Raw genomic sequence first — 54012 nt, forward strand, 5'->3', positions numbered from 1 at the left:
CGCCGTGCGGATGGTTTCCGAAGGCGTCGACGTGCCTCGCTTGTCGGTGGGGATCTATGCCACGAGCGCGTCGACGCCGCTGTTTTTCGCCCAGGCGGTCGGCCGGTTCGTGCGATCCCGGCAAGCGGGTGAATCGGCAAGCATTTTCCTGCCGTCAGTACCCAACCTGCTGCAACTGGCCAGCGAGCTGGAGGCCCAACGCAACCACGTGCTGGGCAAACCGCACCGGGAATCCGGCGACGATCCGCTCGACAGTGAACCCGCCACCAGGACACAAATCGAACCGAGCGAACGAGGCTTCACCGCACTGGGCGCCGACGCCGAGTTAGACCAGGTGATCTTCGACGGGTCCTCGTTTGGCACAGCGGCTCCCGCCGGCAGCGACGAAGAGGCTGACTACCTCGGGATCCCCGGGTTGCTGGACGCCGAGCAGATGCGCGCCCTGCTGCACCGGCGCCAAGACGAGCAGCTAAAAAAGCGGTCCCAGCTTCACCACGGGGCCGCGCCAGGCCTGGCCCAGCCGCTGACCACCCATGGCCAACTCCGCGAGTTGCGCCGCGAACTCAACACCCTGGTGTCGATAGCGCATCACCGCACCGGCAAGCCGCATGGCTGGATACACAAGGAACTGCGCCGCCGGTGCGGAGGTCCGCCCATCGCCGCGGCAACCCGCGAGCAACTCAAAGCACGCATCGAAGAGTTGCGCCAGCTCAACGCGGAGCACGCGTGACCGCGACCGCTGGTCGGCCGCCCCAAGGCTCACCGGACTAGCCCTGGACTAGCCCGCGGCCCTAGTCGCCGACGGGTTCGTAGGCCACGACATCGGCGGAGGCGCCCAGCACCGCCGCCAGCTGCAGCTCGACCGCGGCTCGGATGTCGGATTCGACAGCCGCCACACAAAACACGTCGGCCGCGGTCGATCCGAACGTGTTGACCTTGGCCCACACAATGTCTGCGCCGGCACGTTCCAACGCACGAGTGAGCAGCGCCAGCAATCCTGGCCTATCCATGGCGCGGACTTCAAGGAGCAACTGACCTGAGGTGGCAGAGTCAAGCCAGAGCACCCGCGGCGGGGCGGTGGAGCGGGTCACGGGCACCCCGACCACTACCTCACCGGCCCGTTGGGACTCGACGCTGGTGGCCTCACTGTCACGCTTTTCCACCATGCCCAGGACGTCGATGTCGCCGCCGAGGGCACCGACGAACTGCTGACGCAGCAGGTCGGCCGGAGCGGGTGAACCAAAAAGCGGAGACACCACGAACTCGGTGATGGCAACGCCGTCGTAGCTGTTCACTGACGCCGAGTGAACACCCAGCGAATTCAGCGCCAGCACCGCGGCGGCCTTGGAAACCAATCCCGGCTCGTCGGGAGCAACCATCACCACCTGGTACATCCGGGCACTGTCGCCGGGCATGATCTCTACGTGCACCCCGTGGTCGACTGCCAATGAAAGATAATGGGGTGCAGTGGGATTCGCGTGTGGAAGGGGATCGCCGGCCATCACCACCCGGCAGCGCGACACCAAGTCTGCAACAAGCGAGGCCTTCCAGTCGCTCCATACCCCCGGGCCGGTGGCCTTCGAGTCTGCCTCGGTGAGCGCGTACAGCACGTCGAGCACTTGCGGGTCGCCGCCCAGGGCATCGGAGACGGCCTCGATGGTCTTGGGATCGTTTAGATCGCTGCGGGTGGCCACGATCGGCAGCAGCAGATGGTGGCGGACCAACTTCGAGAGCAGATCGATGTCGGCGGGCGGAAGCCCCAGCCGGTCACCGATTTGTAGGACCATCTCGGACCCAAGGATGCTGTGATCGGCGCCCCGACCCTTGCCGATGTCGTGCAGTAGCGCGCCAAGGGCGAGCAGATCCGGTCGCGCCACCCGGGTGGACAGCGGCGCGGCGTGCACGGCGGTCTCGATCGCATGCCGGTCCACGGTCCACTTATGTGCCACGTCACGGGGCGGGAGATCGCGGATTGCACTCCATTCCGGCAACAGTCTGCCCCATAGGCCGGTACGGTCGAGCGCTTCGATTGTTCCAACCGCGGTGGGTCCGGCGAGCAGGACCACCAGCAGGTCGTCCAGGACCTCGCGCGGCCACGGGGTCGGTAGCTCCGGGGCGCTGGTGGCCAGTCGGCTCAGCGTGGCGGCGCCGATGGGCAATCCGGTGTGGGCTGCCGCGGCGGCCACTCGCAACACCAGGCCGGGATCACGCTCTGGTTCGGCGTCACGGGCCAGCACGATTTCGCTGGCGTACTCGACGACGTCCTCATCGAGCGGTCGCCGCTTCGGTCGGCGCCGCAGGGCCGAGATGCCGCGCCGCGGCAACGCGTTGCTTGCGGTTCGAAGCCCGGTTTCGGCGTGGTAGGCGATGGTGCGGCCGGCACCGGAAAGCAGGCGCGCCAGGTCGAATCGGTCGCCATAGTGCAGTGCCGCGCTGATGTCGTCGGCGTGTTGGGCCAACAACAGGTCGCGTCCGCGGCCGGACACCCGGTGCAGTTCGGTGCGAACGTCGAGCAGGGTGAGGTAGGCAGCGTCGAGCGAGCCTGCCGGCATATTGGGAGCGGCCATGCCGTGGCGATCGATGAGTTGGGCGATCGCCAGGGCGTTGAGCAATTGCACATCGCGTAGGCCGCCCCGACCCGATTTCAGGTCGGGCTCGGCGCGCTGCGCGATGCGGCCCCAGCGCAGCCAACGATCATGCGTGAGTTGCACGAGTTCGTCCATGCGGGAACGAATTCCGCTGCGCCATTGCCGTCGAACGCCCTCGATCAAGCCCGCCGACAAGCGTTCGTCGCCGGCGATGTGGCGTGCTTCGAGCATGCCGAGGGCGGCTACCAAGTCAGAATTAGCCACCCCCACTGCGTCGGGGACGGTTCGGACGCTGTGGTCTAGCCGAATGTTCGCATCCCACAACGGATACCACAGCTTATCGGCAACCTCTCCCAAGACCTCGGCAGGCTTGCCGTCGTGCAGCACCAGCAAGTCGAGATCCGAATACGGCAGCAACTCACGTCGGCCGAGTCCGCCAACCCCGACGATCGCGAAGCCACTGTCCGCGGTGATTCCGATTTCAGCGGCCTTGGCAGTCAGCCAGGACTCATGCAGCTCCAACCAAGCCTGGCGCAGCTCGCACGGATCCAGCTCACGATGGTCATCGGACAGCAACTGACGCCGCGCGGCAGCCAAACTGGTTGCCGCGCGGGCGCTCTCTGTTTCCATGACCTCCGATTTCACATATCCCGGGCGGGTCGCACCTGACCGGCCCGCGCGGGTTGGCCTTGCCCTACGCGGCGATACTCACAGCGCGTCGGGTCCGCGTTCACCCGTGCGAACCCGCACGATGGTGTCCACCGGGCTAACCCACACCTTTCCGTCACCGATCTTGCCGGTGCGCGCCGCTCGGACGATGCTGTCCACCACCTTGTCGACGATGGAATCGTCGACAACGACCTCGATGCGAACCTTGGGCACGAAGTCAACCGAGTATTCAGCACCCCGGTAGACCTCGGTGTGGCCCTTCTGGCGTCCGTAACCCTGGATCTCGCTAACAGTCATTCCGAGCACTCCAGCCTCTTCCAGGCTGGTTTTGACGTCGTCGAGGGTGAACGGCTTCACGATCGCGGTGATCAGCTTCATTTCTATTCCGCCTCCACTTTCTGGGCCACTCTGTCCTGCAGGCCGTTAGGGGTGCCCGACAGGCTGGCGCGGGGAAGAACCGAACCGCTGGCCACCGCAAAGTCGTAGCCGCTCTCGGCGTGCTCAGACTCGTCGATACCCGCGGATTCCTGCTCTGCACCCAGACGCAGCCCGATGGTGTACTTCAGGATAAGCGCCAAGATCAGCGTGACAACGCCGGAGTAGACCAGAACGCTGAACGCGCCGATCGCCTGTCGCTCCAGCTGGTCGAAACCGCCGCCGTAGAACAGCCCCTTCGATACTCCAGCCACCCCATTAATCGCCACGCTTTCCGGCGCGGCGAGCAGGCCCACCAGCAAAGTGCCTACCAGACCACCGACCAGGTGCACCCCGACTACGTCGAGCGAGTCGTCAAAACCGAACTTGAACTTCAGCCCCACTGCCAGCGCGCACAGCACACCGGCCACCACGCCGATCGCCAAGGCGCCCACGACGTTGACCGACGAGCAGGACGGGGTGATGGCGACCAGTCCGGCAACGATGCCCGAGGCCGCGCCCAGGGTCGTAGCCTTGCCGTCGCGGATGCGCTCGGTGAGCAGCCAGCCGAGCATCGCCGCAGCCGTGGCCACCGTGGTGGTGATGAACGTCGAACCCGCAGCCCCGTTGGAGCTGGTCGCCGATCCAGCATTGAAGCCGTACCAGCCAAACCACAGTAGTCCGGCGCCGAGCATCACAAACGGCAGGTTGTGCGGCCGGAACAGGGTGGTGGGCCAGCCGCGGCGTTTGCCCAAGACGATCGCCAACACCAGGCCGGCCACACCAGCGTTGATGTGCACCGCGGTACCGCCAGCGAAGTCGATCGCATGCAGTTTGTTGGCAATCCAGCCGCCGCGCGCGGACGCGAACTTGTCGAAGGCGAAGACCCAGTGCGCCACGGGGAAGTACACGAACGTCGCCCATAATCCAGCAAACAGCAACCAGGCGCCGAACTTCATCCGGTCGGCGACCGCCCCCGAGATCAGCGCGACCGTGATGATCGCGAACATGAGTTGAAACGCCACGAACACGGTGGCCGGCAGGGTGCCCGCCAGCGGGACGTTGACGGCCGCGGTCTGGGTGGCGGCATCCGCGGGCACCCCGTTACCGCCGATGAGACCCTTGAGACCCCAGTAGTCGCCCGGGTTGCCGACGACGTTGGCCCTGTCGTCGCCGAAGGCCATCGAGTAGCCGTAGAGCACCCACAGCACGGTCACGACGCCCATCGCGCTGATGCTCATCATGATCATGTTCAGCACGCTCTTGGCGCGCACCATGCCGCCGTAGAAAAACGCCAGCCCCGGCGTCATCAACAACACGAGCGCAGAACTGGCCAACATCCACGCGGTATCGCCGGTGTTGGGCACACCCATGATCGGGAAATCACTCACTCGCTATCACCTCCAGTCAGCGTTGGGAGGGCCCCAGAGATACGACTGGGGACCTGATCCAGAACCATGCGCAGTAGTTGTTGCGCCGATGGGGCCGTGGTGTTTCGTGAGGATTAACGTAAGGGTTGCTGTGTAAGAGCTATGAGCCGAGCAGCGCGTCAACGAACGCCGCGGGCTCGAAGGGCGCCAGGTCGTCGGGGCCTTCCCCAAGCCCCACCAGTTTGACCGGGACTCCTAGCTCCTGTTGGACGCGGAACACGATGCCGCCCTTGGCCGTTCCGTCCAGCTTGGTGAGAACCACGCCGGTGATGTCGACGACCTCGGCGAAAACCCGCGCCTGGGCCAGTCCGTTCTGGCCGGTGGTGGCGTCGAGCACAAGTAACACCTCGTCAACAGCGGCTCGCCGGGTCACCACGCGCTTGACCTTGCCAAGCTCGTCCATCAGGCCAACCTTGGTGTGCAGCCGGCCCGCGGTGTCGACGAGGACGACGTCGGCGCCGGTCGTGATGCCCTTATCGACGGCGTCGAACGCCACCGACGCCGGGTCGGCGCCTTCGGCTCCGCGGACCACCTCCGCGCCCACTCGGGCGGCCCAGGTTTGCAATTGGTCTGCCGCCGCGGCCCGAAAGGTGTCGGCCGCGCCGAGCACCACGCGCCGGCCGTCGGCCACTAGCACCCGCGCCAGCTTGCCGACGGTGGTCGTCTTTCCGGTGCCGTTGACACCGACGACGAGCAGCACCGACGGATGGTCAGCATGCGGCAGCGCGCTAATCGAGCGGTTCAAACCGGGATGCAATTCGTTGATCAATACGTCCCGCAGCACCGCCCGGGCGTCGGCCTCGGTGCGGACGTTGGCGCTGGCCAGTCGGTTACGCAGCTGCGACACCACCGACTGCGTGGTCACCGGTCCGAGGTCGGCGACCAGCAGGGTGTCCTCGACGTCTTGCCAGGAGTCCTCGTCCAGGTCGCCGCCGCCGATCAAGCCCAATAGGCTGCGCCCGAAGGCGTTCTGGGATTTCGCGAGCCGCCCACGCAGACGTTCCAACCGGCCTTCCGGCGGGGCGATCTCCTCGACCCCGGGTGCCGGCGATGCGATGGTGTCGACTTCAGGTAGTTGCACGTCGGCGATCGGGCGCTTGAGAGCATCACGGGGAGTGGTCGCGTCGTCGCCTAATGCGGGCAGTCCGGTGGTGTCGATCCGTTCGACTGGTTCGACCGTCTCGACAGGTGGGGGTGCCTGACTGAAGGTGATGCCCGACTTAGCGGTGTAGCCGCCCGAACGGTCGATCGTCTCGGTCTGCGGCCGCTGCGAGAGGCTTATCCGGCGGCGCCGGTAGCGCAGCAAGCCGACGACCAGCGTGGCGATGACGACCAGGGCGGCGACGACCGCGATGGCGATCCACAAACCTTCTGACACACTGACATCCTTCCAGTACGGGCGCACCGCTTTGACAGGCCCCGCTGAGCGGGATCCGCGTCAGGTCAGGGCTGACCGCGAAACGTGCCTCGCACAGGTCTATCGCGACGACGCGTGGCCATTGCCAGGACGGCTCGATTGATCAACATCCTGGGAAGCCGCGGTACACGAAACTTTCTTGCTTGGCGACGAATCTGTCGGTTTCGTATCGCAGAGACCAGACCGCGGCGCCGCGCGGCGCCATTGGACTCGCCCGGCACAACGGGCGCGTCGAGAATGCGAAACTTGATTTCCGACGCCGTCTCTGGGGCGTCGTCAGAAGTGGCGGTGAGGAACCGATCTGGAAACGCCAATTTGGAAATCGTGCGGAAGGTGAGCAGGTACTGGCGGGCAAGCGGACCGGTCGTATAGGGAAGGTCGTAGGTGTCGCATACCGCCCGCACGCGCTGTGCGATCTCCGCGTAACGGTTACTCGGCAGATCAGGGAAAAGGTGGTGTTCGATTTGGTAGCAAAGGTTTCCACTGAGGAACGCCAGCACCGGACCGGCGCGAAAGTTCGAAGTGCCCAGCATCTGTCGCAGATACCATTCGGGTTTCGTTTCGCCTTCCAGCGCGGCAGGGGTGAACTTTTCCGCTCCGTCCGGAAAGTGCCCGCATGCGATCACTAGGTACGCCCAAACATTGCGCAACAGGTTAGCGGCCATGTTCGCCGCTAGTGTGCGACGCCATCGTCTAAGGCTGAGGGCGGGAAAAAATACAAAGTCCTTGCCGGCCTGCCGAGCTGTCTTGCGAATCAGCGCACGGGTTTGGGCGGACTTCGCAACGTCGGTTGCCGCGCGCTCATGCGCGGAATGCAATCCGTGCGCCGCGATGCCCCACTCGAACATTATTGCTAACAAGACGTTCCGCAGAGGTTGATATAGGTTACTCCGTCGCCACTTCTGGTCGCGAGTGACCCGCAGAACGCCGAAGCCGAGGTCGTCGTCCACGCCAACAACGTTGGTGAACACGTGGTGACGATAGTTGTGGGAATACCGCCACTGCGACGACACACCCGCCATGTCCCACTCCCAGGTATTGGAATAAATTTCGGGGTCGTTCATCCAATCCCATTGGCCGTGGCCGATGTTATGGCCAAGCTCCATGTTCTCGATGCTCTTGGCCGCGGCGAGCGCGATGGCACCCAGCACCCAGCCGAAACTGCTACGGCTGGCGGCGATGGTTAGGCGCGCGGCGATGTCGAGGAATCGTTGAAACGCGATGGCGCGCAAGATGTATGCCCTGTCGTTCTCGCCGCGTGCATCCTCGATGTCGCGGCGGATAGCGTCTAAGTCGACCGCAAGGGCCTCGAGTTCGGCGTCGCTCAGGTGCGCGTATTCGGCTACGTCCGTTATTGCCATCGATGCCTCACCGACGCTCAGAACAGGCGGCGTCGCGCCCTACTCGGTGGCTGGCGAAAATACTGGGGCGATTTGAGTGCGACGCCATCTGGGTCAGGGGTCTTTCTTGTTGGATTGGTTATGTGACTCGGAATTGGTTGCCGGGGCGGCCCAACCCCGAGCGCCATGCGATTTGATTGTTCCCGACGTGGGGACGTTGATCGCCGTGACCCACCAGTGCCGGAGCGCCGGGTAGCGTTCGCCGGCGCCAAGTTGCTTAGCTGACCGACCAGCCAAACGACTCGGGTGGTTCTTCATGCCACATACTCGCGGTTTGGCAGATGCGTTCGGCGACAGCGTCAACGGACGCTCGGGCGCTGTCGCCGGCATCACCACCGCATTGCGTGATCGGGAAGATGAAGCGGCCGTTCTTTCCCCATTGCCAGATCGCAGCGAAGTCTTCGCGGGCAAGAGGCCGAAAGATGACTTCGGTTCGCGCATCGTTGATCACGACTTCTAGCCAGGTCACGTACTCGACCTTGTCACCCGTCATCAGCCGCGGTTCATTATTGACGTGGACCTCCGCTGCACCACCAAGCCTCGTGCGGAGGGCCTGCGCGAGCGGCTGCAAGAGTTCCTGTTCAAATTGGTCTGCCTGATTCTTTTTCACTCCCGCTCCTTCGTCAGCAGGTTGCTCAGCACTTCGATCGTGTCACGTCCACCCGCACCTTTGTTCGAATCGTTTGTACTTGCCGCAGTCACGTCGCCGCAACTGACACGGCAGTTCGGCTGGCGAGACGCGAAACTGGTCACCGGAGGATGCCTGTCCATCCGTGATGAACAATGGCGTCGGAATCCTAAAGAAACCCACATCACGCGAGTCTGTCGACGCGGTTAAGTTGCTGCCGGTGCATCACATCCCGATTCCTTCAGGGTGGTCAGCCGCGTCGTCGGACTGGTCGGCCATGCCCGGCGGCGTCGGCGGTCTGCGTCGGCGACCACGACCTGGCCATCGGTCGCGAGCCTGCTTCTCTGGCGCGCTTCGTGGTTTCGGTGGCGAGGACGACGAGAACCGTGGCGGCTCCGACCGCCATTGAGGCGTTCACAACGTTAGTGCGGACAGCCATGCCAACTCCGGAATTGGTTGAGCACGGTGAGCAGGATGATCATTGCGTTTTACCTAGATTCGATGTCGCGGATCTCGCGTTACTCAGTCGGGCTTGCCGATCCGGGTGTAGGACGTGCTTCATTGTGCTCCTGCCTGTGGGGCGTGATCGTGAACTCGCTTTCATATTGCGGGCTTCAGAGGCGGCGTGCGCGGCGAAACGGCTTACGGTGCGGTCCGGGTCCTGGGCGGGGAGAAGATGCGGCCGCGTTTCGGTCCTCGAGTGGGCCGCTTGGGCGTGCACAGTGCATTGTCACTGTCACTGTCACTGCCGCTGCTGGTGTCGGGACGGGTGATCGGGGCGATCGATGTCTACGCCCACGGCAAGGATGTCTTCGATGAGCACGCGGCCGAGCTTGGGCAACTGTTCGCACAACCCGCGGCGGTGGCGGTGCACAACGCCCAGATCCTCGCGCAGGCTATGGCCCTTATGGCCCTTATGGCCGTTATGGCCCTTACCGCCCAGCTGCAAACGGATGGTCGCTAAACCGGCCCAGTTACTCGTTTTGCGCCGTTCCTGGGGTTAGACGTTGTGGCTGCGCCGCCGATGGTGGCCAATGGTGGCCGATGCCGATAGTGGCCGTCAGTGAAGTCGTGGTACCAGGTCGAGTCCCCCGGCGTCGGCAGCCCTGCTTGTCGCAGCGCGGTCGACAGCGGACGGTAGGAGGGCGTGAGCGGTATGCGGTCAACGATGTGGACGATGGCCGGACACTGATCCCGGGGAAGGCCCCCCAACGCGGTGGTTAGGCTAGCCGCGTTCAGGACGGCGTCTTTGCCGAGCGTCACAGCCACGACCGCGACGTCGTGCGTGTCGGTCGCCACGGGATAGACCACGGCCAGGTCGATCGCGGTGATGCCGCCGAGGGCGTCGCAAATCGGCTGGCAAAAGACCGGTCCGCGCACCGACTGGATCACGGTGTTCCGGTTGTCGACGAACCAGTAGTCGCCGTCGCTGTCGCGGCGAAACAGGTGTTCTGTGGTAATCCACGTGTCGCCTTCGGCGAATACCGAGCGCATCGCCACGTGTGCGGCATCGAGGCCGGAGCGCGGCTTCGCTAACAGTAAACCCACCTCGTCGTCCACGCAGGGGCGCACGAAACCGTGGTCATCCTCGATGAACCGGCCGGTCGCTGCGTCGTAGCCGCCGAGCCGGATCTCCGTGCTGCCCGGCAGCGGCCGACCCCTAGCCCCAATCTTCGTGCCGGCGACATTGGCCAGCACCGCGTCCCCCTCGGTGGAGGCATAGAACTCCAGCACTCGGGCGGGAGCGAATCGGTCGGTAACCTTGCGCCACAGCCCGGTCGGCATTCCGGCTCCGATGAACAGGCGGATCGGATGATGTTCGGCAAGCTCGGGCGACGTCGCCTCCACCAGTTCGACCAGCAGGGCCCAGGTATAGGTCACCACCGTGACCCCGTAGCGGTGAACCTCGTCGGCGAACCGCGTCGGGTCGACGCCCCGGGTCAGAGCGATACGCGACCCGCCCGCGACCGCGCCGCCGAGGCCGACCATCAGACCCGACGGATGGTGCAGCGGGGTCACGCAGTAAATCGTGTCACCGCGGCCGAGCGCGGCGGCGGTGGCCGTGCCGTAGGCCGACAGCGCCCACCGATGATTGGTGACCTCCTTGATCACCCGTCGTCCTCCCGTCGTGCTGAAAAACACGAAGGCGAGATCACTAGCCCGGCCCGGATTCGGCCGATACCACTGGGGCAGCCGCTCGGCGGGCAGGTCGAGGCGGTCCAGCTCGACGATCTGGTCCGACTCCGTCGGGCAGCGGTCCGCGGTGCGGCCACGACCGAGGACGAGCACCCTGGCGCCGGTCGCGGTGGCCGCCGCCAGATGGTGGGAATCCGTGACGATGTCGGCCACCTCGCACAGCTGGACGGCGGCGGCAAGGTCGGCGTCCGGGGGTAGTAGCACCGCCACCGCGCCAAGCCGCGACAGTGCCGCGATCGCGGTCACGGCGCTGGGGCTGGTGTCCATCAACACACCGATGTGGGCTCCCTGCCGGATACCGGCGGCGACGAGGCCGCGCACCGCATCGTCGATGCGGTGATCAACCGCCGCGTTGGTGTGCACCCGATCCTCGAAGAGGAAGCATTCCTCCTCGGGAGCTCTGTTCGCCTGGTCGGCCATCAACCCGCCCAACGACACTCGGGTATGAGGCTGCAGTCGCCCGAGACGGGCGAGCCGGGGCACGGTACGCACTGCCTCCCCGGCGATCTCCCTGCCGCTGCGAGCCGCCCCCGCCGCTGCGTCGGCCAACCCCAGGCCCACACCGATGCCCAGTTCGGCCAGCACACCCGCGGAGTGACCGATCCACGCCGACAGCCCGGCAGCGCCATCGCCCCCGACGCTGGAGCCCGACACCATCGCCATTACGCCCTCCGGCCTGGGCCCTCGACCGTCTTGCCACAGCACCCAATTACCGACGGTCGGCCAGGTGCGCGTGGCGGCGGTTGACCCGACAACGAGACCGAAGTGGCCCGCCCGCAACGGCGCCTCGGACACCTCGGCGCGGGGAGCAGCCCGCACGATTCCTCGCACGGACGCAGGTTGGCCAATGTTATCGACCTCGCCGAGGAACACAAGGACCGGACAAGTGATTTCGGCGAGCGTGATCAACGTGCCATCGATCACCGCGCCGCCGGCCATCATGCGGTTATGGACCACGAACTGCCGCAACAGTTCGGCGACCGCGGGACCCGACCATGCCACCCAGCCCTCCGCCTCGAGGAAGCGGCGTTGCTGTTCTCGGGGCAGCAGCGCCTCTCGGTCATGGAGTTGCCGGAGGAAATCCCATCTGGCCCGAACCGTCTTGATCGGGTCCAGAAGTTGAAACCCGGCGCGGGCCATCCACCCGGACACGGAGAGACGGTTGAAGAGGTGGTCGGCAACCAGCTGGGCGCCTCGGACCGCCAGGGCCGCGGGAATTCCGAACGGCAGACCACTGAGTGAGTCGACGGCGCTGCCGAATGTGATGACGCTGGCCAGGCCTTCGGAGCGGCGGTAGGCCGCGGTTTGATAGCAGAACATGCCGCCCTGCGAGTAGCCCGCCAAATGCACGTTGCGGCCGGTGTGTGCCCGGACCGAGTCGACGATCCGGCTCAGCGCGACGACATGGTCGCTCAAAGTGCGTTCGAGCCCACCGCTTTCTCGGTCCGGTGAGCCGAAGTCCACCACCCACGGGTCCACACCGAGATCGTGCAGGATGCCGACCGCGCCCTGGTCTCTGGTGACGTCAAACACGTTGGCCGACATCATCATCGGCGGCACGAGTACTACCGGTGGTCGTGACCGATCAGTTGCGCTGTCGGGAAAGTACCGTCGAAGCCGGTACATGTCGCACCGCTCCACGATCTGAAACGGCGACGGACGGGATCCGGTCTCAAGCCCACCGAACCGCAACACCTCGGCACCGTTCTGCATGGTCGCGATGACCCGATTGACCGGACCCGCAAACAGGCTGCTACGCCATGTCACCGTAACCCCACGTCACGCCGACACTCCCGCGGATCGCACTGCCAAGGTCACCGAATCGACACTACGCGCAGCAAGGGCGCCACGTCGGGTCCGGTAACCGGGCGCACTTATCCGGATGATTCCCCGGCTGCGCGTTGACACGACGCCAATCCAGCGCAATTCGTAGCATCACGGCGGGATCCAACCGCGATTTCAGCGCTCAATACCCCGGCACGATGAACGCGTAGGGCACAACGCCTGAAACGAGCTCATCCCATTCCGGGCCTGTCCGGTGCAGCTAATCGGCGTCCATACCATCAAAGCCATCGCATCGCTCAACTTCAGCAATTGGTGCCGGCACCGGCAGACGCGGGCGCAGCCGCACAGCTGCCTTGATGCAGATCAAACCCCCCCGAAAATCACGAGTCTGTGTCCTGAAAGGCTACCGCTGCAGAAAAGTCGCTGCTCGACCTCGCTCAGCATCGCGCCACCGTCGCCAAAGAAAGTCGCAAACAAACGCCTGTCCAGTGAAACGAGCCATTCACCAGCTCCGCAAGCCAAAGCTTCCCCAACCTCCCCCGCCACCGCCCGCGCCGCGATAAGGCGCAAGATCGTACACCGGCACGATGTATCGTCGCCGTCTTCGGGTCCAGCTGGCCACCAAGGACACCGAGATCAAGACTTGAAGTCGAAAGTGCGAGAGCAGGAATCGACAATCACGCTGTGGTCTACAGGCAACTCGCTCCACCCTGCCGGTGTTGCCGCGATCTATTGAATCCAGTTGATCCTTCGGCCTACCGCAAGTCACTTTTCGCGAGTGGGCACCCTCGGCGAGGACTCGCACGCTGTGACAGTTGTTTGCTGCCTTGACATCTCAACCTCGCGTGCACGGCCGCATTGACATACCACCTCAACAGGCGTGTACTGGAGTTCCTATGCAGGTCGAGGTGTGACATGTTTTTCGTTTCTGCCCTTTGCGTTTCAGTCGCTAAGCCAAGTCGTGAATCCGCAAAGCCACGGTGCGCGTGATGGCGCTGCGCGTAGTGATCATGCACATAATGGCCGTTGTGGAGCGCGCTGCCAGCAGGGCCGCAGACGCCCGATGGGTCGCCGAACGCCTTCGACGCGACGAGGGGTTCGCTGAAACCAGCCGCGACAACCGACTGGTGTACCAACGGTGGGCCGACACCCGGCACCGCGACCCCGCAATGAAGACGGCCAACCTGCAGAACCATTACGAGAACGTCTAGTACCGCTTGCCTCCGGGCAGCCGAGCCGGCGATGGCTCCAACATGAAGCCGACATCAAACCCACCGCGGTTCAAGGAAATTCGACACCTACCGCAGAACGGCCAGATCTTTTGGCGTGGTCTCGCTCTCGGCTCGGCGCCATCGACCGCGTGCTCTACAACCACAGCGAATGGTCAAGATCACCAAGGACACTCATGATAAGAGGTCGAGCGGTACGGCTCGACAGTTACCGTCTCCAGCCGATCAACATCATCGAAGTCCTCGGAGCCAGCCGCAGCGTGATCGTACTGTTGGTGGTGCCGCCCAATTGCGATCCAAGTAATGCGCCCGCCGCCATGACGGCGGCCGCAGAACCGAATAACGTCTTGACAGCCGACAGGCTTCTTAACCGACTCGGCACGAAACCCAACCAGCTCGATGTATATGGACAGGATCGGGCGCATCATGACGCACATCGCTGGAGCACTAGTCATAGCAATCATGTCGACATGGGTGTCGACTCCGACGGATCGTCCGGACCCAAAAACCGCCGAAGAACCACCTCGCGCGCCGACGTTGGCCACCCCGTTGAAAACATGGAACCTCGCGCAGCCCAATTGATTCTTGACGCCAAAGGCGGTGCCGCTGCCCAGGAAACAGAATGAGCGATGCTGGGCCGGCTCGATGATCCCGAAACGGTTGTGTAGTGTCATCTGCTGCACGATCGCAAACGACGCAGCATTCCGACAGCAACCCTAAGAAGGGTTGGACACCAGCCGATCGACTTGCTGGCCGCGTATCCGCTGCGAGATCACCGCGGTAATGCCATCGCCCTGCATGGTCACGCCGTAGAGCGCGTCAGCAACTTCCATTGTCGGCTTTTGGTGGGTGATGATGATGAGCTGCGACCGGCCCCGCAGCTGTTCGAACAGGCCGATCAGCCGGCGCAGGTTGGTGTCGTCCAGGGCGGCCTCCACTTCGTCCATGATGTAGAACGGCGACGGGCGGGCCCGGAAGATCGCCACCAGCATCGCCACCGCGGTCAACGCCTTTTCGCCGCCAGACAGCAAAGAAAGCCGGGTCACCTTCTTGCCCGGCGGACGCGCCTCCACCTCAATTCCGGTGGTCAGCATGTCGTCGGGCTGGGTGAGCCGCAGCCGCCCTTCCCCGCCGGGGAACAGCGAGCTGAACACGGTCCGGAATTCGCGTTCAACGTCGATGAACGCATCACTGAACACCTGCAGGATGCGGGCATCAACATCAGCGATGACGTCGAGCAGATCCTTGCGGGCAGCCTTGACGTCTTCGAGTTGTGTCGACAGGAAGTTGTAGCGCTCTTCCAGTGCGGCAAACTCTTCCAGGGCAAGCGGATTGACTCGGCCCAGCTCGGTCAGTTCCCGCTCGGCACGTTTGGCACGACGCTCCTGGGTGGCGCGGTCGAACGGCATCGGGGCCGGTGTGACCACTTGCTCGCCGCGTTCGCGGGCCTGCTCGAACTCAGCCACCTCCAACTCGGTGGGCGGCAACGGAACATGGGGACCGTACTCGGCGACCAGATCGGCCGGCGCCATGCCGAACTGCTCAAGCACCATCTGCTCGAGCTGTTCGATTCGCAGCTCCGCCTGGGCGTTTGCTACCTCGTCGCGGTGCAGTGAATCCGTCAGTGCCGCTACCCGAGCACTCACTGCGTTGGCCTCGTCTCGAACCGCTGCCATAGCCGCCGACCGCTCCCGCCGTTCGGCGGCCAGCGCGTCACGCAATTGCGACGCAGCGTCGACCACCCGGTTCAACCGCCCTGCGACGAGCCGCCCGGACTCAGCGACCGCGGCGGCTACCGCAGCCGAGCGCAGTCGTGCGGCTCGGGCCTGTTCGGCCCGCAGCCGTGCCTCCCGTTCGGCCACGGCGGCGCGGCGCAGCGAGTCGGCGCGCCCACGTACCGCGTTGGCGCGCTCCTCAGCGGTACGCACCGCCAACCGCGCCTCCACTTCGACCGTCCGCGCGTTCTCGGCAGCGACGGCGATCTCCTGCCGGTCGCCGGGTTCGACCGCGTGCGTGTGCTGGGTCTGTTGGGCGTTGCGCAGCCGAGTCTCCAGCTCGACCACCTCCTCGATCGTCTGCGCTCGCCCCGCCTCCAGCTCCTCCCGCTGTCGCAACAGCCTGGTCCACTCTTCCTCGGAGACGCGCGCATCCTGGCCGAGCCGGCCCAGCTGCTCGTACATCGCAGAGATCGCGGTGTCGGACTCATTGAGCGCGGCCAACGCCTGGTCGGCTAAGTCTTGGCGAGCAACCTGCTCGGCCAGCGCGCCGGACAGTGCCGCGCTCAGTTGAGCTGCCTGCGCCTCAGCTGCGGCCAGCTCGCTGCGGGCCTTATCGATCTCCGAGGTGATCTCCAGCGTGCTGGGCTTACGGTCAGAGCCGCCGCTGACCCAGCCGGCGCCCACCAGGTCACCATCCGTGGTCACCGCGCGCAGCCGGGGTCGCGCTGCCACCAGATCCAGCGCTTGGGCTAGGTCATTGACCACCGCGACACCCGAAAGCATCGCGGTCATCGCGCCGCGCAGCCGCGGCGGCGCCTCGATCAGGTCCAGTGCCCACCGCGCCCCGCCCGGAAGCGCGGCTGCCGGCTCGGACTGGGCGGGCCAGTCACTCAACACCAGCGCCGCGCGGCCGCCGTCGGCGTCCTTGAGCGCCTTGACCGCGCTACGCGCCGCGCCCAAGCTTTCCACCGCCAAGGCGTCGGCCGCTGCCCCCAGCACCGCAGCCAGGGCGGCCTCATAACCCGAACGTACTTTGACCAGTTGGGCAACCGAGCCGAGCAGCCCAGCGGGACCGAGGTTTCGGGCTAGCCACGCCGCGCCGTCCTTGCGGTCCAGTCCCACCGACAGGGCGTCGATGCGGGCCCGCAGCGACGCCACCCGGCGCTCGGCGTCCCGCTCGGCGACCTGCAGTTCGGCCACCCGCTGGTCGGCCAGCCGCAGCGCGGCCACCGTCCGTTCGTGCTGCTCGTCAAGTCCGATCTCGCCCTGATCCAGTTCGCCGACGCGCCCCTGCACAACTTCGAACTCGAAGCGGGTCTGTTGCGCGCGCGCAGCGGCGTCGTCGATGCGTTCGGACAACCGCGCGACACTGTCGTCGATCGACTCAACGCGGGCCCGCATGGTTTCCACCTGCCCGGCCAGCCGGGCCAGGCCCTCACGCCGATCAGCCTCGGCGCGAACCGCCGCCAGATGAGCACGATCAGCCTCGGCGGCCTGGCGCTCGCGGTCAGCCAACTCCGCGCGCGCGGCATCCAGCCGGGTGCGTGCCGCGGCCAGCTCGACCAGCAGCCGCTGTTCCGCGACGGACACCCGCTCGGCCTCGGCTTCCAGCGCATCCGGGTCGGTGTCGCTGTTGGCCACCGGCTCGACGTCGAGATGGTGAGCGCGCTCGCTGGCAATGCGCACGGTCGCGCCCACTCGCTCGGCCAGCGCCGACAGCCCGAACCAGGTGTGCTGTACCGCCTCGGTCGTTGCGGATAGCTCGGCCAACGCCGACTCGTGGGCCGCCAGCTCGGTGGCGGCCACCGAAAGCCGGGCGGTGGCCTCGTCATGCTCGCGACGCATCGTGGCCTCGGCGTCGACGATGGCTTCCCGCTCGGCCCGCCGGCTGACCAAATCATCGGCGGCAAGTCGCAGCCGGGCGTCGCGCAGGTCGGCCTGAATCGTCTGGGCACGGCGGGCCACCTCCGCCTGTCGACCCAACGGCTTGAGCTGGCGACGCAGTTCAGTCGTTAGGTCGGTGAGCCGGGCTAGGTTCGCCGACATGGAATCGAGCTTGCGCAGCGCCTTCTCTTTGCGCTTGCGATGCTTGAGCACGCCCGCGGCCTCTTCGATGAATGCCCGGCGGTCCTCCGGCCGCGACTGCAGGATCTCGTCGAGCTTGCCCTGCCCGACGATCACATGCATCTCGCGGCCAATGCCGGAGTCGCTCAACAGCTCCTGGACATCCATCAAACGGCAACTGCTGCCGTTGATTTCGTACTCACTGGCGCCGTCGCGGAACATCCGCCGGGTGATCGACACCTCGCTGTACTCGATCGGCAGCGCATGGTCGGAATTGTCGATGGTGACGGTGACTTCGGCACGGCCCAGCGGGGCACGTGAGGAGGTGCCGGCGAAGATGACGTCCTCCATCTTGCCGCCGCGCAGCGTCTTGGCCCCCTGCTCCCCCATCACCCACGCCAGGGCGTCGACCACGTTGGACTTGCCGGATCCGTTGGGCCCGACGACAACGGTGATACCCGGCTCGAACCGCAGAGTCGTTGGCGCGGCGAAGGATTTGAAGCCCTTCAACGTCAGACTCTTGAGGTACACGAGCAGCCAGATTACCGCTCGACGAATCCACTGAACTGCTCCGTGGCCTCCGACCAGTCGGCGACCACCTGGTCCACGCGCCCAGGGGTGGCGCCGCCCCGCAGCAGCTGCAGCAACTGCTCGCCCGACTCACGGGGTCCCTGGGCGACCACCAGGACGCGGCCGTCGGCGTGGTTGGCCGCATAGCCGGTGAGTCCGAGCTCGAGCGCCCGACAGCGAGTCCACCAGCGAAAACCGACTCCTTGGACCCGCCCATGCACCCAGGCGGTCAGGCGCACGTCCGGAGCTGACGTGGACGAGGCATCAACGACCTCGAAGGTGACGGTGGTCCCTGACTTGAGCGTGCGCCCGACGGTACACACCCGATCGACGGCCCGGTTGACGACCAGCAGCACGCGCTCCTTCTCGTCGGCGCTGAGGCCCGTCAGATCAAGCTGCAGGGTCTCCTCCAGTAGTGGATAGCGCTCCTGGTCGCGGTCGGCCGCGCCGGAGACCGTGAGCACCGCTTGGTAGCCATCACCGAGGCGACGAGCCAACGGCTGGTCGCTGGCCATGCCGCTGCAGGCGGCGAGCGCGATCTTCATCAGCTCACCGGGGGTGAATACCCCGTCCACGTCCGCGGAGCCGACGAGTACCTGCGCTCCGCGCGAGCTGTATCCCGTATAGCGGCGGGTGCCGGTGCGTTCCACCCACAGTTGCGTCATGGCTTCTTTCTATCGCGTTCGTTCGCTGCGAGATCGACAGCAGCGCGCAAGACTGCGAGAGCGCGTCGCGCGGATGTCGATCTCGATGCGCGTTACTGCCGCGGCCGCGGCTGGCACCGCGGGCAGTAGAACGACGAGCGGCCCATGAACTTCTCCCGGCGCATCACCGCGCCGCAGCGCCGGCAGGCCCGGCCCTCGCGGCCGTAGGCATCCAGCGATCGATCGAAGTAGCCGGACTCGCCGTTGACGTTGACATACAGCGAGTCAAACGACGTTCCGCCCTGCGCGAGGGCCTCACGCATCACCTGGTCAGCGGCATCCAGCACAGCGCCCAGCTGACGGCGAGTCAGCGTGGACGCCACCCGGGCCCCGTTCACCTTGGCCCGCCACAGCGCCTCGTCAGCGTAAATGTTGCCGATCCCCGACACCACCTGCTGATCAAGCAGCTGGCGTTTGATTTCAGAATGCTTGCGCCGCAACACTTTTATCACGGCATCCGGATCAAACCCCGGGTCAAGCGGATCGCGCGCCAGGTGTGCGATCGGGGCCGGCACCACACTACCGTCCACGGTCACCAGGTCGGCGAGCAGCCAGCCGCCGAACGTGCGCTGGTCGGCGAAGCTCAGCATGGTCCCGTCATCGAGCAACGCGGAGATCCGCACATGGTCAGCGCGCGGAACTTCCCCGAGCAACATCTGCCCGCTCATGCCCAGGTGCACGACGAGCGCGCCGTCGGGCGGATCGCTGTTGAGCGTCATCCACAGATACTTGCCGCGACGATCGGTTCCGGTGATGCGCGCGCCGAGCAGCCGGGCGGTCAGGTCGGCCGGACCGGCCTCGTGGCGTCGTACCGCACGGGGGTGATGAACCCGGACCGCGGTCATCGTCTTGCCCACCACATGAGCCGCTAAGCCACGCCGCACCACCTCGACCTCAGGTAGCTCGGGCATCTAGAGGGAAGTATTTCCAGCCGTGTCCAGCACTTCCCGTACCTCTAGTGCCTTATATGCCGCCGACGCGGCTTTCTGCTCGGCTTCCTTTTTGGAGCGCCCCACGCCCGACCCGTACTCGGTGTCCATGACGACAACCATCGCGGTGAACTCTTTGTCGTGGTCTGGACCGGTTGAGCTGATCAGGTAGGACGGCACACCCAGGCCGCGCGAGGCGGTCAGCTCCTGCAGGCTGGTCTTCCAATCCAGCCCCGCGCCCAGCGTGGGCGCTGCGTCCAGCAATGGTCCGAACAACGTCAGGATCACGTCGCGCGCCACCTCGATACCGTGTCGCAGGTAGATCGCTCCCAACAGCGATTCCATGCCATCGGCCAGGATGCTGGACTTGTCGGCTCCGCCGGTGTTGGCCTCGCCGCGGCCCAGCAGCATGTGGACGCCCAGACCGCTTTCCGACAGGTTGCGGGCAACATCGGCCAGCGCTTGGGTGTTGACGACGCTGGCCCGCAGTTTGGCCAGGTCGCCCTCGGAACGGTCCGGGTGGCGGTGATAGAGCTCGTCGGTGATTGTCAATCCCAGCACGGCGTCGCCGAGAAACTCCAACCGCTCGTTGGTCGGCAGCCCCCCGTTCTCGTAGGCGTAGCTGCGGTGCGTCAATGCCAGCAACAGCAGCTCGTCGGGCAGGTCGACACCGAGCGCGTCAAGCAGAGCCTGTTGTGACGCGGTCAACGCTCACCTCGATCTACGGTGTCAGGCCGCTCCGGCTTGAACTTTTCGGCTAGCTTGGCCCATCTGGGGTCGATCTGATCATGATGATGGTCGGGGTCGGTGTCTAGAGCCACACCGCATTGTGGGCATAGCCCGGGGCAGTCGGGCCGGCACAACGGGGAAAACGGCAATGCCAGCCCCACAGCGTCGATGATCGGCTGCTCGAGGTCGATAGTCTCGTCCACGACGTGGCCGACCTCGTCCTGCTGAGTGGTCGCCTCGGTCGTGCTGCCGGGATAGGCGAACAGTTCGGTCAGGTCAACCTGCACTCGCCCGCTGATCGGGGTCAAGCAGCGGGAGCACTCCCCGCTCGTGGGGGCGGCGACCGTCCCAGTCACCAACGCTCCCTCGGAGACCGACTCCACTCTCACGTTGAGGTCCAGTGGGGCACCTCGCTCGATCGCGATCAACTCCAGGCCGATGCGCCAGGGGCTGTCCACGGTCTCGCGCACCGTGAACATGGCGCCGGGACGCCGCCCGAGCCGTGCGATGTCGATCGCCATCGGCGCCGTCAGATGTCTGCGTGTTGTCTGGCCGTGCTGCCTCGCCATAGCGGAAATCCTACGGCGCGCGCTAAGCCACCCGGGTCCACGCTGCGGGCCGGGCGAGATTGCGGCTGGTGACTAACGAACCGCGTAGTCGTGGGTGCCGGCCGCGGTACGCAGCTGATGACGGCCCCGACCGACGGAACGAAGCGTGCCGTTGAGCATTTCTTCGAACTCGGCGAGCTTGGTGTCCACGTAGACGTCGCATTCGCCCCGCAGCCGGTCGGATTCGGCGTGCGCCGTGTCGATCAGCCGGGTCGCTTCCGCATTCGCCGCCTGTACCACCTCGTTTTGCGACACCAGGCGCTGCTGCTCTTTGATTCCCTCTTGCACCGCCTTCTCGTAGGAGATGTTGCCGCTTTCGATCAGCCGATCGCATTCGGACGTAGCCCGGCTGATGCTGGCCTCGTATTCCCGCTTCGCTGCGGCGGCAATACGCATGGCCTCCTCGCGGGCATCCCCGACCAACCGCTCACTGTGCTGGCGCGCCTCGCTGACCATGCGGTCGGCCTGGGCTTTGGCGTCCGACAGCAGCCGGTCGGCCTCGGCGCGGGCGTGGTTCAACATCGATTCCGCCTCAGTGGTCGCCGAGGACACCATCGAGTCGGCATGTGCCTTGGCGTCATGCAGCATCGAATCACGTGCGTCGAGCACATCTTGCGCGTCGTCCAGTTCGCCGGGAATCGCATCCTTGATGTCGTCGATCAGCTCCAACACGTCACCGCGAGGCACCACGCAGCCCGCCGTCATCGGCACACCACGGGCTTCTTCGACTATTGCGCTCAATTCGTCGAGCGCTTCAAAGACTCGGTACACGGCCAAACCCTCCTGGCATCCCTGGCACTAATGTTGTTACCAGTGTGCCTGCTGTTATCTCTGTGACAACGGTGGCAAGCCCGGTGTGTCGGCGTATTTCCCGCCTTCCCCGGCCGATGCTTGAGCGGTCCATCTGCGCTGGACGCCGACAACGGTTCGGCACCGGTCCGCCGCCGCCGAGCCCGCGACGTCTGTCACGGTATCGTGGCGCCGTGCATGTCCGCCCGAACAACGGTAGAAGCGACCAGAAGCCAACCTCACCCACGCTGTATATCTTCCCGCACGCCGGTGGAACCGCGAAAGACTATGTGGCGTTCTCCAGAGAGTTTTCCGGCGACATCAAGCGAATAGCGGTGCAGTATCCCGGACAAAGCGAGCGGTCCGGCCTGCCGCCGCTAGAAAGCATTCCCGGCCTGGCCGACGAGATCTTCGCGATGATGAAACCGGCAGCCCAAGCCAGCAACCCGGTCGTTTTCTTCGGCCACAGCATGGGCGGCATGCTAGCCTTCGAAGTAGCACTCAGATTCCAATCGGCAGGCCATCGAGTTCTCGCTTTGTTCGTCTCCGCATCATCGGCGCCGGGTCATGTCAAATACAAGCAACTCAAGGGCTATTCGGACAACGAGATGCTGGATTTGGTCGCCCGAATGACTGGTACGAATCCGGACTTCTTTGCAGATGAAGAGTTCCGGGTGGGTGTGCTACCGACATTGCGAGCCGTACGCGCCATAGCCGGCTATTCCTGCCCGGCGGAAACAAAACTGTCTTGCCCAATTTATGCATACCTCGGAGACAAAGATTGGATAGTGACACGAGAAGACATGGACCCGTGGCGGGACCGAACGACCGGAGAATTCGCGATCCGGGTCTTTACCGGAGATCATTTCTTCCTTAACAGCAATTTGCCAGAACTTGTCGGTGATATAGAAGACAAAACGCTCTATCGGCTTGATCGGGCTTAACTATCCGAATGTCCCAGCCAGCCGAAATTTCGCTTTCCGCTGCGCCGAGCGCACAGCAGCCCGAGTTCGCTACGCATTGACCCGAAGCCCATCGGCTAGCCCGCTCCAGATGGCGGCCCCGGGAACCCGCTCCGGCAAGCCCCGATCGGTCGATCGCGGGCGCCGCTCCCGCGGCCGCGCAGCGCGCTGTGAGCCTCATCACAACGGGACGCCGGTGCCAAACCGCTGGCACGGTCGTGCCAGAATCAACTGTCAATTGCCTGGGACTAGTCATCTGTCACTCATGTATCAAATGTCACACAAACCACAGCAATTCACAGCTAATTCCCTGGTAGGGACACTTGCGCAGGTCAACCCGCCGCATTAGTGGACAGGCCAGTGGCGCACGCTGTGGGAAGCGTGTGGATTTCCCGAATCTTGCCCACACCCGCCGTGAGAGATGATTACCTTACGTACAGTAGTTAACCAAGGATTAATTATCGGGGGAACGGGGTCAGTCTAGGGGCGGTCAGCTGACGCGCGCGGGCGTGCTTCGATGAGAAAGCTGCGTCATCGTCAGGGTGGACAAGCGCGCCCAGAGGGGCGGGTTTCTCAGCCCTCAGAAATCCGCACCAGGCAATTGACAGCCGATTCACAGGATGTGACGCACACAATACGTTGTAGATGAGTTGATGGGAGTGTAATGCGATGCCGGTGATGGACTCTTCCGTTCCAGCTTTGCTGAAGCAGCGGGCGGATCAGCAGGCTAGCACCACCGCGTATACGTTCATCGACTACGGATTGGATCCACAAGGTTTCGCCGAGAGCCTTACGTGGGCACAGGCCTACGGGCGCGCTTGCATTATTGCTGAAGAGTTAAAATTGTGCGGCTCGCCCGGCGATAGAGTAGCAATTTTGGCGCCGCAGGGACTGGAATATATTGTCGCCTTTCTCGGCGCGCTGCAGGCTGGATTTATTGCGGTTCCGCTTTCTGCGCCGCAGTATGGCATCCACGACGACCGCGTTTCCGCAGTGTTACGCGATGCCAGCCCCGTCGCCATTCTCACGACGTCGTCTGTGGTCGCGGACGTAACAAAATATGCATGCGCGCGGGATGGGCACGCGGCCCCGTTTGTGATCGAGGTTGATCTACTCGACTTGGACGCACAGCATAGGCAGCCGGCAGCTGCTGGGCTGTCTCACGGAGCGGCCTACCTGCAATACACGTCGGGCTCGACCCGCACGCCCGCTGGTGTCATTGTGTCGCACAAGAACGTCATTGCCAACGTGACACAAAGCCTCTACGGCTATTTTGGCGATAGCGAGAAGATCCCGCTCGAAACTTTGGTGTCGTGGCTGCCGTTGTTTCACGACATGGGCCTGATTCTAGGAATTTGTGCGCCCTTGGTGGCTGGTCGCAGCGCGGTGTTGATCAGCCCGATGTCATTTCTGCGCCGACCGGCCTGCTGGATGCAGTTACTTGCCACCAACCCACGATGCTTTTCTGCGGCTCCCAACTTTGCGTTTGAGTTGGCGGTGCGTAGAACCTCCGACGACGACATGGCCGGGCTCGACCTGGGCGACGTGCTCGGCATCGTCAGCGGCAGCGAGCGAATCCACGTCGCAACGGTGAAGCGTTTCACCGAACGTTTCGCCCCGTACAACCTCAGCCCGACGGCGGTGCGACCCTCCTACGGGCTCGCCGAAGCGACCCTCTACGTGGCGGCTCCCGCGCCTGATACCGCGCCCACGACTGTCCGGTTCGACTACGAGCACTTGACGGCTGGTCAAGCCCGGCGCTGCGGAGCCGACGGGACAGTTGGCACCGAACTCATCAGCTACGGCTCACCCGAGCCGTCCTCAGTGCGAATCGTCGACCCGGAGACCATGGTCGAAAATACGTCGGGAGTTGTCGGTGAGATCTGGGTGCGTGGCGACCATGTGGCGATGGGCTATTGGCAAAAGCCGGAGCAGACCATGCGCACGTTCAACGCAACAATCGCCAATGCGGCACCGGGAACCCCAGCGGGGCCGTGGCTTCGAACCGGAGACCTCGGTGTCATATCCGATGGCGAACTGTTCATCATGGGCCGCATCAAAGACCTGCTGATCGTCGACGGTCGCAACCACTATCCTGACGACATCGAGGCCACCATCCAGGAGATCACCGGCGGCCGCGTGGCCGCCATATCCGTGCCAGACGACATCACCGAACAGCTCGTGGCGATCATCGAGCTGAAGCGACGTGGAGCTTCGGCTGAAGAGGCCATGCTGAAACTGCGTTCGGTCAAGCATGAAGTCGCGTTTGCGATCTCGCGGTCACACAGTCTGCGGGTGGCTGATCTTGTTTTGGTGTCTCCAGGCTCGATCCCCATCACCACCAGCGGCAAGATCCGGCGTTCAGCGTGTGTCGAACGGTATCGCCGCGACGGATTCGAACGCCTGGATGTGACGGTATGACGGCCAGCATCGGCGGCGAAGCCGACCTTCGGCACTGGCTGGTCGACTACCTGGTAACGAACATCGGTTGCACACCCGACGAGGTAGACCCCAATCTGTCGCTGGCCGACCTGGGGGTAGGTTCCCGTGACACCGTGGTGCTCTCCGGGGAGTTGACGGAGTTGTTGGGTAAGACGGTGTCCCCCATCGACTTTTGGGAACACCCGACAATCAATGCCCTGGCCGCACACCTGACTGCGCCCGAGCCCGGCGCCGAATCACCAGCGGCACACCATCGCCCGAATCGGCGCTCACTGGAAGAGCCGATCGCCGTCATCGGAATGGGATGCCGCTTTCCGGGCGGAGTCTCCGGTCCAGATGCGTTGTGGCAGTTCTTATGTGAGCGTCGCTCTGCGATCGGATGTGTTCCCGACGAACGGTGGGAGCTGTTTGACGACGGCACCCCCGAAGTAAAGGCACTGCTCGCCCGCACCACGCGGTGGGGCTCATTCCTGCCCGACATCGACGCTTTCGACGCCGAGTTCTTCGAGATTTCCCCCAGCGAAGCCGACAAGATGGACCCCCAGCAACGCCTACTGCTGGAAGTGGCCTGGGAAGCGTTGGAGCACGCCGGGATTCCTCCCAACTCGCTGCGCCGCTCCCAGACGGGAGTGTTCGCCGGGTCATGCCTCAGCGAATACGGCGCTATGGCGTCCACCGACCTGTCTCAGGTCGACGGCTGGAGCAACACCGGTGGTGCCATGAGTATCATCGCGAATCGCCTCTCGTATTTCCTTGATCTGCGCGGGCCATCGGTGGCGGTGGATACCGCATGCTCGTCGTCGTTGGTAGCGATCCACCTGGCCTGCCAAAGCCTCCGGACTCAGGACTCCAACCTGGCAATCGCGGCCGGAGTGAACCTGTTGTTGTCCCCTGCGGTGTTTCGCGGCTTCGACCAAGTTGGCGCGTTGTCGCCCACCGGTCGGTGCCGCGCGTTCGACGCGGCCGCCGACGGGTTTGTGCGCGGTGAAGGAGCCGGGGTGGTGGTGCTCAAGCGGTTGACCGACGCGCAACGCGACGGTGATCGCGTGCTGGCGGTGATCTGCGGTTCATCGGTCAACCAAGACGGTCGCTCCAACGGTCTGATGGCGCCCAACCCGGCGGCCCAAATGGCCGTGCTCCGCGCCGCTTACGCCAACGCGGGGATGCAGCCCAACGAAGTTGACTATGTCGAAACTCACGGGACCGGCACCTTGTTGGGGGATCCGATCGAAGCGCGAGCCCTCGGCACGGTGCTGGGACGCGGGCGTCCCGAAGACTCTCCCCTGCTCATCGGCGCGGTGAAGACCAACCTTGGCCACACCGAGGCGGCGGCGGGGATCGCCGGCTTCATCAAGACGGTCTTGGCCGTGCAGCAGGGCCAGATTCCGCCGAATCAGCACTTCGAAAGCCCTAACCCGCACATTCCGTTTGCCGACTTACGGATGAAAGTTGTTGACGCCCTGAGCGAATGGCCGGACACGGGCCATCCGCGCCGGGCGGGCGTGTCGTCCTTCGGATTTGGCGGCACCAACGCACATGTGGTGATCGAGCAGGGCCAGGAGGTGGCTGCACTACCCGAGATTATCGACGCCGCTCCGGCGGTGTCGACGCTGATCGTGGCCGGCAAGACGCCGCAACGGGTAGCCACCACGGCCGGGGTGCTCGCCGACTGGATGGAAGGGCCCGGCGCAGAGGTGCCATTGGCTGATATCGCCCACACGGTCAATCATCACCGGTCGCGGCAGAGCACTTTCGGCACCGTGGTCGCGCGGGATCGCGCCCAGGCGGTCGCCGGAATGCGTGCCCTGGCCGCTAGGCAGCACGCCCCCGGTGTGGTCAATCCACAAGAGGGCCCGCCCGGTCCCGGTACCGTGTTCGTTTACTCCGGTCGTGGTTGGCAGTGGGCCGGAATGGGCCGCCAACTGCTGGCGGACGAACCCGCATTTGCTGCTGCGGTAGCCGATTTGGAGCCAGCGTTCGTCGAACAGGCCGGCTTCTCCCTGCACGAAGTGCTTTCTGACGGCAAGGAGCTGGTTGGCATCGAACAGATCCAGCTCGGCCTGATCGGCATGCAGCTGGCGCTCACCGAGCTGTGGCGTTCCGCCGGCGTGCAACCCGACCTAGTGATCGGCCATTCCATGGGTGAGGTGGCCGCCGCCGTGGTGTGCGGAGCACTAACCCCCGCCGAGGGCTTGCGGGTCACCGCGACCCGGTCCCGGCTGATGGCACCGCTGTCCGGACAGGGCGGAATGGCGCTGCTCGAGCTCGACGCGGCCGAGACGGAAGCCTTGATCGCCGACTATCCGCAGGTGACGTTGGGGATCTACAATTCGCCGCGCCAGATGGTGATCGCTGGGCCCGCCGCGCAGATCGACGAGTTGATCACGACCGTGCGCGCCCGGGACCGCTTCGCCAGCCGGGTCAGTATCGAAGTGGCCCCACACAATCCGGCCATGGATCCGCTGCAGCCCCAGATGCGTTCCGAGCTAGCGGATTTGACCCCGCGCACGCCAACGATTCCGATCATCTCGACCACTTATGCAGACCTGGGCATCCGCCCAATGTTCGACGCCGAGCACTGGTCCACCAACATGCGCAATCCAGTGCATTTCCAGCAGGCCATCACTGCGGCTGGTACCGATCACCACACCTTCATCGAAGTCAGCGGACACCCGTTGCTAACCCAGGCCATCAGCGACACGTTGCTCAGTGCCCAGCACGGCATCCGATACACCAGCATTGGGACGCTACACCGCGACAGCGACGACACCATCGCGTTTCGCACCAACGTCAACGCCGTCCATACCGGCCACCCTCCACACACTCACCATCCCCAAGAACCTCACCCCCCCATTCCCGCCACTCCTTGGCAGCACAGCCGCCACTGGATCAGCACCAGACGTCGGGCTAGCTCGGTCGGATCGGCACCGGCGGCGGGCACCCTGCTCGGCCAACACACCACGGTCGTATCCAATCCGCCTTGCCACCTCTGGCAAGCGAGGCTGGCGCCGTACGCCAAGCCTTACCCGGGTCGGTACCGGTTCCACGGGGTCGAGATAGTCCCGGCATCTATTGTGCTGAGCACCATCGTTGCGGCTGCCCGGGAATTGGGCTACTGCGCGTTGTCCGGCATCCGATTCGAGCAACCTATTTTCGCCGACCAGCCACGCCGGATCCAGGTTGTCGCCGATAACCACACGATCAGCCTGGCTTCGAGCCCAGCTACCGAAACGGCTGCAGACAGGTGGACCCGGCATCTGACTGCCCAACTTTCGGCGCCACCGGCGGGCTCAGCGCTGCCGCCCAGCGACCGCCGTCAGGCCGACGCGCACTTCCCGTCCAACGGCCACAGTGACCAGGTACCAGACATCGCAGCGCTGTTCGCGCTCCATGGGGTCGACGGCCTTCCGTTCGGCTGGTCGGTGGTTTCCTGGGTACCAACGTCGGCTGGCGTGCAGGTGGGGATTGAGCTGCCCGAGGCGCCACTGGAAGGGTCGGCTGCGCCGTTGCTGGACGCCGCAGTACACGTCGGCGCGCTGGCGGACCTGGCTGATGCGCGCCTGTTCGTACCGGCAAGCGTCGAGCAGATGTGGTTCGGGGACGCTCTGGCCGCATCGCATGGTTCGGTGGCGCTGAGCCACATCGTCTCAGATGGAGACGGGATCACCGTCGATGTCACGGTGTCGTCCGGCGGCGCAGAACCCGGCGTGTCGATGCGCTCGCTTCGGTATCGGGCGCTGGACTTGGGCGCCGGACAACCCGCCGGGGCGAGCGTCGAACCACATTCGGATGCCAGGAATTTTGTGCACACTATCGACTGGCAACCGCGCAGTGATCGCGCCGACGAAAAACCCGCTACGACAATCGGTTCTGTTGCGGTAATCGGCGCTGGCGGCGCAGGGCTCACGTCGCGACTGGAAGCGGCCGGATACCCGCCAGCCCCGGTATCCGATGCCCGTTACGTGCTCTACCTCGCCAACGGCGACAGCGCCGACGATACCGACGTCGACTTCGCCGTCCGGACTTCCGCTGCCATCAGTGCGCTGGTCCGCACGCTGGCCGAACGGGAACCCGACAAGCCTGCCGCGCTGTGGATCGTCACACGCGGAGTCCACGAGTCGGTGACTCCGTCGGCGCTGCGCCAAAGCTTCTTATGGGGATTGGCGGGAGTCATCGCCGCGGAGCATCCCGAGCTGTGGGGTGGGCTGGTCGATCTCGCCGTCGATAGCGACGTCGACGACGCTTTGGCCCAAGCCGGGCCGGCACTTGCCGATCTGATTCCGACACCAAGCAAGTCGATCTTGGTGCTACGGGACGGCATAGTGCTCGCCCCCAGCTTGGCACCGGTCCGGGGCGAGCCGGTACGCGCATCGGTGCCATGCCGGCCCGACGCCGCCTACCTGATCACCGGTGGAATGGGAGCGCTCGGTCTGCTGATGGCCGACTGGCTTGCCGACCGCGGCGCTCGCCGATTGATACTGACCGGCCGTACGCCCTTGCCGCCACGGCGGGATTGGGACCTTGGCACCCTTACCTCCGAACAGCGCCACAAGATCGATACCATCCGAGCCCTAGAAATGCGAGGTGTCACCGTCGAAGCCGTCGCCGTCGACGTCGGATGCCGCGACGACGTGCAAGCCCTTCTCGCCAGACGGGATCGGGAGGGAGCCGCGCCGATCCGCGGGATCATTCACGCCGCGGGCGTCATCAGCGATCAACTGGTGACGACGATGACCGAGGATGCGGTGCGGCAAGTGATGTGGCCCAAGATCGCCGGCAGCCACGTGCTGCATGAGGCATTTCCACCCGGCAGCGTGGATTTCCTCTACCTAACCGCCTCGGCAGCAGGGATATTCGGTATCCCAGGCCAGGGTTCCTATGCGGCCGCCAATTCCTATCTGGACGCGCTGGCCCGGGCGCGCCGCCAGCAGGGTTGCCACACCCTGAGTCTGGACTGGGTGGCCTGGCGAGGGCTCGGCTTCGCCGCCGACGCCCTCATCGTCAGCGAAGAATTGCAGCGCATGGGTTCGCGTGACATCACGCCCTCGGAGGCTTTCACGGCGTGGGAATACCTTGACGGTTACGACGTCGCGCAAGCGGTGGTGGTGCCGGTGCCCTCACCGTTCGACGCAGACGGCGCCGAGACCCTGACATACCGGAAACCGGCCCGGAATTGGTCACAGCTGTCGGCCGCGGAGGTGCGTACCGAACTGGAGAACGGGTTGCGCGGCATTATCGCCGCCGAATTGCGGTTGCCGGAAACCGAACTGGATACCGACCGGCCGTTCGCCGAATTGGGACTCAACTCGCTGATGGCAATGGCGATTCGGCGGGAAGCTGAGCAGCTCGTCGGGATAGAGCTTTCGGCCACCATGCTGTTCAACCATCCCACGGTGGCATCACTCGCCGGCTATCTGAGCAAACGTGTTGCACCACAGCATGATTCAGGGGACGACGAGATAGCTGCGCTGTCCGCGTCGGCGGGCAGTGTCTTGGACAGCCTGTTCGACCGGATTGAATCGACGTCGACTGAGAGCGAAAGGTGATACGAACCGCGTTCAGCCGGATTTCCGGTATGAGCGCACAGCAGCGCGCCACTTTGGCCGAGGAGTTCAACAAGATCTCTCGCATTACGGTGGCCGAACCCATCGCGGTGGTGGGAATCGGCTGTCGCCTTCCCGGCGCTGTGACCGGCCCAGACAGCTTCTGGGACTTGCTGGTCGACGGCCGCGACGCCATCTCACGGATCCCGGCCGATCGGTGGGACGCGGACGCGTTCTACCATCCCGACCCGCTGGCCGCTGGCCGGATGACCACGAAGTGGGGCGGTTTCGTGCCCGACATTGCCGGCTTCGACGCCGAGTTTTTCGGCATCACCCCACGCGAAGCAGCCGCCATGGACCCGCAGCAACGGATGCTGCTCGAGGTTGCGTGGGAGGCCCTCGAAGACGCTGGCATAGCGCCGGATTCCCTGGCCGGCACCCGCACCGGCGTCCTGATGGGCGTTTATTTCAACGAGTATCAGTCTATGTTGGCCGCCGACCTGGAGAATGTGGACGCCTACAGCGGAACCGGAAATGCCCACAGCATCACGGTGGGTCGGATCTCCTACCTGCTAGGGCTGCGCGGACCGGCAGTGGCGGTGGACACCGCGTGTTCGTCGTCGTTGGTGGCGGTGCATCTGGCCTGCCAGAGTTTGCGTCTGCGCGAAACCGATTTGGCGCTGGCCGGCGGAGTGAGTGTCACCCTTCGCCCGGAAACCCAAATCGCGATCTCTGCCTGGGGTTTGCTATCCCCCCATGGCCGATGCGCCGCGTTCGACGCGGCGGCAGACGGATTTGTGCGCGGTGAGGGCGCCGGAGTAGTGGTGCTCAAGCGACTGACCGACGCCGTGCGTGACGGCGACCAGGTACTGGCGGTGGTCCGCGGTTCGGCGGTCAATCAGGACGGCCGCTCCAATGGGGTCACCGCGCCGAATACGGCGGCTCAGTGCGACGTGATCGCCGATGCGCTGCGATCCAGTGACGTCGCACCAGAGACGGTGCACTACGTCGAAGCCCACGGCACCGGCACGGTGCTGGGTGACCCGATCGAGTTCGAAGCGCTGGCGGCCACCTACGGCCGGGGCGAGGGTTCGTGCGCGCTGGGGGCGGTGAAAACCAATATCGGTCACCTGGAGGCAGCGGCCGGTATCGCGGGATTCATCAAGGCGGCACTCGCCGTACAGCACGCCACCATTCCGCCGAATCTGCATTTCTCGCAATGGAATCCAGCCATCGATGCCGCATCGACCAGATTTTTCGTTCCCACCGAGAACGCCTCATGGCCCACGACGGAGGGACCGCGGCGGGCGGCGGTATCGTCGTTCGGATTAGGCGGCACCAACGCCCACATCATCATCGAGCAGGGCCCCGAGCTGGCCCAGCTGGCTAAGGCATCCGGGAGCAGCACCGATACCGCGGTGTCGACGTTGGTGGTGACAGGTAAGACGACGCAGCGGGTGACCGCCACGGCGGCAGTGCTCGCCGATTGGCTGGCAGGCCCGGGCGCCGAAGTGTCGTTGGCCGAGGTGGCCCACACCCTCAATCACCACCGGGCCCGACAGCCCACGTTCGGCACCGTCGTCGCCCGTGACCGCGACCAGGCGATGACAGGATTACGGGCGCTGGCCGCCGGCCAGTCCGCGCCCGGCGTGCTGTGCCCGCAGGACGGTCCTCCGGGGCCGGGCACGGTGTTCGTCTACTCCGGGCGCGGATCGCAGTGGGCCGGAATGGGGCGCCAACTGCTGACCGACGAACCCGCTTTTGCCGCGGCGGTGGCCGAACTGGAACCGGTGTTCGTCGAACAAGCCGGCTTCTCGCTGCACGACGTCATCGCCGGCGGAAAAGAACTGGTGGGCATCGAGCAGATCCAGCTCGGTCTGATCGGTATGCAGCTCACCTTGACACAGTTGTGGCGCTGCTACGGCCTGCAGCCCGACCTGGTGATCGGGCACTCCATGGGTGAGGTGGCTGCCGCGGTGGTCGCCGGAGCGCTTACCCCAGCCGAAGGATTGCGGGTGACCGCCGTCCGATCCCGGCTGATGGCGCCCCTGTCCGGACAAGGCGGCATGGCCCTGCTCGGGCTCGACGCGGCGACCACGCAGCAGCTGATCGCCGACCACCCACAGGTGACCCTTGGTATATACAACTCCCCGCGGCAGACGGTAATCGCCGGGCCCACCCAGCAGATCGACGAGCTCATCACCCAGGTACGCGCCCAGAACCGCTTCGCCAGCCGGGTCAATATCGAAGTGGCCCCACACAATCCGGCGATGGATGCGCTGCAGCCCCAGCTGCGTTCCGAGCTCGCCGACTTGACCCCACGGACCCCGACCATTCCGATCATCTCCACCACCTACGAAAATCTCGACACCCGACCAGTGTTTGATGCCGAGCACTGGGCCACCAACATGCGCAACCCGGTGCGCTTCCAGCAGGCCATCGCCGCTGCGGCGACCGACAACCACACCTTCATCGAGGTCAGCGCGCACCCACTGCTGACCCAAGCCATCAGCGACACTGTGGAAGACGCGCACCGGGGCGGGACCTACACGACCATCGGTACGCTGCAACGCGATACCGACGATACCGTGACCTTCCGCTGCAACCTTTACTGCGTCGACTCCGCGCACCCGCCGCAGACGCCGCATCCGCCCGAGCCGCGCCCGCGGATCGCCACCACCCCATGGCAGCACACCCGGCACTGGATCAGCACCGGTCCCGCCGACGCAGCAGCTCTACCACGTCTGGCCGCGCAACAGAACTCCGATGGCGATCCGCTGGCCGACTGGTACTACCAGCTAAACTGGCCGGCCCGCCCAGCCCCCGACGCCGACACGCCCAGCACCGCGACCTGGCTCGTGATCGCAGACACCGGAATTTCCACGGCCATGCGCCGCGTCGCCGGCCCAGACGTTGCGGTCGATTCCCTCACCCCGGCAGCACTTTCGGAAGACGGTGAGCTGACTTTATCTGACGCGCTCACCGGCGTAGACAACGTGCTCTACGCACCGGCGGTCCCCGGTGATCTTCTCGATATCGGGCAGGCCTACCACCTATTCGACGCAACGCGACGGCTGGCTGCCGCGATGGTCGCAAGCGAGTCGCCGGCCACGTTGTTCATCGCGACCCGCAACGCCCAGCCGGTCTCGGAGGGGGATCGAGCCAACCCGGTGCATGCGGTGCTGTGGGGCCTGGGGCGCTCGCTCGCCCTGGAACATCCCGAAATCTATGGCGGACTTATCGATCTCGACGACTTGCTGCCCGCCGAACTGGCGGTGCGCCATGTCCTGTCCGCAGCGCAGGACGCGGCCCAAGAGGATCAGGTCGTGTATCGGCGGGGCACCCGCCACGTGCCCCGGCTGCAGCGACGAACTGTGCCAACCGAACCCGTCGCGCTGAGCGCCGACGCCAGCCAACTGGTGATCGGAGCTACTGGCAACATTGGGCCGCATCTGATCCGCCAGCTCGCCCAGATGGGAGCCACGACCATCGTCGCGGTGTCGCGCAATCCCGGCAGCCGACTGGCCGAGGTAGCCGAAAGCCTTGCCGCAGCAGCAAAGAACCTGGTGACGGTGGCCGCCGATGCTACCGACGAGGCCGCCATGACGCGGCTCTTCGACCGGTTCGGCGCCGACTTGCCGCCGCTGGAGGGCGTTTTTCTGGCCGCCTTTTCCGGTCGGCCGGTGCTGCTCCACGAGATGACCCACGACGACGTCCAAGCCATGTTTGCCCCCAAACTGGACGCTGCCGCGCTGCTGCACCGGCTCTCGGTCAAAACACCGGTGCGCCACTTCGTCATGTTCTCCTCCATCTCGGGCCTGACCGGTTCACGCTGGCTGGCCCACTACACCGCAACCAGCGGCTACCTGGACGCTCTGGCGTACGCCCGCCGGGTGATGGGCCTGGCGGCCACTGTCGTCGACTGGGGCTTGTGGAAGTCCTTGGCAGATGCCGAACACGATGCCAGCCAAGTCAGCGCTGGCTCCGGGCTACTGCCCATGGACGACCAGGTCGCTATCGGGGCGCTGCCGCTGGCGATGAGTCCCGACTCCGGGGTGCATTCGGTTGTGGTAGCCGCGGATTGGCCGTTGCTGGCAGCTGCCTACCGCACGCGTGGATCGCTGCGCATCGTCGACGACGTGCTGCCCGCGCCGGACGATGTCACGCTGCCGGAAAGCGAGTTCCGCAAGACCCTGCGCACCTGCCAGGCTGAACGACGCCACGACATGCTGTTCGACCGCGTCGGGGCCTTGGCCGCCGCCGTGATGGGAATGCCTGCCACCGCAACCCTCGACCCCTCGGCCGGGTTCTTCCAACTCGGCATGGATTCGCTGATGAGCGTGACGCTGCAGCGGGCGCTGTCGGAAAGCCTCGGTGAGCATCTGCCGGCTTCGGTCGTCTTTGACTACCCGACGGTGTACAGCCTTACCGACTATTTGGCCGGCACCCTGCCGGAGCTGTTGGAAGTAAGCGACCAGCCGGCCGCCGACGATCTGTACGACGAGTTCAGTGAAGATGAGTTGTTGCAACAACTTTCGGAAAGACTACGAGGTTCGTGATGAGCACCCCGACAACTGATCGCCGGGCGATCATCACTGAGGCGCTCCGCAAGATCGACGACCTAACCGCGCGCCTGGCCATCGCCGAGAAGGCCAGCACCGAACCGATCGCGGTGGTGGGTATGGGGTGCCGCTTCCCGGGCGGAGTAAACAGTCCGGAGCAGTTCTGGGATCTGTTGTGCGCAGGCCGAAACGGCATCGTGCGGGTTCCCGCCGACCGGTGGGATGCCGACGCCTTCTACACCGACGACCACAGCGTGCCCGGAACGATCTGCAGTCGCGAAGGCGGGTTTCTCACCGGCTGGGATCCCGATGAGTTCGACGCCGAGTTCTTCTCGATATCGCCACGTGAAGCGGCCGCGATGGACCCGCAACAGCGGCTATTGATTGAAGTTGCCTTCGAAGCGTTGGAGAACGCCGGCGTACCAGCACACACCATCCGCGGGACGCAGACTGCGGTTTTCGTCGGCGTCACGGCCTACGACTACATGCTGACATTGGCGGGCCGGTTGCGTCCGGAGGATCTCGACGCCTACATCCCCACCGGAAACTCCGCGAACTTCGCCGCCGGACGGCTCGCCTATATTCTCGGGGCCCGCGGCCCCGCGGTCGTCATCGACACGGCCTGCTCGTCGTCGTTGGTGGCAGTGCACTTGGCGTGCCAAAGCCTGCGCTCGCGGGAAAGCGACACGGCCTTGGTCGGCGGCACCAACTTGTTGCTCAGCCCGGGACCGAGCATCGCATGCTCGCGCTGGGGGATGCTATCTCCGGAGGGCCAGTGCAAGACCTTCGATGCGGCCGCCGACGGGTATGTCCGCGGCGAGGGCGCCGGGGTGGTGGTGCTCAAGCGGTTGGAAGACGCGGTACGCGACGGCAACCGCATCCTGGCCGTCATACGCGGGTCGGCGGTCAACCAGGACGGCGCCAGCAGCGGAGTCACCGTTCCCAACGGGCCCGCGCAACAGGCGTTGCTCCGCAACGCCTTGACGTCGTCGCGGTTGGCGGCTGCCGATATCGACTACGTCGAAGCCCACGGAACCGGAACACCGCTGGGTGACCCGATCGAACTCGACTCACTGAGCAAGGTTTTCAACGAACGGGAGAACTCCGCGGCACTGGTGATCGGATCGGTGAAGACCAACGTCGGGCATCTGGAAGCGGCCGCCGGTGTCGCCGGGCTGATGAAGGCCGTGCTTGCCGTGCACAACGGTTACATTCCGCGGCACCTGAACTTTCGCCAGCTCACACCGCACGCCAGCGCAGCCGTATCGCAGCTAGCCATCGCAACCGAGGGCATGGCATGGCCGGCCACCGGTCGGCCCCGCCGCGCCGGGGTCTCCTCGTTCGGGGTCAGCGGAACCAACGCGCATGTGGTCATCGAACAGGCCCCCGATCTGGTGGCGCAGCCGCGGCAAGGCCCAGATCCCGCGGTATCGACCTTGGTGGTGTCGGGCAAGACAGCGCAGCGCGTCGCGGCGACAGCGTCGGTGCTGGCCGACTGGATGCAGGGCCCGGGCGCCGGTGTCGCGCTGGCTGATGCGGCGCACACGCTCAACCATCACCGGACCCGGCAACCCAAGTTCGCCACCGTAGTGGCGCGGCACCGCCCCGAGGCGATCGCCGGGCTGCGTGCGCTGGCCAGCGGCCAGCCGGCCCCCGGCGTGGTGGCCCCGCACGACACTGCCATCGGAGCGGGCATCGTGTTCGTCTACTCCGGGCGCGGATCGCAGTGGGCCGGAATGGGCCGCCAGCTGCTGGCCGACGAGCCGGCCTTTGCCGAAGCTATCGCCGCCCTCGAGCCCGATTTCGTTGCCCACGCCGGGTTTTCGCTGCAAGACGTGATCGCCGGCGGCACCGAGCTGGTCGGTATTGAGCAGATCCAGCTGGGCCTGATCGGCATGCAGCTGGCGCTTACCGCGCTGTGGCGCTGCTACGGGGTGCAGCCCGATGCGGTGATCGGCCACTCGATGGGTGAGGTAGGCGCTGCCGTGGTGGCCGGTGCGCTGACACCGGCTGAGGGGTTGCGGGTTACCGCGACCCGGGCGCGGCTGATGGCCTCACTGTCCGGGCAAGGCACGATGGCGCTGCTGGAACTGGACGCCACCGAGACCGAAGCGCTCATCGCCGACTACCCGCAGGTCAGCTTGGGTGTCTATGCCTCACCGCGGCAAACCGTGATTTCCGGGCCACCGGCACAGATCGACGAGCTCATCGCCACCGTGCGCCGACAGGACGGCTTTGCCGCCCGCGTCAACATCGAAGTGGCTCCGCACAATCCGGCCATGGACGCGTTGCAACCTCAGATGCGTTCGGAATTGGCCGATCTCACCCCCCAGCCGCCCACCATCCCGATCATCTCCACCACCTACGCCGACCTGGACGCATGCCCTGTCTTCGATGCCGCGCACTGGGCGACCAACATGCGCAACCCGGTGCGCTTCCAGCAGGCCATTACGCGCGCGGGAGCCGATCACCATACCTTCATCGAAATCAGCGCCCACCCGTTGTTGACGCACTCCATCAGCGACACCCTCAACAGCAGCTACGACGCGGGCAACTATCTGAGCGTCGGCACGCTGCAACGCGACACTGACGACACTGTCACCTTTCACACCAACCTCAACACCGCCCACACCGCCCGTCCACCGCAAACCCCGCACCCGCCCGAACCACACCCCGTCCTGCCAACCACCCCGTGGCAGCACAGCCGCCACTGGGTCGATACCACATCGGCCGCATACCGGCGGGCAGACACTCACCCGCTGCTTGGCCTAGGTGTCACCGATCCCACCACCGGCAACCGGATCTGGGAAAGCGAGCTCACCCCAGACCTACTGTGGCTGTCCGATCACGTCATCGACGATCTGGTGGTGCTGCCCGGCGCCGCCTACGCCGAAATTGCCCTGGCCGCGGCAACGGACGCCTTCGGCGTCGAGCAGCCCTGGATGATCGACGAACTCGACCTGCACCAGATGTTGCACGTGACCGAAGGCACCACTCTCGTTACCACCCTCACCGGCGGCGAGCAGCGCTGCCACGTCGAAATACGCTCGCGCAATGGCTCGTCCGGGTGGACTACCCATGCCACCGCCGCGGTCGCCCGCGCGGGCGACCATGCGCAAACTGCGGTGGCCCGTCCCGATGTGGCCGACGAGCTCGACCCCGACGAGCTGTATCAGCGACTGCGCGGCGCCGGCCAACAGCACGGACCGGCGTTTCAAGGCATCGTCGGGCTCGCCGTCGCACAATCCGGCGCGGCCAGTGCCGAAGTGCGGCTACCGTCGTCGGCCAGAACAGGCTCCCGCGACTTCTTGCTGCACCCGGTGATGATGGACATTGCGTTGCAGACATTGGGTGCTACCCGGATGGCGACCGACCTGGCGGGCGGGCAGACTGCCCGCCAAACCCCATCGTCAAATTCGGCCATAGTAGTGCCAGTGCGTTACGCGGGCGTGCACGTGTACGGCGATATCACCCGCGGCGTCTGGGCGGTTGGCTCGCTGGCCGCGACCGATGGCCGGCTCGTGGGCGCGGTGGTCCTGACCGATCCGGATGGCCAACCGCTCCTCGTCGTCGATGAAGTCGAGATGGCCGTGCTTGGATCCAGTTCCGGCGCAACAGAACTCGGTGATCGTATGTTCACGCTGCAGTGGGAGCCGGCGCCGCTGCAGACAACGGCCGATGCGCCACGCGGCTTGTTGTTGATCGGCGATCTCGCCGGCGACCCGCTGCTGCCCGCGCTGCGTGACCGCTTGTCCGAAATCGTGGCTGACGTCGAGCTGGCGCCTATCCACGACGATGCGCAGCTGCGCGCGGTGATCACCCGAGCCGACAGTAGTTGGGACGGAATCGTGGTCGTCGGTCCGCCCCGGGCGAGCGACGAGTCATTGCCGGACGAGGCTCAACTGGAGTTGGCGCAGGCTCGTACGCTGCTGCTTGCCCGTGTCGTCGAGACCGTGACCCGGATGGGTACTCGGAAGAGCCCACGGCTGTGGATCGTCACCCGCGGCGCCCAGCAGCTCGAACCGTCCGAGTCGGTCACCTTGGCACAGACCGAATTGCGGGGAATCGCACGGGTGTTGACGTTCGAGCACTCGGAGCTGAAAGCCACGCTCGTCGACATCGAGCCGGATGGCACCGGCTCGCTTGCCAACCTGACCGAGGAGTTGCTCGCCGGTTCCGACCACGACGAGGTCGCCTACCGGGACGGGCAACGCTATCTCAACCGGCTAGTGCCCGCGCCCACCACGGCCAGTGGCGACCTCGCCACCGAATCGCGCCGCACCGTCGTGCACCTCGATAGCACGGGGCCTGCTGGGGGATCGGTACGGCTGCAGATCGATCAGCCGGGACGGCTGGACGCGCTACGTGTCCACGAGGTGAAACGACTCCGACCGCACGCCGATCAGGTCGAGGTCCGCGTCGTCGCCGCGGGGCTCAACTTCAGCGATGTGCTCAAGGCGATGGGCGTATATCCGGGACTTGACGGCGCCGCGCCGGTGATCGGTGGCGAGTGTGTGGGCTATGTAACGGCCATCGGCGACGAGGTAGACTCCGTCGAGATCGGGCAGCGCGTAATCGCTTTTGGGCCTGGCACATTCGGAACTCACCTGGGGACGATCGCCGATCTTGTTGTCCCCATTCCCGACGAGCTGCCCGACAACGAGGCGGCCACGTTTGGGGTCGCCTATCTCACCGCCTGGCATTCGCTGTGCGAGGTGGGGCGGCTGGCCCCGGGCGAGCGCGTGCTGATCCATTCCGCCACTGGCGGTGTCGGGATGGCGGCGGTGTCGATCGCTAAGATGCGCGGGGCCCGCATCTACACCACAGCCGGCTCGGATACCAAACGCGAGATGCTGTCCGGGCTCGGTGTCGAGTACGTCGGAGATTCGCGCAGCGTCGAGTTCGCCGACGAAATCCTGGAGCTCACCGACGGCTACGGTGTCGACGTCATCCTCAATTCGCTGGCGGGCGAAGCGATTGCGCGCGGCGTGCAGATCCTGGCTCCCGGCGGGCGGTTTATCGAACTGGGCAAGAAAGACGTCTACGCCGATGCCAACCTGGGTTTGGCGGCGCTGGCGAAAAGCGCGTCGTTCGCCGTGGTCGACCTCGACCTGAACCTGAAGCTGCAGCCGGCGAAGTACCGCCAACTGCTGCAACACATCCTGGGGCATGTTGCGGAGGGCAAGCTTGAGGTCCTGCCGGTCACCGAGTTCGGCCTGCTCGACGCGGCCGACGCATTCCGGTTGATGGCCTCGGGTAAGCACACCGGCAAGATCGTTATCGCCATCCCGGATAACGGCAACATCGAGGCGGTCGCGTCGCCCCCGCCGCAGCCGCTGGTCAGCCGCGACAGCGGCTACCTCATCGTCGGCGGCATGGGCGGTCTGGGTTTCGTCGTGGCGCGCTGGCTGGCCGCGCAAGACGCGGGATTGATTGTGCTGAACGGACGCTCAGCTCCCAGCGACGACGTTGCGGCCGCCATCGCGGAGCTGAACGCCGCGGGCCACCGGATCGAGGTGGTCACCGGCGACATCGCCGAGCCCGGCACGGCCGAGCAGCTGGTGCACGCGGTCCACAACGCCGGATTCCGGTTGGCCGGTGTGCTGCACAGCGCCATGGTGCTGGCCGACGAGATCGTGCTGAACATGACCGATGCCGCCGCCCGTCGGGTGTTCGCCCCGAAGGTCACCGGCAGCTGGCGGCTGCATCAGGCCACCGCTCACCTGGACCTGGATTGGTGGCTGGTTTTCTCCTCGGCCGCCGCGCTGCTCGGCACGCCCGGCCAGGGCGCCTACGCCGCGGCGAACTCATGGGTCGACGGGCTGGTCGCGCATCGCCGTTCGTTGGGGCTGCCCGCGGTTGGCATCAACTGGGGCCCGTGGGCCGAAGTCGGGCGTGCCCAGTTCTTCGCCGATCTCGGCGTATCAATGATCACCGCCGAGCAAGGCCTGGCCGCGATGCAGACGGTGCTGGCCGCCGATCGCGCCCGCACCGGAGTGTTCAGCCTGGACGCGCGGCAGTGGTTCCAATCCTTCCCCGCGGTGGCGGGTTCGTCGTTGTTCGCCGAGCTGCACGACTCGGCCGCCGTGCAGAGAAGCGGCGGGGGCAAGATTCGAGCAGAGCTGGACGCACTCGACCCGGCCGAACGTCCAGGACGCCTCGCAGCCGCCATCGCCGACGAGATCCGCGGGGTACTGCGCAGCAGCGATCCCATCGACCACGACCGGCCGCTGGAGACGCTGGGTCTCGACTCGCTGATGGGCTTGGAACTGCGAAACCGGCTGGAGTCGAGCCTGGGCATCACGTTGCCGGTGGCGCTGGTCTGGGCCTACCCGACAATCACCGACCTGGCCGGCGCCCTGTGCGAGCGAATGGACTACGCCGCGCCGGCCGCTGCGCTGCCGACATCCGAGGCGGAAGCCGAATTGTCAGACGAGGAGATGGATTTGCTCGCCGATCTGGTCGAAGCCAGCGAGCTGGAAGCCGCCACGAAAGGCGAGTCATGACCAGCCTGGCAGAGCGCGCAGCTCAACTGTCGCCGAACGCGAGGGCAGCCCTGGCCCGCGAGCTGGTCCGGGCCGGGACAGCCTTCCCCACCGACATCGCCGAGCCGGTAGCGGTGGTGGGCATCGGTTGCCGCTTCCCGGGAAATGCCACTGGCCCGAAGAGCTTTTGGCAGCTGCTGGTGGACGGCGTGGACACCATCAGCGAGGTGCCGCCGGACCGCTGGGATGCCGACACGTTTTACGACCCGGACCCGTCGGCATCAGGGCGGATGACCACGAAATGGGGCGGCTTCGTTCCCGACGTGGACGCATTTGACGCCGACTTCTTCGGCATCACCCCGCGCGAAGCCGTGGCAATGGACCCGCAGCACCGGATGCTGCTCGAAGTGGCCTGGGAAGCACTCGAGCACGCCGGCATTCCACCGGATTCCCTGAGCGGCAGCCGGACCGGCGTGCTGATGGGGCTGTCGTCGTGGGACTACACCATCGTCAACATCGAGCGCAGAGCCGACATCGACGCGTACCTGAGCACCGGAACCCCGCACTGCGCGGCGGTCGGTCGGATCTCATACCTGTTAGGCCTGCGTGGTCCGGCCGTCGCGGTGGACACCGCATGTTCGTCGTCGCTGGTGGCGATCCACCTGGCGTGTCAGAGCCTACGGCTGCGCGAGACCGACGTGGCATTGGCCGGCGGGGTGCAGCTCACCTTGTCGCCCTTCACCGCGATCGCGTTGTCCAAGTGGTCGGCGCTGTCGCCGACGGGGCGCTGCAACAGCTTCGACGCAAAGGCGGACGGATTCGTGCGCGGCGAGGGCTGTGGGGTGGTGGTGCTCAAACGCTTGGCCGACGCGCAACGCGATGGGAATCGGGTGCTGGCGGTGGTCCGCGGTTCAGCAACCAACCAAGACGGTCGGTCCAACGGCATGACCGCACCGAATGCGTTGGCGCAACGCGACGTGATCACCACCGCCCTGCGACTGGCCGACGTCACCGCCGACAGCGTGAACTATGTCGAAACACACGGCACCGGAACAATATTGGGTGACCCTATCGAGTTCGAGTCGCTGGCGGCCACCTACGGCCTGGATAAGAGCCAGGGCGCCGGCTCGTGCGCTTTGGGATCGGTCAAGACCAACATCGGCCATCTGGAGGCCGCGGCCGGTGTGGCGGGATTCATCAAGGCGGTGCTGGCGGTGCGGCACGGTGAGATTCCACGCAATCTGCACTTCACTCGATGGAACCCGGCCATCGACGCGTCGGCGACGCGCCTGTTCGTGCCCACCGAGAGCGGGCCGTGGCCGGCGGCCACGGGTCCGCGGCGCGCAGCGGTGTCGTCGTTCGGCCTCAGCGGAACCAATGCGCATATCGTGATCGAGCAGGCCCCGGACACACCCGCATCGGCAGCTGTTGGGGCCCCGCATGTTTCGGCCCTGAGGGTGTCGGGCAAGACGCCGCAACGGGTGGCCGCCATGGCCGCGACGCTGGCCGACTGGTTGGCGGGGCCGGGCGCGGGCGCGCCGCTCGCCGACGTGGCACACACGCTGAGCCAGCACCGGACCCGGCACGCCAAGTTTGCCACCGTGGTCGCGCGTGATCGCGCGGAGGCGGTCGCGGGGTTGCGAGCGCTGGCGGCCGGACAGCAGCGCGTTGGGGTGGTGGATTGTGATCAGCGGGTAGGCGGCTCCGGCCGGGTGTTCGTCTATTCGGGGCAGGGCGCGCAATGGGCCGGCATGGGCCGGCAGCTGCTGGCCGACGAGCCGGCATTCGCCAAGGCGATTGCCGAGCTGGAGCCGACATTCGTTGCCCAGGTTGGCTTTTCGCTACAGCAGACGCTGCTCGACGGTGACGAGGTGGTGGGCATCGACCGCATCCAGCCGGTGCTGGTCGGGATGCAGTTGGCGCTGACCGAATTGTGGCGATCCTACGGCGTGACACCGGATGCGGTGATCGGGCATTCGATGGGTGAGGTGTCCGCCGCGGTGGTGGCCGCAGCGTTGACACCCGAGCAGGGCTTGCGGGTGATCGCCACCCGGTCGCGGCTGATGGCGCGCCTGTCCGGCCAGGGGGCCATGGCGCTGCTCGAGCTGGACGCCGACGCCACCGAGGCGCTGATCGCCGACTATCCACAGGTGTCGTTGGCGGTGTACGCATCGCCGCATCAGTCGGTGATCGCCGGGCCGCCGGACGCGGTCGACGCGGTGATTGCGGCGGTGGCAGCACAAAACCGGTTGGCGCGCCGCGTCGAGGTTGACGTGGCCTCGCACCACCCGATCATCGACCCGATTCTGCCCGAATTACGCAGCGCGCTGGCGGATATAGCCCCGCAGCCGCCCAACATCCCGTTCTTCACCACCACCTTCGAGGACTCCCGACCGGTGCTGGATGCCGACTATTGGTCGGCCAACTTGCGTAATCCGGTGCGATTCCGTCAGGCCGTCGCCGCCGCCAGTGCCCAGCATCAGGCCTTTGTCGAGATCAGCCCGCATCCCTTGCTCACGCACGCGATCACCGACAGCGTGGACGCGTCAGGTACACACAGCGTCACGGGGACCATGACCCGCGACCAAGACCAGATCCTGTCCTTTCACGGCCAACTCGCCAAAGTCGGGGCCGCCGCCTCGAACGGCGCCGACGGTCGCCTCGTGGACCTGCCGTCCACACCATGGCAGCACGACCGATTCTGGGTCGCGGATCGTTCGGCCCACTCCGAGCTGGCCGCCACCCACCCGCTGCTGGGCGCGCACATCGAGATGCCCAGCGGCGGAAACCACGTCTGGCGGGCCGACGTCGGCACCGACGTATCCCCCTGGCTGGGCGACCACAAAGTATTCGGCCAACCGATTATGCCGGCAGCGGGGTTTGCCGAGATCGTCTTGGCGGCCGCGAGCGAAGCGCTCGCCATCGCCGCTGACGCCGTCGTGATCAACCAGTTCGAGGTGGAGCAGATGCTTCCCCTGGACGGCCACACCCAACTAACGACACAGTTGATTCGCAACGGGGACGCCAACATTCGCGTCGAGGTCTATTCCCGCTGCCCCAATGGCGAGTTCCGTCGGCACGCCACGGCCAGGGTCGGACAAGCAGCGCGTGATGTTGCGCGGACCTACCAGCAGGCACCCGGCACATCCAACCCGGTGACCGTGTCGCCGGCCGATTTCTACGCCCTGCTGCGCCAGACCGGCCAACACCACGGTCCGGCCTTTGCGGCATTGACCCGCATAGCGCGGCTGCCCGACGGCTCGGCGGAAACCGAGATAACGCTGCCCGACGAGGCTCCGCGGCATCCCGGATACCGGCTGCACCCGGCCGTGCTGGACGCGGCACTGCAAAGCGTCGGGGCCGCCATACCCGACGCTGACGTGGCGGGGTCAGCCGAAGCCAGCTACCTGCCGGTCTCGTTTGAGACGATTCGGCTGTACCGCGACATCGGCCGGCACGCCCGGTGCCGTGCGCACCTAACGACCCTCGACGGTGGTGCCGGCAAGCTGGGCAAGATCGTCTTGATCGACGACACCGGCCAGGTAGCGGCTGAGGTCGACGGCATTTACCTGCGACGCGTCGAACGCCGCGCGGTACCACTACCGCTGACGCAAAAAATCTTCGATGCCGAATGGATAGAGAACCCGATCACCAGCCAGCCCAGTACCGACGCGGCACCCGGCAGTTGGCTGGTACTCGCCGACGCGACCGTGGACAGCTCAGCCCGGTTAATGGCCGAGCAGTTCGCCGAGCGGTGGCGCTCGCCGATGCGGCGGGTGCACATCGCCGATCTGCACGACGAATCGGCGGTGCTGGGCGCGTTCGCCGACACGGCCGGTGACCCCGAGCACCCCCCTGCTGGCGTGGTGGTCTTCGTCTCCAGCGCCTCAACCGGACTGGACGACGGGCTGGTCGCCGCGCGCGCCACGGTGTGGTCCATCACCACCGTCGTTCGTGCGGTCGTCGGCACCTGGCATGGCCGATCGCCGCGGTTGTGGGTAGTCACCGACGGCGGACTTTCTGTTCACGAACACGAGCCGGGCGCCCCCGCGACGGCCTCCTTGAAGGGGCTGGTGCGCGCCCTGGCCTTCGAGCATCCAGACATGCGCGCCACCCTGGTCGACCTTGATGTCACGCCAGACCCGCTGGCCGCGCTGGCCGCCGAACTGCAGGACGCGGGCAATGACGATGTGATCGCGTGGCGGGGTGACCGCAGGCTCGTCGAACGGCTGTCACGCGCCACTCTCGATGCGCAACAACGCCACCCGGTGGTGCGTCCAGGAGCGTCGTACGTCGTCACCGGTGGTCTTGGCGGGCTCGGCTTGGTGGTGGCCACCTGGCTGGTCGACCGCGGAGCCGGGCGGGTGGTCCTCAATGGCCGCAGCGAGCCCAACGATGAGCAGCGCAAGGTTCTAGCCCAGTTGGAGAGCCGCGCCGAAGTCGTGGTTATCCCCGGCGACGTGGCAGCGCCGGGCGTCGCGGAAGGTCTCATCGAGGCGGCCGGACAAGCAGGCGGTCAGCTACGCGGCGTGGTGCACGCCGCAGCCGTCATCGAAGACAGCCTGATGTTCTCCATGAGCCGAGACAACCTGGAGCGGGTGTGGGCGCCCAAGGCGGCCGGAGCGCTGCGGATGCACTATGCCAGCGCCAACTGTGAGCTTGACTGGTGGCTTGGATTCTCCTCCGTTGCTTCGCTTTTGGGCTCTCCAGGGCAAGCAGCTTACGCATGCGCCAGCGCGTGGTTGGACGCGTTGGTCACCTGGCGCCGGGCATCGGGCCTGCCAGCGGCGGTGATCAACTGGGGGCCATGGTCGGAGGTAGGCGTCGCCCAGGCCTTGGTGGGCAGCGTCCTCGATACCATCACTCCAGCGGAAGGCATCGAGGCGCTCGACGCGCTGCTGGCGGCCGACCGGCCACGCACCGGCGTTGCCCGGCTACGCGCCGATCGGGCTCTGGTTGCGTTCCCGGAGATCCGCGGCATCAGCTATTTCACCCGGGTGGTCGAGGAGCTGGACTTCTCGGGCGACCTCGGCGACTGGGGCGGGCCCGATTCGCTGGCCGACCTCGACCCGACGGAAGCCCAGCGGGTAGTCACTGAGCGGATGTGCGCGCGCATCGCGGCCGTGATGGGCTACGCTGACCGATCGGCTGTCGATCCCGCCCGGCCGCTGACCGAACTGGGACTGGACTCCCTGATGGCGGTGCGCATCCGCAACGGCGCACGGGCGGACTTCGGCGTGGAGCCGCCGGTGGCACTGATATTGCAGGGCGCGTCCCTGCAAGACCTGACTGCCGACCTAACGCGCCAGCTCGGGCTCTCGGGACCCGATCCGGCGCTGGAAAACCTGAAAAGCATGGCCACGGTGCGCGACCGCGCGCAGCAGCGCGCTGCGGCGCGACAGGGAGCCGCGATGCGGCGGAAACGAGGACAACAGCTGTGAGCATCCCCGACAACGCGATCGCCGTCGTCGGCATGGCCGGAAAATTCCCTGGCGCCAACGACGTTGCGGCGTTCTGGAGCAATCTTCGGCGCGGCAAAGAGTCGATCGTCACCCTATCCGAGCAGGAGCTGCGCAATTCCGGGGTCAGCGACAAGACCCTGGCCGATCCGGCGTATGTGCGTCGTGCACCGCTACTCGACGGCATCGACGAGTTCGACGCCGACTTCTTTGGCCTGCCGCCGCTGGCGGCGCAGGTCCTCGACCCACAGCACCGGCTGTTCCTACAGTGCGCCTGGCATGCGCTCGAGGACGCGGCCTGCGACCCCGCCCAGTTCGACGGCTCGATCGGCGTGTACGGAACCAGCTCACCCAGCGGCTACCTGCTGCACAACCTGCTGTCGCATCGCGACCCGAACGCCGTGCTGGCCGAGGGACTCAACTTCGACCAGTTCAGCCTGTTCCTGCAGAACGACAAGGATTTCCTGGCCACCCGGATATCGCATGCGTTTGACCTGCGCGGCCCGAGCATCGCGGTGCAAACGGCGTGCTCCTCGTCGCTGGTCGCTGTTCACCTGGCCTGCCTGAGCCTGCTGTCCGGCGAATGCGACCTGGCCCTGGCCGGCGGGTCGTCGCTGTGCATCCCGCACCGTGTCGGCTACTGGAACTCGCCGGGATCGATGGTGTCGGCAGTCGGTCACTGCCGGCCCTTCGACGTGCGGGCCGACGGCACGGTCTTCGGCAGCGGTGTCGCGATGGTAGCCCTGCGACCGTTGCAGGCCGCTATCGACGCCGGCGACCGCATTCACGCCGTCATCCGCGGATCGGCGATCAACAACGACGGATCGGCGAAGATGGGTTACGCAGCGCCTAATCCGGCCGCCCAAGCCGACGTCATCGCCGAAGCCCATGCGGTGGCCGGCGTCGATCCCTCGACCATCAGCTATGTCGAGTGCCACGGCACCGGCACCCCGCTCGGTGATCCCATCGAAATCCAAGGGCTTCGAACGGCATTCGAGGTATCGCAGACGCCCCGGCCGGGCCCATGCATCTTGGGGTCGGTCAAGTCCAATATCGGCCACCTGGAAGTCGCCGCCGGAATCGCCGGTCTGATCAAGACCATTCTGTGCCTGAAGAACCAAGCGATTCCCGCAACGCTGCACTACACCAGCCCGAACCCGGAACTGCGGCTGGACCAGGGCCCCTTCGTCGTGCAAAGCAAGTACGGCCCATGGGAGTCCGACGGTGTGCTGCGGGCCGGGGTGAGCTCGTTCGGGGTAGGCGGCACCAACGCGCACGTCGTCTTAGAGCAGGCCCCAGCACAAGCCCCAGCCGCTCCTGCTCACCCTGCGCCGGCCGGCCCGCAAGTGCTGCTGTTATCGTCCAAAACGGCTGCGGCGCTTGGGGAATCGCGCGCCGCTCTGGCCAGCGTGCTGGAAAGATCAGATGGGCCGGACCTAGCTGACGCCGCCTACACGCTTACCCGGCGCCGCAAGCACAACGTCACCATGGCCGCGGTCGTGCACGACCGCGAGCATGCCGTCAAGGTGCTGCGGGCAGCCGAACACGACAACGTCTTTGTCGGCGAATCCGCCGGCAGCGCCGAAAACGCCGGATTGGTCGTAGACCGCGTCGTATTCCTCTTTCCCGGGCAGGGTGCCCAGCACGTCGGAATGGCGAAAGGTCTCTACGACACCGAGCCGGTTTTCGCCGAACACTTCGACACCTGCGCGGCGGGATTCCGCGACGAGATGGGTATCGACCTGCACGCCGAGATATTCGGTGGCACCGCAACCGATCTAGAGCGGATTGACCGTTCGCAACCGGCGCTGTTCACCGTGGAATACGCGCTGGCGAAGTTGGTCGACAGCTACGGTGTGCGCGCCGGGGCGTACCTCGGTTACAGCACCGGTGAATACATTGCGGCCACCCTGGCCGGAGTGTTCGACCTGCAGACAGCGATCAAGACAGTGTCGTTGCGGGCCCGCCTAATGCATGAGTCGCCCGCGGGCGCCATGGTCGCAGTCGCAGTGGGCCCCGAGGACGTCGCGCAGTATCTCTCGCCAGGCGTCGAGGTGTCCGCGGTCAACGATCCCGGCAACTGCGTGGTCGCCGGACCCAAGGACCAGATTCGCGCGTTCGGCCAGCTCCTGGACGAGGCCGGGATACCGGTACGGCGGGTGCGCGCCACCCACGCCTTCCACACCAGCGCAATGGATCCGATGTTGCCGGAATTCCAGGACTTCCTGTCCCGACAGCAGCTGCGCCCTCCGAGCACACCGTTGCTGAGCAACCTCACCGGAACATGGATGACCGAGCAGCAGGTAACCGACCCGGCCAGCTGGACGCGTCAAATCAGCTCAACGATCAGGTTCGCCGACGAATTGGACGTGGTGCTATCAGATCCGGGTCGAATCCTCATCGAGGTCGGTCCCGGCGGCAGCCTGACCGGTTCGGCGATCCGCCACCCGAAGTGGTCTGACGCCCACCGTGCGGTTCGGCTTATGCGCCACCCAATTCAGAACGCCGATGACCGCGATACCTTCCTGCGCGCACTGGGTGAACTTTGGTCAGCCGGAATCGAAGTCGACTGGACGCCGCGGCGTGGCGCTGCGCCGCAACTGGTTTCCCTGCCCGGTTATCCGTTTGCCCGTCAACGGCATTGGGTTGAGCCCAAGCACACGGTCTGGTCGCCGGTTCCCGCCGCGAACAACGGCTCACCGGTCCCCACCTCGGCCGGCTCTGGGGAACTTGCCGCCGTCGATGCGCCGCGTGATGGAGAGTCGCAGACCGAGACCACCTTGCGAGGCATCTGGCAGCAGTGTATGGGTGTGAGCTCCATCGATCGAAACGCCAACTTCTTCGACATGGGCGGCGACTCCTTGATGGCGATCAGCATCGCGATGAGCGCCGCCAACCAAGGCCTCACCATCACGCCGCAGGACCTCTACGAGTACCCAACCTTGGCCGCGCTGACAGCCGCCGTCGACGCCTCGTTCGCGGCAAGTGGTTTGGCGAAACCCCCCTCAGCTGAGGTGAATCCACCAATTCTGCCGAACATCGCTTACCTACTGGACCGCGGGATGCGCGACACCAGGCGCTGGCGCGTCCCGCTGCTCCTGGTCCTGGACCCCAAAGTCACTACGGAGGACATTCGAGCAGTACTCACCGCGGTGGTCGGGCACCACGACGCGTTGCGCCTGCGCCTCATCGATCGCTCCGGAATGTGGGAACAGCACATCGCACCGGCTGGTGAATTCAGCGCGCTCGCGACCCGGTCACTGCCCGATAACCTCGCCGCCGGAAGCCCTGAGGAGCGGGCCGCGGTGACCGATATCGTGGCCGAACTGATTGCCAACCAAGAGTTCTCGGACGCGCCACTGACTGCCGTGCACATCACTGGCGCTCACGGCGGGCGCCACTACCTGGGTCTGGGCCTGCAAAAGCTGGTCGCAGACGACGCATCCCGCCAAATCCTCGGGACAGATATCATCACAGCGTTCGGGCAGCGGCTGGCAGGCGACACGATCACGCTGGAACCGGTCACTACCGGGTGGCGGGAGTGGTCGCTGCGCTGCGCGGCCCTCGCGACGCATCCGGCGGCTGTCGGCACGCGCTCCTTCTGGATCGAGAATGCCACCCAGGTCACCACCTGGTTGACTGATTCCGGCCCGAACGCGGAGCTCCTGCAGCCGCCGCGGGCCGATGATCTGGCCAAGTCGTCATGCCTGCTGAGCGGCGAGCAGACATCTGAGCTCGATGACGCCCGACGCAGGTTCCGGCGGTCGATTCAAGAGATCCTGCTAGCCGCCCTCGGCCGGACAATCGCCCAAACCGTAGGTGAGGGCGTGGTCGCCGTGGAGCTCGAGGGCGAGGGACGCTCGGTGCTGCGGCCGGACGTCGACCTGCATAGAACAGTCGGCTGGTTCACCACGTACTACCCGGTTGCGCTGGCATGCACCAACGGCCAGGGCGCGGCGGCGCTCCAGCAACTCGACACCGTTCACAACACTCTTAAGTCCGTTCCGCACTACGGAATTGGATATGGGCTACTGCGGTATCTTTACGCACCCACCGGACACCTGCTGGGTGCCCAACCCGCACCCGACATCCACTTCCGCTACGCGGGCGTGATTCCGGACGTACCGTCCGTCGATACTCCAGCACAATTTGACCCCGACATGACGATGCCGGTGCGCGAGACGATCCCCGGTCTCGGCCACGCTATCGAACTCCGGGCGTATCGGTCCGGCGGCGCACTGCATCTCGACTGGTGGTACGACACCCGCCGCATACCCGCGGCAACCGCAGACAAGCTGGCGCGGACCTTCCCGCTCGCGCTGAGCGAGCTGATCCAAGAGGCCATTGCGGCCGAGCCAGACGCCAGCGAAACGGTCGGCGAGCCAGAAGCAGGCGCTCTGGTGGACCTGTCCAGCCTAGATGTGAGCTAGGAGGATTTGATGCGGAACAACGACTTAGCGGTGACGGTTCGAGGGGTTCGCAAGACCTACGGCAAGGGCAAGATAGTGGCCCTGGAAGACGTCAGTTTCGAGGTGGGCCGCGGCGAAGTGATTGGTCTGCTGGGCCCGAACGGGGCAGGCAAGACGACCATGGTGGACATCTTGTCGACCCTGACCCGGCCGGATCGAGGCTCGGCGACCGTCGCGGGCTACGACGTCGCTACCGAGCCAGCCGGTGTGCGCCGCTCGATCATGGTCACCGGACAGCAGGTGGCCGTCGACGACGCGCTGTCCGGCGAGCAGAACCTGATGTTGTTCGGTCGTCTGTGCGGGCTAAGTAAATCCGCGGCACGCGCTCGAGCGCAAGAACTCCTCGAGCAATTTGGCCTCGTGCAGGCCGCAAAGCGGGCGGTGAGCACGTACTCCGGCGGGATGCGCCGACGGATCGACATTGCGTGCGGATTGGTGGTTGCGCCCCAGGTGGCGTTCTTGGACGAGCCCACCACGGGGCTGGATCCGAGGAGCCGGCAAGCTATTTGGGAACTCGTCGCCAGCTTCAAGAAGGTCGGCATCGCGACGTTGTTGACCACGCAGTATCTCGAAGAGGCCGATGCACTCAGCGACCGGATCATCCTGATCGATCACGGCAGGATCATCGCGCAGGGCACCGCAAATGAACTCAAGCACCGCGCTGGCGACACATTCTGCGAAATCGTGCCGCGAAATGTGAGAGATCTGGACGCCGTCGTCGCGGCGCTCGGTTCGCTGTTGCCCGAGCAAAGCAGGGCCAGTCTGACCCCGGAATCAGACCGGATCACACTGCCGGCGCCAGACGGCACCCGCACGCTCATTGAGGCCGCGCGTCGGCTCGACGAGGCGAGTATTCAGCTCGCCGATATCGCGCTACGCCGGCCATCGCTTGATGACGTATTCCTTTCCATGACCACCGATCCCAGCGAGGCCCACTCGCTGAGCCACCTAGACCTGGCTTCGGGGGCATTGCGATGAGCGCCCCAGCCCTAGCTGCGGCCCGGACCGCGATCTTCAAAGGACCACAGCCACACCTGTCGACGCTACGGCAGTGGTGGGTGCTCGTGATGCGCTTCATGGTGGGCCAGCGCAACGGTGAGGTACTCACCACGGTGGGCGCGCCGGTGGTTTTCATGGTGGGCTTCTACATACCGTTCTCGATACCGTGGAACCACTTCGTCGGTGGCAGCAGCTCAGGTGTGGCCAGCAGCCTCGGGCAGTACATCACGCCCTTGGTCACGCTGCAGGCCGTCGCGTTCGCGGCCATCGGGTCGGCCTTTCGAGCGGCAGTTGACTCCCAGCTAGGGATCAATCGGCGGTTCGCCTATATGCCGATCGCTCCGTTGACGCCGGTGCTGGCCCGCGTGTCAGTGGCCTTGTACCGCTGCGCTATTGGTTTGGCGGTAGCGTTGGGCGCTGGCTACGCGTTCGGATTTCGGTTCCACCACGGTCCCTTGCATATCATCGGTTTTTTGGTATTGGTGATGGTGATCGGGGCGTTGTTGTCATTCGCCGCTGACCTAGCTGGCACAGCTAGCAGGAATCCCGACGCAATGCTGCCCCTGCTGACCCTGCCAATTTTGATCTTCGGGCTGCTCTCCGTCGGTCTCATGCCCGTGAAGCTGTTTCCTCGTTGGATCCATCCGTTTGTCCGCAACCAACCGATCTCCCAGTTCGTGATGTCACTGCGAGCGCTGGCCGGCGATACCACCAAGACGGTGATTCCGGTGACCTGGCCAGTCATGGCGCCGACGTTGGCGTGGCTGTTCGGTTTTTTGGTAATCCTGGTGCCCTCAGCCATCTTCGTCTTGTCCAGGCGGCCATGATCGCTATGACACTTCAAGAAGTCACCTTTACCGCTGCGCCTCCGCAGCATCCGAGCAGCCCTGTCCGGCTATTGATTTCGCATACTTGGCTACAGACCAAGCGGTTGCTCAGTCGGTGGGCGCGCGACTTCCTCACCGTCATCGCGGCGCTCGTGTTACCGATCTTGTTCATGCTGGTGTTGGACATCGTGCTCGGTAATTTGATCTACGCCGTAACCCACGACGGCGCGCTATACAGCATTGTGCCGCTCATCGCGCTCGGCGCCGCAATCACTGGGTCAACGTACGTCGCTATCGACCTGATGCGAGAGCGTTCCAGCGGCCTACTTGCGCGATTATGGGTGCTGCCGGTGCACCGGGCATCCGGCGTACTCTCCCGAATCCTGGCGAACGCGAT

Annotated in this window: 25 protein-coding genes and 3 pseudogenes; 14 read left to right on the forward strand and 14 right to left on the reverse strand. The window is 65.5% G+C overall.

Annotated elements, in window-relative coordinates; genetic code table 11:
* Window positions 1–730: pseudogene (locus F0Q45_RS02970) on the forward strand (ATP-dependent helicase); the annotation flags it as partial.
* A gap of 61 nt (window positions 731–791) precedes the next feature.
* On the opposite strand, the gene F0Q45_RS02975 reads toward F0Q45_RS02970, so the two are convergent.
* From F0Q45_RS02975 to F0Q45_RS03000, 6 genes are all read right to left on the reverse strand, one after another.
* The gene (locus F0Q45_RS02975) at window positions 792–3218 is read right to left on the reverse strand and encodes a [protein-PII] uridylyltransferase (protein ID WP_149652488.1); all 2427 of its coding nucleotides are present in this window, start codon (window positions 3216–3218) and stop codon (window positions 792–794) included.
* A gap of 78 nt (window positions 3219–3296) precedes the next feature.
* Window positions 3297–3635 carry a nitrogen regulatory protein P-II gene (gene glnB, locus F0Q45_RS02980; protein ID WP_012393592.1) on the reverse strand — a complete coding sequence of 113 codons (339 nt, stop codon included), beginning with the start codon at window positions 3633–3635 and terminating at the stop codon, window positions 3297–3299.
* 2 nt (window positions 3636–3637) lie between these two features.
* Window positions 3638–5062 (reverse strand): ammonium transporter, encoded by a 1425-nt coding sequence (locus F0Q45_RS02985; protein WP_149652489.1) that lies wholly within the window; start codon window positions 5060–5062, stop codon window positions 3638–3640.
* A gap of 139 nt (window positions 5063–5201) precedes the next feature.
* Entirely contained in the window at window positions 5202–6479 is a 1278-nt protein-coding gene (gene ftsY / locus F0Q45_RS02990; RefSeq protein ID WP_149652490.1) for a signal recognition particle-docking protein FtsY, read from the reverse strand.
* A gap of 65 nt (window positions 6480–6544) precedes the next feature.
* Entirely contained in the window at window positions 6545–7879 is a 1335-nt protein-coding gene (locus F0Q45_RS02995) for a fatty acid desaturase family protein (protein WP_149652491.1), read from the reverse strand.
* A gap of 256 nt (window positions 7880–8135) precedes the next feature.
* Window positions 8136–8528, reverse strand: a complete 393-nt coding sequence (locus tag F0Q45_RS03000; RefSeq protein WP_149652492.1) for a hypothetical protein — start codon at window positions 8526–8528, stop codon at window positions 8136–8138.
* Between the two features lie 643 nt (window positions 8529–9171).
* Here F0Q45_RS03000 and F0Q45_RS03005 point away from each other — a divergent pair.
* Complete coding sequence (locus tag F0Q45_RS03005; RefSeq protein ID WP_306439420.1) at window positions 9172–9510, forward strand: GAF domain-containing protein; 339 nt, start codon at window positions 9172–9174, stop codon at window positions 9508–9510.
* Here F0Q45_RS03005 and F0Q45_RS03010 read toward each other — a convergent pair.
* Window positions 9507–12509: an AMP-binding protein gene (locus F0Q45_RS03010; protein WP_262490844.1), complete on the reverse strand. Its 3003-nt coding sequence runs from the start codon at window positions 12507–12509 to the stop codon at window positions 9507–9509. The two genes, F0Q45_RS03005 and F0Q45_RS03010, sit on opposite strands and share 4 nt — an antisense overlap.
* Window positions 12510–13516: 1007 nt before the next feature.
* Between F0Q45_RS03010 and F0Q45_RS03015 the strand changes: the two genes are divergently transcribed.
* Together F0Q45_RS03015 and F0Q45_RS03020 are read left to right on the forward strand one after the other, a co-directional pair.
* Window positions 13517–13738: a hypothetical protein gene (locus F0Q45_RS03015; RefSeq protein WP_149652493.1), complete on the forward strand. Its 222-nt coding sequence runs from the start codon at window positions 13517–13519 to the stop codon at window positions 13736–13738.
* The gene (locus tag F0Q45_RS03020) at window positions 13666–14382 is read left to right on the forward strand and encodes a DUF5994 family protein (protein ID WP_262490845.1); all 717 of its coding nucleotides are present in this window, start codon (window positions 13666–13668) and stop codon (window positions 14380–14382) included. The genes F0Q45_RS03015 and F0Q45_RS03020 overlap by 73 nt, the downstream gene beginning before the upstream one ends.
* Window positions 14383–14472: 90 nt before the next feature.
* Here the strand turns inward: F0Q45_RS03020 and smc are convergent, their stop codons facing one another.
* The 7 genes and pseudogenes from smc to sepIVA form a co-directional block, all read right to left on the reverse strand.
* Window positions 14473–18069, reverse strand: coding sequence for a chromosome segregation protein SMC (gene smc / locus F0Q45_RS03025; protein WP_149652495.1), 3597 nt, complete (start codon window positions 18067–18069; stop codon window positions 14473–14475).
* Between the two features lie 11 nt (window positions 18070–18080).
* Window positions 18081–18347, reverse strand: coding sequence for an acylphosphatase (locus F0Q45_RS28975; protein ID WP_262490846.1), 267 nt, complete (start codon window positions 18345–18347; stop codon window positions 18081–18083).
* A 15-nt stretch (window positions 18348–18362) separates the two neighbouring features.
* Window positions 18363–18773 (reverse strand): annotated as a pseudogene (locus F0Q45_RS28980) (OsmC family protein); the annotation flags it as partial.
* 92 nt (window positions 18774–18865) lie between these two features.
* Complete coding sequence (gene mutM / locus F0Q45_RS03035) at window positions 18866–19723, reverse strand: DNA-formamidopyrimidine glycosylase (protein WP_149652498.1); 858 nt, start codon at window positions 19721–19723, stop codon at window positions 18866–18868.
* The gene (gene rnc / locus F0Q45_RS03040) at window positions 19724–20449 is read right to left on the reverse strand and encodes a ribonuclease III (RefSeq protein ID WP_149652500.1); all 726 of its coding nucleotides are present in this window, start codon (window positions 20447–20449) and stop codon (window positions 19724–19726) included.
* The gene (locus tag F0Q45_RS03045; RefSeq protein ID WP_149652501.1) at window positions 20446–21039 is read right to left on the reverse strand and encodes a YceD family protein; all 594 of its coding nucleotides are present in this window, start codon (window positions 21037–21039) and stop codon (window positions 20446–20448) included. The genes rnc and F0Q45_RS03045 overlap by 4 nt, the downstream gene beginning before the upstream one ends.
* 72 nt (window positions 21040–21111) lie before the next feature.
* On the reverse strand, window positions 21112–21849 hold the full coding sequence (sepIVA, locus tag F0Q45_RS03050) for a cell division protein SepIVA (RefSeq protein WP_149652502.1): 738 nt from the start codon (window positions 21847–21849) through the stop codon (window positions 21112–21114).
* A gap of 191 nt (window positions 21850–22040) precedes the next feature.
* Between sepIVA and F0Q45_RS03055 the strand changes: the two genes are divergently transcribed.
* From F0Q45_RS03055 to F0Q45_RS03100, 10 genes and pseudogenes are all read left to right on the forward strand, one after another.
* On the forward strand, window positions 22041–22811 hold the full coding sequence (locus tag F0Q45_RS03055) for a thioesterase II family protein (protein WP_262490847.1): 771 nt from the start codon (window positions 22041–22043) through the stop codon (window positions 22809–22811).
* 687 nt (window positions 22812–23498) lie between these two features.
* A complete protein-coding gene (gene fadD26 / locus F0Q45_RS03060; RefSeq protein WP_149652503.1) occupies window positions 23499–25250 on the forward strand; it encodes a long-chain-fatty-acid--AMP ligase FAAL26/FadD26 in 1752 nt (583 codons plus the stop codon).
* On the forward strand, window positions 25247–30817 hold the full coding sequence (locus F0Q45_RS03065) for a type I polyketide synthase (protein WP_149652505.1): 5571 nt from the start codon (window positions 25247–25249) through the stop codon (window positions 30815–30817). Before fadD26 ends, F0Q45_RS03065 begins: the two co-directional genes overlap by 4 nt.
* Window positions 30814–35373, forward strand: a complete 4560-nt coding sequence (locus tag F0Q45_RS03070; protein ID WP_149652507.1) for a type I polyketide synthase — start codon at window positions 30814–30816, stop codon at window positions 35371–35373. The genes F0Q45_RS03065 and F0Q45_RS03070 overlap by 4 nt, the downstream gene beginning before the upstream one ends.
* Window positions 35373–41882, forward strand: a complete 6510-nt coding sequence (locus F0Q45_RS03075; RefSeq protein ID WP_149652508.1) for a type I polyketide synthase — start codon at window positions 35373–35375, stop codon at window positions 41880–41882. Before F0Q45_RS03070 ends, F0Q45_RS03075 begins: the two co-directional genes overlap by 1 nt.
* Window positions 41879–47302, forward strand: coding sequence for a type I polyketide synthase (locus F0Q45_RS03080; protein WP_149652509.1), 5424 nt, complete (start codon window positions 41879–41881; stop codon window positions 47300–47302). The genes F0Q45_RS03075 and F0Q45_RS03080 overlap by 4 nt, the downstream gene beginning before the upstream one ends.
* On the forward strand, window positions 47299–51750 hold the full coding sequence (locus tag F0Q45_RS03085; protein ID WP_149652510.1) for a type I polyketide synthase: 4452 nt from the start codon (window positions 47299–47301) through the stop codon (window positions 51748–51750). Before F0Q45_RS03080 ends, F0Q45_RS03085 begins: the two co-directional genes overlap by 4 nt.
* 9 nt (window positions 51751–51759) lie before the next feature.
* Window positions 51760–52767, forward strand: a complete 1008-nt coding sequence (locus F0Q45_RS03090; protein ID WP_149652511.1) for an ATP-binding cassette domain-containing protein — start codon at window positions 51760–51762, stop codon at window positions 52765–52767.
* Window positions 52764–53615 (forward strand): antibiotic ABC transporter permease, encoded by an 852-nt coding sequence (locus F0Q45_RS03095; RefSeq protein WP_149652512.1) that lies wholly within the window; start codon window positions 52764–52766, stop codon window positions 53613–53615. Before F0Q45_RS03090 ends, F0Q45_RS03095 begins: the two co-directional genes overlap by 4 nt.
* Window positions 53612–54012: pseudogene (locus F0Q45_RS03100) on the forward strand (ABC transporter permease); the annotation flags it as partial. The gene F0Q45_RS03095 and the pseudogene F0Q45_RS03100, both read left to right, overlap by 4 nt.

The sequence above is a fragment of the Mycobacterium simiae genome (genome assembly GCF_008370645.1).
Taxonomy (GTDB): Bacteria; Actinomycetota; Actinomycetes; order Mycobacteriales; family Mycobacteriaceae; genus Mycobacterium; species Mycobacterium simiae_A.

Coding starts and splice junctions, on each gene's coding strand:
- glnB (WP_012393592.1), bottom strand. CDS start 3,635: ATGAAGCTGATCACCGCGATCGTGAAGCCGTTCACCCTCGACGACGTC.
- F0Q45_RS03065 (WP_149652505.1), top strand. CDS start 25,247: ATGACGGCCAGCATCGGCGGCGAAGCCGACCTTCGGCACTGGCTGGTC.
- F0Q45_RS02995 (WP_149652491.1), bottom strand. CDS start 7,879: ATGGCAATAACGGACGTAGCCGAATACGCGCACCTGAGCGACGCCGAA.
- F0Q45_RS03080 (WP_149652509.1), top strand. CDS start 41,879: ATGACCAGCCTGGCAGAGCGCGCAGCTCAACTGTCGCCGAACGCGAGG.
- F0Q45_RS03095 (WP_149652512.1), top strand. CDS start 52,764: ATGAGCGCCCCAGCCCTAGCTGCGGCCCGGACCGCGATCTTCAAAGGA.
- F0Q45_RS03015 (WP_149652493.1), top strand. CDS start 13,517: ATGGCGCTGCGCGTAGTGATCATGCACATAATGGCCGTTGTGGAGCGC.
- F0Q45_RS03045 (WP_149652501.1), bottom strand. CDS start 21,039: ATGGCGAGGCAGCACGGCCAGACAACACGCAGACATCTGACGGCGCCG.
- F0Q45_RS03075 (WP_149652508.1), top strand. CDS start 35,373: ATGAGCACCCCGACAACTGATCGCCGGGCGATCATCACTGAGGCGCTC.
- F0Q45_RS02975 (WP_149652488.1), bottom strand. CDS start 3,218: ATGGAAACAGAGAGCGCCCGCGCGGCAACCAGTTTGGCTGCCGCGCGG.
- F0Q45_RS03090 (WP_149652511.1), top strand. CDS start 51,760: ATGCGGAACAACGACTTAGCGGTGACGGTTCGAGGGGTTCGCAAGACC.
- mutM (WP_149652498.1), bottom strand. CDS start 19,723: ATGCCCGAGCTACCTGAGGTCGAGGTGGTGCGGCGTGGCTTAGCGGCT.
- fadD26 (WP_149652503.1), top strand. CDS start 23,499: ATGCCGGTGATGGACTCTTCCGTTCCAGCTTTGCTGAAGCAGCGGGCG.